This window comes from Hydromonas duriensis, assembly GCF_004363775.1.
GTDB classification, from domain to species: Bacteria; Pseudomonadota; Gammaproteobacteria; order Burkholderiales; family Burkholderiaceae; genus Hydromonas; species Hydromonas duriensis.
In genome coordinates this window covers 1-57,671 of record NZ_SNZE01000013.1, presented here as the reverse complement: position 1 = coordinate 57,671, position 57,671 = coordinate 1, and the positions used below count along the sequence as shown (strand labels likewise).

The 57,671-nt window shown below is 45.7% G+C and carries 43 protein-coding genes, 1 tRNA gene, 1 other RNA gene and 2 pseudogenes (1 of these 47 running past the window's edge); 42 read left to right on the top strand and 5 right to left on the bottom strand.

The genetic code is table 11. The features are described from left to right. Both DFR44_RS07155 and DFR44_RS07150 read left to right on the top strand, forming a co-directional pair. Positions 1-154: part of an OmpA family protein coding region (locus DFR44_RS07155; protein ID WP_133620533.1), annotated on the top strand (this coding region is incomplete at its 5' end). 152 nt of the annotated region lie to the left of the window's left edge; the window shows 154 of its 306 annotated nt. A gap of 159 nt (positions 155-313) precedes the next feature. Further along, a complete protein-coding gene (locus tag DFR44_RS07150; RefSeq protein ID WP_133620532.1) occupies positions 314-508 on the top strand; it encodes a hypothetical protein in 195 nt (64 codons plus the stop codon). A gap of 469 nt (positions 509-977) precedes the next feature. Here the strand turns inward: DFR44_RS07150 and DFR44_RS07145 are convergent, their stop codons facing one another. Further along, entirely contained in the window at positions 978-2,135 is a 1,158-nt protein-coding gene (locus tag DFR44_RS07145) for a GNAT family N-acetyltransferase (protein WP_162845199.1), read from the bottom strand. Between the two features lie 132 nt (positions 2,136-2,267). Here DFR44_RS07145 and DFR44_RS07140 point away from each other — a divergent pair, with 132 nt between their 5' ends. From DFR44_RS07140 to tnpA, 24 genes and pseudogenes are all read left to right on the top strand, one after another. After that, positions 2,268-3,242, top strand: coding sequence for a beta-ketoacyl-ACP synthase III (locus DFR44_RS07140; RefSeq protein ID WP_133620530.1), 975 nt, complete (start codon positions 2,268-2,270; stop codon positions 3,240-3,242). A 97-nt stretch (positions 3,243-3,339) separates the two neighbouring features. Beyond that, positions 3,340-4,275: an ACP S-malonyltransferase gene (gene fabD / locus DFR44_RS07135; RefSeq protein ID WP_133620529.1), complete on the top strand. Its 936-nt coding sequence runs from the start codon at positions 3,340-3,342 to the stop codon at positions 4,273-4,275. Between the two features lie 98 nt (positions 4,276-4,373). Beyond that, positions 4,374-5,117, top strand: coding sequence for a 3-oxoacyl-ACP reductase FabG (gene fabG, locus DFR44_RS07130; RefSeq protein WP_133620528.1), 744 nt, complete (start codon positions 4,374-4,376; stop codon positions 5,115-5,117). 185 nt (positions 5,118-5,302) lie between these two features. Next, positions 5,303-6,739, top strand: coding sequence for a cardiolipin synthase (cls, locus tag DFR44_RS07125; protein ID WP_133620527.1), 1,437 nt, complete (start codon positions 5,303-5,305; stop codon positions 6,737-6,739). 51 nt (positions 6,740-6,790) lie between these two features. Beyond that, positions 6,791-7,378 carry a DNA-3-methyladenine glycosylase I gene (locus DFR44_RS07120; RefSeq protein ID WP_133620526.1) on the top strand — a complete coding sequence of 196 codons (588 nt, stop codon included), beginning with the start codon at positions 6,791-6,793 and terminating at the stop codon, positions 7,376-7,378. Positions 7,379-7,732: 354 nt separating this feature from the next. Next, entirely contained in the window at positions 7,733-10,594 is a 2,862-nt protein-coding gene (locus DFR44_RS07115) for a 2-oxoglutarate dehydrogenase E1 component (protein WP_133620525.1), read from the top strand. A gap of 84 nt (positions 10,595-10,678) precedes the next feature. Continuing rightward, complete coding sequence (gene odhB / locus DFR44_RS07110; protein ID WP_133620524.1) at positions 10,679-11,932, top strand: 2-oxoglutarate dehydrogenase complex dihydrolipoyllysine-residue succinyltransferase; 1,254 nt, start codon at positions 10,679-10,681, stop codon at positions 11,930-11,932. Between the two features lie 89 nt (positions 11,933-12,021). Beyond that, on the top strand, positions 12,022-12,504 hold the full coding sequence (locus DFR44_RS07105; RefSeq protein ID WP_133620523.1) for a hypothetical protein: 483 nt from the start codon (positions 12,022-12,024) through the stop codon (positions 12,502-12,504). Between the two features lie 39 nt (positions 12,505-12,543). Continuing rightward, positions 12,544-13,032, top strand: coding sequence for a hypothetical protein (locus DFR44_RS07100; RefSeq protein WP_133620522.1), 489 nt, complete (start codon positions 12,544-12,546; stop codon positions 13,030-13,032). 27 nt (positions 13,033-13,059) lie between these two features. Further along, positions 13,060-14,337, top strand: coding sequence for a hypothetical protein (locus tag DFR44_RS07095; protein WP_133620521.1), 1,278 nt, complete (start codon positions 13,060-13,062; stop codon positions 14,335-14,337). 43 nt (positions 14,338-14,380) lie between these two features. Next, positions 14,381-15,820, top strand: coding sequence for a dihydrolipoyl dehydrogenase (lpdA, locus tag DFR44_RS07090; RefSeq protein ID WP_133620520.1), 1,440 nt, complete (start codon positions 14,381-14,383; stop codon positions 15,818-15,820). A gap of 188 nt (positions 15,821-16,008) precedes the next feature. Further along, positions 16,009-16,869, top strand: a complete 861-nt coding sequence (locus DFR44_RS07085; RefSeq protein ID WP_133620519.1) for a carbon-nitrogen hydrolase family protein — start codon at positions 16,009-16,011, stop codon at positions 16,867-16,869. 50 nt (positions 16,870-16,919) lie between these two features. Continuing rightward, entirely contained in the window at positions 16,920-18,401 is a 1,482-nt protein-coding gene (tldD, locus tag DFR44_RS07080; protein ID WP_133620518.1) for a metalloprotease TldD, read from the top strand. 99 nt (positions 18,402-18,500) lie between these two features. Further along, positions 18,501-18,599: signal recognition particle sRNA small type (ffs, locus tag DFR44_RS07075), an RNA gene on the top strand. Between the two features lie 90 nt (positions 18,600-18,689). Then, positions 18,690-19,796: pseudogene (gene dnaX / locus DFR44_RS07070) on the top strand (DNA polymerase III subunit gamma/tau); the annotation flags it as partial. A gap of 101 nt (positions 19,797-19,897) precedes the next feature. Then, positions 19,898-20,317, top strand: a complete 420-nt coding sequence (locus DFR44_RS11745) for a hypothetical protein (RefSeq protein WP_342774567.1) — start codon at positions 19,898-19,900, stop codon at positions 20,315-20,317. Positions 20,318-20,384: 67 nt separating this feature from the next. Next, positions 20,385-20,711, top strand: a complete 327-nt coding sequence (locus DFR44_RS07065; RefSeq protein ID WP_133620517.1) for a YbaB/EbfC family nucleoid-associated protein — start codon at positions 20,385-20,387, stop codon at positions 20,709-20,711. Between the two features lie 100 nt (positions 20,712-20,811). After that, positions 20,812-21,678 (top strand): acetyl-CoA carboxylase, carboxyltransferase subunit beta, encoded by an 867-nt coding sequence (accD, locus tag DFR44_RS07060; RefSeq protein ID WP_133620516.1) that lies wholly within the window; start codon positions 20,812-20,814, stop codon positions 21,676-21,678. A 56-nt stretch (positions 21,679-21,734) separates the two neighbouring features. Beyond that, positions 21,735-22,433: a hypothetical protein gene (locus tag DFR44_RS07055; protein WP_133620515.1), complete on the top strand. Its 699-nt coding sequence runs from the start codon at positions 21,735-21,737 to the stop codon at positions 22,431-22,433. Beyond that, positions 22,427-23,737: a bifunctional folylpolyglutamate synthase/dihydrofolate synthase gene (locus DFR44_RS07050; RefSeq protein ID WP_133620514.1), complete on the top strand. Its 1,311-nt coding sequence runs from the start codon at positions 22,427-22,429 to the stop codon at positions 23,735-23,737. Before DFR44_RS07055 ends, DFR44_RS07050 begins: the two co-directional genes overlap by 7 nt. Before the next feature lie 19 nt (positions 23,738-23,756). Further along, on the top strand, positions 23,757-24,506 hold the full coding sequence (locus tag DFR44_RS07045) for an SPOR domain-containing protein (RefSeq protein ID WP_133620513.1): 750 nt from the start codon (positions 23,757-23,759) through the stop codon (positions 24,504-24,506). A gap of 70 nt (positions 24,507-24,576) precedes the next feature. Beyond that, positions 24,577-26,097, top strand: coding sequence for an amidophosphoribosyltransferase (purF, locus tag DFR44_RS07040; protein WP_133620512.1), 1,521 nt, complete (start codon positions 24,577-24,579; stop codon positions 26,095-26,097). A gap of 69 nt (positions 26,098-26,166) precedes the next feature. Continuing rightward, positions 26,167-27,402: a cystathionine gamma-synthase family protein gene (locus DFR44_RS07035; RefSeq protein WP_133620511.1), complete on the top strand. Its 1,236-nt coding sequence runs from the start codon at positions 26,167-26,169 to the stop codon at positions 27,400-27,402. A gap of 115 nt (positions 27,403-27,517) precedes the next feature. Next, positions 27,518-27,874, top strand: coding sequence for an IS66 family insertion sequence element accessory protein TnpA (gene tnpA, locus DFR44_RS07030; protein WP_133620510.1), 357 nt, complete (start codon positions 27,518-27,520; stop codon positions 27,872-27,874). Here tnpA and DFR44_RS07025 read toward each other — a convergent pair. From DFR44_RS07025 to DFR44_RS07015, 3 genes are all read right to left on the bottom strand, one after another. Further along, positions 27,865-29,196 carry an NAD(P)/FAD-dependent oxidoreductase gene (locus DFR44_RS07025; protein ID WP_246012078.1) on the bottom strand — a complete coding sequence of 444 codons (1,332 nt, stop codon included), beginning with the start codon at positions 29,194-29,196 and terminating at the stop codon, positions 27,865-27,867. The genes tnpA and DFR44_RS07025 overlap by 10 nt on opposite strands. A 130-nt stretch (positions 29,197-29,326) precedes the next feature. Next, positions 29,327-30,178 (bottom strand): hypothetical protein, encoded by an 852-nt coding sequence (locus DFR44_RS07020; protein ID WP_133620509.1) that lies wholly within the window; start codon positions 30,176-30,178, stop codon positions 29,327-29,329. Between the two features lie 167 nt (positions 30,179-30,345). Then, positions 30,346-31,560 carry a glycosyltransferase family 4 protein gene (locus DFR44_RS07015; RefSeq protein ID WP_162845198.1) on the bottom strand — a complete coding sequence of 405 codons (1,215 nt, stop codon included), beginning with the start codon at positions 31,558-31,560 and terminating at the stop codon, positions 30,346-30,348. 255 nt (positions 31,561-31,815) lie between these two features. On the opposite strand from DFR44_RS07015, the gene DFR44_RS11720 reads away from it, so the two are divergent. From DFR44_RS11720 to DFR44_RS06995, 4 genes are all read left to right on the top strand, one after another. Then, positions 31,816-33,276, top strand: a complete 1,461-nt coding sequence (locus DFR44_RS11720) for a calcium-binding protein (RefSeq protein ID WP_133620507.1) — start codon at positions 31,816-31,818, stop codon at positions 33,274-33,276. 247 nt (positions 33,277-33,523) lie between these two features. Then, positions 33,524-35,659, top strand: a complete 2,136-nt coding sequence (locus tag DFR44_RS07005; protein WP_133620506.1) for an ATP-binding cassette domain-containing protein — start codon at positions 33,524-33,526, stop codon at positions 35,657-35,659. Next, positions 35,659-36,843: a beta-barrel domain-containing protein gene (locus DFR44_RS07000; RefSeq protein ID WP_133620505.1), complete on the top strand. Its 1,185-nt coding sequence runs from the start codon at positions 35,659-35,661 to the stop codon at positions 36,841-36,843. The genes DFR44_RS07005 and DFR44_RS07000 overlap by 1 nt, the downstream gene beginning before the upstream one ends. Positions 36,844-36,969: 126 nt before the next feature. After that, on the top strand, positions 36,970-38,220 hold the full coding sequence (locus DFR44_RS06995) for a TolC family protein (RefSeq protein ID WP_162845197.1): 1,251 nt from the start codon (positions 36,970-36,972) through the stop codon (positions 38,218-38,220). A 145-nt stretch (positions 38,221-38,365) separates the two neighbouring features. Here DFR44_RS06995 and rnr read toward each other — a convergent pair whose 3' ends face one another. Continuing rightward, entirely contained in the window at positions 38,366-40,897 is a 2,532-nt protein-coding gene (gene rnr, locus DFR44_RS06990; RefSeq protein WP_133620503.1) for a ribonuclease R, read from the bottom strand. A 211-nt stretch (positions 40,898-41,108) separates the two neighbouring features. Between rnr and DFR44_RS06985 the strand changes: the two genes are divergently transcribed. From DFR44_RS06985 to DFR44_RS06935, 12 genes and pseudogenes are all read left to right on the top strand, one after another. Then, positions 41,109-41,195 (top strand) — tRNA-Leu (locus tag DFR44_RS06985). A gap of 201 nt (positions 41,196-41,396) precedes the next feature. Next, positions 41,397-42,701: a tyrosine-type recombinase/integrase gene (locus DFR44_RS06980; RefSeq protein WP_133620502.1), complete on the top strand. Its 1,305-nt coding sequence runs from the start codon at positions 41,397-41,399 to the stop codon at positions 42,699-42,701. A 1,188-nt stretch (positions 42,702-43,889) separates the two neighbouring features. Next, positions 43,890-44,123, top strand: a complete 234-nt coding sequence (locus DFR44_RS11420) for a transcriptional regulator (RefSeq protein WP_162845196.1) — start codon at positions 43,890-43,892, stop codon at positions 44,121-44,123. Beyond that, positions 44,120-46,174 (top strand): AAA family ATPase, encoded by a 2,055-nt coding sequence (locus tag DFR44_RS06975; protein WP_162845195.1) that lies wholly within the window; start codon positions 44,120-44,122, stop codon positions 46,172-46,174. Before DFR44_RS11420 ends, DFR44_RS06975 begins: the two co-directional genes overlap by 4 nt. A 266-nt stretch (positions 46,175-46,440) precedes the next feature. Then, positions 46,441-46,800 (top strand): hypothetical protein, encoded by a 360-nt coding sequence (locus DFR44_RS06970; RefSeq protein ID WP_133620500.1) that lies wholly within the window; start codon positions 46,441-46,443, stop codon positions 46,798-46,800. Between the two features lie 218 nt (positions 46,801-47,018). Continuing rightward, positions 47,019-48,236, top strand: a complete 1,218-nt coding sequence (locus DFR44_RS06965; protein WP_133620499.1) for a hypothetical protein — start codon at positions 47,019-47,021, stop codon at positions 48,234-48,236. 191 nt (positions 48,237-48,427) lie between these two features. After that, on the top strand, positions 48,428-49,618 hold the full coding sequence (locus tag DFR44_RS06960; protein ID WP_133620498.1) for a branched-chain amino acid ABC transporter substrate-binding protein: 1,191 nt from the start codon (positions 48,428-48,430) through the stop codon (positions 49,616-49,618). Between the two features lie 101 nt (positions 49,619-49,719). Then, on the top strand, positions 49,720-50,499 hold the full coding sequence (locus DFR44_RS06955; RefSeq protein ID WP_133620497.1) for a TIGR00266 family protein: 780 nt from the start codon (positions 49,720-49,722) through the stop codon (positions 50,497-50,499). A 94-nt stretch (positions 50,500-50,593) separates the two neighbouring features. Then, positions 50,594-52,114, top strand: coding sequence for a type I restriction-modification system subunit M (locus DFR44_RS06950; protein WP_133620496.1), 1,521 nt, complete (start codon positions 50,594-50,596; stop codon positions 52,112-52,114). Positions 52,115-52,200: 86 nt separating this feature from the next. Then, on the top strand, positions 52,201-53,364 hold the full coding sequence (locus DFR44_RS06945; RefSeq protein ID WP_133620495.1) for a restriction endonuclease subunit S: 1,164 nt from the start codon (positions 52,201-52,203) through the stop codon (positions 53,362-53,364). A gap of 10 nt (positions 53,365-53,374) precedes the next feature. After that, positions 53,375-56,848, top strand: coding sequence for a DEAD/DEAH box helicase family protein (locus DFR44_RS06940; RefSeq protein WP_133620494.1), 3,474 nt, complete (start codon positions 53,375-53,377; stop codon positions 56,846-56,848). A gap of 119 nt (positions 56,849-56,967) precedes the next feature. Further along, positions 56,968-57,671: pseudogene (locus DFR44_RS06935) on the top strand (hypothetical protein); the annotation flags it as partial.

Sequence of the window (57,671 nt, the reverse complement as noted above, 5' to 3'; positions counted from 1 at the left end):
AGCGTTTTTAGTGAGCCAAGGCATTGCAGAGAACTTGATTACGATTGAGGGCTTGGGTGCGGCTAAACCGTTGGTGAATTGCCCAGGCAGTAAGTCAGCGGCAACCATCGCGTGCTTGGCCCCGAATCGTCGGTTTGAGGTGTCGTTGAAGTAAATTTATTGATTTTTAGAGGACAATATACTTAAAAAAGCTCTGCTCGTGCCGAGCTTTTTTAAAGCTGATTTTTGTGATGTTGTACAAGTTTGTTGAGAATAATCCAAATACTGTTTCAACTTAATTTTAAGCCTTGTCCTCAATAAAGAAGGAGTAATAATGGCTGCAAATGAAAGCAAGGAGCTAATGGATGCTCATGTGGATGAGCACTTAATTCAAAAACGAGATAAAAGGTTAAAGAGCACTTTAAAAAAAGGGGATGCCCCAAAACAAGGGTGGTCTAGAGCTCAAGCGATGGAGTGGATATCAAAAAACAACATACGCCACCAATCTATAACTAAAAAAAATGCGTAACTAACTGTAACTTCTGTACTTGACGGTTTTATTTATAGATTGATTTGATTTTCAGTATAAGTAATAACATTTTGTTTTTAAATACTTTTTAAAGTTTAAAACGATGGTGAAAAAAACGAAACATGTAGCAATGTTGTCATATTCTGATTTTGTGGGCAAGGCTTTGCCAGAGGTTCCTCTTGTTATTATTAAACGCAGGCATGTGTGTAAGTGCAATTCCGAGTTACACATTGTTTTAGAAGTTGTTTATGGTTTAATAAAAACAAATACAAGCTGCTGTCTTGAGACCAGAACAAAAAGCTGTCAATGTGGTGAAATCGTTGTTCCAAGTGGAGGTTATGAATACATTGCAGACGATTGGATAGATACAACAGCTAAGTTGTCAGACTACTTACCTATGAGTGGAATTTAGGCATTAAAACAGTGTGTCAAAATGTCTTAATTTTTGAATTATAAATTTCTTCTCTTTTTAGCCAGAGCCACTGTTTATGTTATGTTTAAAGGGTAAAGCAACCATTGCATCACGGTGGTATTCACCAATATGCTGACGCTCAAGTTCAGTGTATTCGTGGATTGCCTGCATGAATTGGGGGTGCGCGAGCCAGTGTGCAGAATGAGTGAGTACAGGTGAAAAACCGCGTAAAAGCTTATGCTCGCCTTGTGTACCAGGGTCAAAGTGAGTTAAGCCTTGAGCCAAGGCATAAGTAATTCCTTGGTAATAACAGACCTCGAAATGCAGGCAGGCCACATCTGACAATGACCCCCAATAGCGACCGTATAAAGTGTCCGCATCCTTAAAAAATAAGGCTGCGGCAATTTTTTTACCCAATGAGTCTTGAGCAATTTCTAAAACCACATTATTGGGCATGGTCAAACCAATCTGCTCAAAAAAAGCCAAGCTCAAATAGGGGGATTGCCCGCGAACGTGGTAGGTGCGTTGGTAACACTGATAAAAAAATATCCAATCATCAGCTTGGATGTCTTTACCTTCAATAAAATGGCAAGAAATGCCCATTTGATGGATTTTATTGCGTTCAGCTTTAATGGTCTTGCGACGTTTTGCAGTCATTTGACTTAAAAAGCCATCAAAATTGTCAAATTTATGATCAGTCCATAAAAATTGACAACCTTGCCGAAATGCCAGCTTAGGTTGGTTTTTGGCAAATGTTGCGGCATCGGCTTGGGTGAGGAATAAAGTATGCCATGAGGAAGCCGACTGCTGAGTGGCTAATTGTTTTATGCCTTGTACAAACATCGGCAAGACATCTTCTAAATCAATGCCGTTTGCCAACCAAATCCGTTCATCCGTTACAGGCGTGAACGGTATGCAGCTAACCAATCGGGGATAGTAGTTCAACCCGTTTTCCTTGTATGCTTGGGCCCAATTTTGGTCGAATACATACTCGCCTCGGTGATGGTTTTTGGCAAAAAGTGGAAGTAGGGCGATGGGCTGTTGAGCCTCGTTATGTAGCAATAAATGTTGAGCCCACCATCCACGCTCAGGCGAGATGGCGTCAGAATCTTCCAAAGCTTGCCAAAATGCTTGAGACATAAAAGGCGTTTTGCTTTGTGCAAAAATTTCAGGAGGCGCTTGTTTGACGGAGGTAATCACGCGAATGGTAGGCATGCGGCATTTTAATACAATTGGCTGAACCATGTGGTGAGCGAGAAATAGCATCGAGAGTTTTTGACTTTTACACCAAACCTCTTTTGGCGTACAATGCCTGCACTTGATAAATGCAGAGAATAGAGGGCAAACATGACATATGCACGAATCATTGGTACGGGTAGTTTTGTACCTAATGAGCCTGTTAGCAACGCGATGTTGGTTGAACGTTTGGCAAAACAAGGTATTGAAACGTCGGATGAGTGGATACGTGAGCGCACGGGCATTACCCAGCGTTATTGGGCGAATCCAGACCAAACCACGAGTTCTTTGGCCGAAGTGGCGGCAAAAAATGCCCTTGAAATGGCAGGTGTTCATGCAGAAGAGTTGGATTTAATCATCGTTGGCACGTCTACAGGCGACATGATGTTCCCCAGTTCAGCGTGTTTATTGCAATCACGCATTGGCGCTAAAAAAGCAGCGGCTTTTGATGTACAAGCGGCTTGTACTGGCTTTATTTACGCATTGACAACCGCGAATGCGATGATTCGGTCGGGACAAATTAAAACAGCGCTGGTTGTTGGTGCCGAAGTGATTTCGCGTTTATTGGATTGGAGCGACCGCACAACCTGTGTTTTGTTTGGTGATGGTGCAGGTGCAGTGGTATTGCAGGCTTCAGATGAACCAGGTGTGTTGTCATGCAAGGTTCATGCAGATGGTGACTTGTCGACCATTTTATACAGCAATGGCGTTATAAAAAACGGTCAAATTGTGGGGCATCCTTTTATTACCATGGATGGTCAGGCAGTATTTAAAAATGCCGTCAAAGCACTTGGAGATGTCGCGATTGAGGTGCTTGAGGATGCACGCATGGATGTGGCGGATTTAGATTGGTTTATTCCTCATCAGGCCAATATCCGCATTATGCAAGCAGCGGCTAAACGATTAAATGTACCCGATGAAAAAGTGATTGTATCTGTGAATTTGCACGGCAATACTTCAGCCGCCTCAGTTCCTTTAGCTTTAGATAAAGCGGTGCGTGATGGTCGCATCCAAAAAGGTCAAACCTTGTTGTTGCAAGGGGTTGGTGGTGGCTTTACTTGGGGCGCGAGCCTTCTCAAGTTCTAGAGCCTTGGCGCATTCTAAATTTCTTACTCAATTCGTTTAATTTAAGGAACACAGAAAAAGCATGAATTTGCTTTTTCTGTATTTTTTTGGAGATGATATGTTTGCATTTGTTTTTCCAGGTCAAGGCTCGCAAAGCGTTGGCATGCTCAACGACCTCGCTGATTTGCCTGTGGTGCAAGACACCATTGCCGAAGCATCGGATGCTTTGGGCTTGGATTTGCTCAATATGATGAAAAATGGGCCTATTGAAGATTTAAATCTGACGATTCATACTCAGCCTGTCATGCTCACGGCCAGTGTGGCTTTTTATCGCGCTTGGCTTTCAGTTGGCGGTGCTGTACCCACAATGATGGCGGGGCACAGCTTAGGTGAATATTCCGCTTTGACTGCGGCAGGCGTGTTTAGTTTGAGCGATGCTGTTAAGCTCGTGCGCACACGCGCCGAAGCGATGCAAACGTCCGTGCCTGTCGGCGTGGGTGGCATGGCTGCTATTTTAGGGCTTGATGACGACACCGTGAAGTTCGTATGTGAAACGGCTCAAACAGAGGTGGCGGGCGAAGTCGTTCAAGCGGTTAATTTTAACTCTCCAGGTCAAGTAGTGATTGCGGGTCACAAAGAGGCGGTTGAGAAAGCGTGCGAATTGGCAAAAGCGGCAGGTGCGAAGCGCGCATTGCTATTACCCGTTTCAGCACCGTTTCATTCGAGTTTACTTAAGCCCGCTGCGGATGTGTTGCAAAATGCATTGGCAAACGTGACAATGAACGCGCCGAGCGTACCCGTGGTGAATAATGTTGATGTAATGGTCGAGCATGACGTGGCTCGCATCAAAGACGCGCTTGTGCGCCAAGCATGGCATCCTGTGCGCTGGGTTGAGTGTGTGCAGGCCATGGCAAATAAAAATATTTCCGATGTGGTTGAATGCGGTCCTGGTAAAGTTTTGGCTGGTTTGGCCAAGCGCATCGACAGCCGTGTTGCAGGGCACGCCTTGGTTGATCAGGCGAGTTTGTCCGCTATTCGTGAGGCACTAAGTTAATTCATATGCGGGGGCTAGGTTGCCCCGTGTTGTATTAAAAATATCTTGAGTTGTTAGATATGGTATTGGATATTCGTATCAAGAATTGGAGTTAAAAAATGAGTTCATTAAACAATCAAATCGCTTTGGTTACAGGTGCATCTCGCGGTATTGGCCGTGCGATTGCACACACTTTGGCAGAGCGCGGTGCGATTGTGGTTGGTACAGCCACCTCGGAAGCAGGCGCGGCTGACATCGCCAAAGGTTTACAAGCGATTAACCCTAAAAATATGGGGTTGGTGTTGAATGTTGCGGATGCTGAACAAAGTGACGCGGTATTGGCACAAATCGAAAAAGATTTAGGTACGATAAATATCCTCGTCAATAATGCAGGCATCACGCGTGATAACTTAACGATGCGCATGAAAGATGAAGATTTTGATGCCGTTATCGCCACCAATTTAAGAGGCGTATTTCGCCTTTCTCGCGGCGTCATGCGAGGCATGATGAAAGCCCGAGCAGGGCGAATCATCAGTGTGACTTCGGTGATTGCACAAATGGGTAACCCTGGTCAAGCAAACTACGCAGCGGCGAAGGCGGGCGTTGAGGGAATGTCTCGAGCGTTGGCCAAAGAATTAGGCTCGCGCAATATCACTGTCAACTGCGTGGCACCAGGCTTTATTCAAACTGATATGACGGCGGCTTTGGGTGAAGAGGCGATTAATGCGCTTGCAAGCCAAATTCCGTTGGCGCGATTGGGGCAAGCACAAGACATTGCCCATGCAGTGGCATTTCTCGCCTCACCAGAGGCGGCTTACATTACAGGGCAAGTCTTGGCAGTAAACGGCGGCATGTATATGTAAGCGTGTTGACGAAACGCGATGGCCTACTTTTTTCGTGATAGATAGGTAACATAATCTACTGGTGTAAAGAAAGCGGCTGTCTGGCTGCTTTTTTTGCGATAAAAATATAAAAAGCGATTTTTTGTTTTGTTATTTATTGGCTTGTTGTATTTAAGCTTATATAACACACCATCATTGGAGGTTGCATGACTTGGACGACATGCTTAGTTGTCTTAAACTACGCCATTGCATTGTATGTTTTAGGTCGAGTAATGTTGCGTCCGTATCGTGAGCCTGCATCCCGAGTCGCGTGGATGCTTGTCATTGCAGGTGTGCCTGTTTTCGGTATTTTGTTTTATTTTATGTTTGGTGAAACCAATATTGGGTTTGAACGTGCCGAACGCATGCGAAAAATACAAAGCTCATTGTTTCAGCAATCAAAAGCCAGTTTACATGAGCCTTTTGATGTGGACATTCCAGAACGCTATCAGCAGTTGTTCCGTATTGCTCAGTCGGTGAATGGTTTTATGCCTGTAGGCGGTAATCACGGCGAAATTATGGCCAATTCTGAAAAAACAATTGACGCCTTGGTCAAGGACATTGACGAGGCGCAGCATCATGTGCATCTTTTGTTTTATATCTGGCTCGCTGACACCAGTGGTTTGAAAGTGATTGACGCGCTTTGTCGTGCGGCGGGGCGTGGTGTGGTATGCCGTGTGCTGGCGGATGCCCTCGGTTCGCGTAGCTTGATTGATTCAACATATTGGGAACAAATGGAAGAGGCGGGTGTACGGGTTGCCTACGCTCTGCCAATTGGCAATCCCATCATGCGCATGCTGTTTGGGCGAATTGATTTACGCAATCATCGAAAAATTATGGTGATTGATAATCGCATTACTTATTGTGGGAGTCAAAATTGCGCTGATGCGGCGTTTTCTCCGAAGCCGAAGTACGCGCCTTGGGTCGACACGGTGGTGCGCTTCACTGGGCCGATTGTGTTGCAAAATCAACGTTTATTTGCCAGTGATTGGCAGCTTGCAACGCATGAAAACCTTGAAACCTTATGGCTGCTTGAAGAAACGACAAAAGCTCAAAATTGCCCCGCATTGGTTATTGGCACGGGCCCAACTGAGCGTCACTCCGCTATGCCCGATGTGTTTTTGACCCTGATTGCTTGTGCAAGAGACGAACTCATTATCACGACCCCGTACTTCGTGCCCAATGAGTCGATTTTTAATGCATTATGCATCGCCGCTCGAAGCGGTGCCAGTGTGACGTTGAATGTGCCGCGTCGCAATGACTCGTGGATTGTCGCGGCCGCCAGTCGCAGCTATTATCAAGCTTTACTTAAAGCGGGCGTAAAAATTTATGAATATACGGGTGGCTTATTGCATGCCAAATTATTGACCATTGACGGCGAAGTCACCATGCTGGGTTCGGCCAATTTAGACCGTCGAAGTTTTGACTTGAATTACGAAAACAATATTGTGTTGTACGATAAAACATTGACTCAAACCATCATAGAGCGACAGCAAGGATACATCGATGCCTCGGTGCGAGTAACTTTGTCAGAAGTTGAAGAATGGACTAAGCCTAAATTGCTGTGGTACAACACCGTCGCGACCATGGGGCCAGTGCTATGAGCACGCCGTTTTTTACTTATTGTTTTTACCTATATTTTTGGACTTTTGATTGTGAATACAAATAAACCCAGTTTACATAATGGACGCTGTTTTTGGTGCGGAGATGATGAACTATACGTCCATTATCATGATGTAGAGTGGGGCAAGCCCGTATACGACGACACGCGCTTATTTGAAAAAATTTGCCTTGAAGGTTTTCAATCGGGCTTGTCGTGGTACACGATTTTAAAGCGGCGTGAAGGTTTTCGCAAAGCGTTTAAACAGTTTGATATCTCAACCGTGTCTCAATTTACGGCCTCCGATGTTGAGCGATTATTGCAAGACGACGGCATCATTCGTCATCGCGGTAAAATCGAAGCGACCATACACAATGCGCAACGGGCGATTGAATTGATACAAGAATTTGGTTCGCTCAATGACTATTTTGGGCAGTTTGTACCGCCAGAAAGTGAGCGTCCCGCAGTAGTGATGCGTGAAACGATTCCCAGCGCCACACCGACATCCACTCGTTTGAGCAAAGATTTGAAAAAAAGAGGTTGGAAGTTTGTAGGGCCGACAACGTGTTATGCGTTTATGCAGGCAATGGGTTTGGTGAATGACCACATGGAAGGTTGTATCTATCGACATGGGCATCGTTAGCATCTGTTGAACACCTGTTTAATCACTCTATACGCTGACAAATTGATTACACCCCCAATTAAATCAAGTTTTTCTCATAAAGTAGAAAAAGTCGCTTTCATTTAAATCTTTGAAAATGATAGAATGCTGCGCTGCATGTAGATTTTTAATATTTTTTCGCGTTTAATCACTTTTTACTGGGTACCAGATTGTTTATTTATTCTTTCTGTGTGTCCAACGTGTTTATTCCACTCGCCCCCGATGTACCTAGACAGTGGTACATTGGCTATTGACCAAGCGGTATGGCCGCAACGTCAATGGGAGTGTTTCTCCCTAATCCCATTGTGTGTTACACACAGAAAGGACAAGCCCATCATGATGAATGACTTTTTGTCAAATTCATACCTCTTTGGCGGCAATGCGCCCTACGTTGAAGAGCTGTATGAACTTTACCTCGACAATCCATCCGCCGTACCAGAACAATGGCGTTCGTATTTTGACAATATGCAGCACGTTCCAGCGAGCAATGGTGAAATCGACGTACGTGATGTGGCTCATGCGCCTGTCGTTGAGTCTTTTGCCCAACGTGCAAAACAAAACAAATTCCTCGCGGCTCAAGCAGCGAATGCTGACCTTGGTCAAGCAAAAAAACAAGTAGACGTACAGTCTTTAGTCGCTGCCTACCGATTTTTAGGTGCGCGCTGGGCTGAGTTGGACCCTCTCAAACGCAGAGAGCGTCCCGAAATTCAAGAATTAGAACCCTCTTTTTACGGTTTTACTGAAGCTGATTTAGACGAAACCTACAGTACCGCTAATACGTATTTTGGCCAAGACACCATGAGCTTGCGAGACTTGGTACAAGCCTTGCGTGCGACATACTGTGGCACGCTCGGTGCTGAATACATGTACATTTCTGATCCAGCAGAAAAACGCTGGTGGCAAGAGCGTTTGGAGTCATGCAAAGCGACACCACAGTTCAATGGCGAGCAAAAAAAACGCATCATGCTCGAATTGACTGAAGCAGAAGGCATCGAACGCTATTTGCATACGCGCTATGTAGGACAAAAACGCTTTTCACTTGAAGGCGGTGAGAGCTTTATCGCCTCAATGGATGCGTTAATCCAACACGGTGGCGCACAGGGTGTGAAAGAAATCGTGATTGGTATGGCACACCGTGGTCGCTTGAATGTATTGGTGAACACACTGGGTAAAAATCCAGCCGATTTGTTTGCTGAGTTTGAAGGTAAACATGGCGACGACTTGCCCGCGGGTGACGTGAAGTACCACCAAGGCTTTTCAAGTGACGTCAGCACAGAAGGTGGCCCCGTTCACCTATCTTTGGCATTTAACCCGTCTCACCTCGAAATCGTTAATCCAGTGGTCGAAGGTTCGGCGCGCGCTCGACAAGACCGTCGCAACGATGAAACAGGCTCAGAAGTGCTGCCCGTTCAAGTGCATGGCGATGCCGCTTTTGCAGGGCAGGGCGTTGTTATGGAAACCCTCAATCTCGCGCAAACTCGAGGTTACGGCACACACGGCACGATTCACATTGTTATTAACAATCAAATTGGTTTTACCACATCAGACCCGCGCGATAAAGGTTCTACAACTTACTGCACGGACGTGGCCAAACTTATCGAAGCACCTGTATTGCACGTCAACGGTGATGACCCTGAAGCGGTTGTGTGGGCCACACAACTGGCATTGGATTATCGCCAAGCCTTCAAAAAAGATGTTGTGATTGACATCGTGTGCTTCCGCAAACTTGGTCATAACGAACAAGATACACCAGCTTTAACTCAACCTTTGATGTATAAAACCATTGGTAAACACCCAGGAACGCGTGCGCTGTATGCTGAAAAATTGACCACTCAAGGTGTTTTGCAAGCGGGTGAAGCTGAGCAGATGGCCACGGACTTCCGTAATGCGATGGATGAAGGTCGCCATTATCACACCAGTGTTTTGAGCAATTATAAACACCAATTCGCCGCAGACTGGGGCTCGTTTTTGCATAAAAAATGGGTGGATGAAACCAATACTGGCGTACCTGAGTCAGAACTCAAACGTTTGGGTGAAAAAATCACCACTTTGCCTGAGGGTTTAACACCTCATCCGTTGGTTGCCACTTTGATGAAAAATCGTCGCGCCATGTCGGAGGGTAAACAACCTTTAGATTGGGGTATGGCCGAGCACTTAGGTTTTGCATCTTTATTGACCAACGGCTATGATATTCGTATCACGGGTCAAGACTCTGGCCGAGGCACGTTTACTCATCGTCATGCGGTTGTTCATGATCAGAACCGTGAACGTTGGGATTCAGGTAGCTACATTCCATTGCAAAATGTGACAAGCGAAGCCAGTTTTACTGTGATTGACTCTGTGTTATCGGAAGAAGCGGTATTGGGCTTTGAGTACGGTTACTCAACCACTGCACCCAATACATTGGTGATTTGGGAAGCGCAATTCGGTGACTTTGCCAATGGCGCACAAGTGGTCATTGACCAGTTTATTTCTAGTGGTGAAGTCAAATGGGGCCGTGCATCAGGTCTGACATTAATGTTGCCTCATGGTTACGAAGGCCAAGGGCCAGAACACTCTTCTGCACGGATTGAGCGTTATTTGCAATTATGTGCAGATCACAACATGCAAGTGGTTCAACCGACGACTCCAGCGCAAATTTTCCATATCTTGCGTCGCCAAATGGTCGGCTCTTTCCGCAAACCATTGATTATCTTTACGCCTAAATCGCTTTTGCGTCACAAAGAAGCTATTTCTGATTTGAGCGAATTGGCTCAAGGCTCATTCCAAACGATTATTGGTGAGACGGACGCCACTGTGAAAGTGGATGCGAAAAAAGTCAAACGTCTATTGGTTTGCTCGGGCAAAGTGTATTACGACATTTTGGCCGCTCGCCGAGAAGAAAAAGACCAAAACGTGCCTGTGATTCGTCTCGAGCAAATGTACCCATTCCCGCATAAAGCTTTTGCTGCGGAACTCAAAAAATATCCTTCACTTGAAGAGATTGTATGGGTGCAAGATGAACCTCAAAACCAAGGTCCATGGTTCCAAATTCAACACAATTTGTTTGAAAACTTAAACGAAGGTCAAAAACTTGCCTATGCGGGTCGCCCAGCATCTGCTTCACCCGCAGTAGGTTACTACGCCAAACATTATGAGCAACAAAAAGCCATGATGGTTGCTGCTTTTGGCAAGTTAAAAAACTTTTTGAGAAAGTAATTTCAACCAATTGTTTTTAAAAAGATAATTGAATAAACCGAAGCGGTGGGTATAGCCCACCCCACGAATGAAAGAAAACATATTATGGCCATCATTGAAGTTGTTGTTCCCCAATTGTCAGAATCTATTGCCGAAGCGACATTGCTCACATGGAACAAAAAAGCGGGTCAAAGTGTCACCCGTGATGAAAATTTAATCGACGTTGAAACCGACAAAGTCGTTCTTGAATTGCCAGCGCCTGCGTCAGGTGTTTTGGTTGAAATCATTGCCGCAGACGGAGCAACGGTCGCCAGCGGTCAATTAATTGCCAAAATAGACACCACAGCAATCGCAGGTGACGTGCCAGCCGTTGACGCGCCGTCGCCACAACCCGTTACCGCCATTCAAAGCTCTGCCATAGCAGTCACGCCAGCGGCGCACACAAGCACCCCTTCGCCTGCAGCAGCTAAAATCATGGCAGAAAGTGGTGTCAACAATGTGACGGGTACAGGCAAAGATGGTCGCATCACCAAAGCAGACGCTTTAAATGCAGCTACTGCAAGTACTGCTGTTGCCAAATCAGCCATCCCAGCTCCAAGCGCAGGCTCAGCATTGCCAGTGGTTAAAGCACCAATCAATGTCAATGGCATTTTGGCCGATCGCCCAGAGCAACGCGTACCAATGAGTCGTTTGCGCGCTCGTGTCGCAGAACGTTTATTGCAATCTCAATCGACCAACGCCATCTTGACGACATTCAATGAAGTCAATATGGCTCCCGTCATTGAAATGCGCAATAAATATAAAGATAAATTCGAAAAAGAGCATGGCGTTAAACTCGGATTCATGAGCTTCTTTGTTAAAGCAGCCGTTGCCGCCCTCAAAAAGTATCCAGTGCTGAACGCTTCGGTTGACGGCAATGATATTGTTTATCATGGTTATTTTGATATTGGTATCGCTGTTGGCTCGCCTCGTGGTTTGGTTGTTCCTGTGATTCGTAATGCCGACCAACTCAGTTTGGCCGATATCGAAAAGCAGATTGCTGAGTTTGGTGCAAAAGCCAAGGACGGCAAGCTCACCATTGAAGAAATGACAGGCGGTACGTTCTCAATTTCTAACGGTGGTGTATTCGGCTCTATGCTTTCAACCCCGATTATTAACCCGCCACAATCAGCGATTCTTGGTGTACATGCGACTAAAGACCGTGCCGTGGTGGAAAATGGTCAAATCGTCATTCGTCCCATCAACTACTTGGCCATGTCATACGATCACCGCATCATTGACGGGCGTGAAGCTGTTTTGGGCTTAGTGACTATGAAAGAGGCTTTGGAAGATCCAGCGCGTTTGTTGTTGGATGTGTAATTAGTTGGTATTTGATGTGTTGGGGGACGTTTGAACCCCAACACATTTTGAGCATTATTTATAAAAGCATGTGGTACAAAGGATGGAAAATGAATAAGAAAACAGCAGTTATGTTTTTTGGTATGACTATGGCCTCTCAAGTTTGGGCTGCTGGTGAGCATATTTCAATTGCAAGTTCAATCCCTTATTTGGATGAGTCCTTGGTTCAAGAAAATATTGTTAAAGAGTGTGCGAGCTTAGGGGCGAGCTTATCGAATTCGCTGAGCACAGAGTTGTCTAACGTTGGTTACTTTGTTGATAAAGTTGATAAACTCGATACCAGTAAAGATTTAGTTTTGGAGGTTAAGATTACCTCAATGACGGCAGGTGGAAGCTTTGTGTTTGGTAAGCAGACAGGTGGAACAGCCAAAGCCACATTATTTAAAGATGGCACCGTAGTTAAAACGAAGGTGTTTAATCGAACGTCAGGTGGCGGTGTGTTTGGCGTGTATAAAGGCAATTGCAGCATTTTAGAACGAATCACAACCGTGTTTGGCAAAGACATTGCCCTTTGGTTGAATCAAAGTAATTGATTTAAATGAACAACTTAGAATCGTGGTTTTGAGGGGCTAATGTTTTTAAGATCTTGTTTGTCTTTTGTATTGCTTAACGTTTTACTAGTGGACTCGCGTGCGCAAAACATAACTGCAGCACCGCGCGAGGTGGCACTTTCGGTGGGGCATGAGGTGACTACAAGTGACCAAGCGAAAGTATTTGCGGAATGCACGTCATTAGATATGGATTTGAGACAGGCTTTTGTTAAATTATTGGAAGATGCTCAATATTCAGTGCATGAGACAAATAAGTTGGCGGGCAAACCTGAAAGCAAATTGTTAGATGCTAAAATTGTCGATGTAATTAGCGCGGGTAATTCTTTTTTGAGTCACGAGAAAGTTTTGGCTGTAAAGTTAGATGTTTATGTAGATGGCGTAAAAGTAAAGACCCGTAAGGTTACCAGTAGCCTGCAAAGTGGTAGTTTGAGTAATTCCTGTAGCATTTTAACTCGACAGGCACAAAGCCTTGCTGTTCAGCTTGTAGCATGGTTCAATAAGCTGAGATAAATTAATTGGTCGCTTGAATGGAGAGTTATGGGCTATTGTGTTAAGTGGTTGGGGGGGCTATGCGCCATTCTTTATGGCGTAGCTCATGTTGGGTATGCTCAGGATATGGAAGTGCAAAATCAAGCCCTTACAGAGCAGGTTCAGTTGCCACATGACCCTCGGGTAAACCCCAAAGTGTCTTTTTTTAATAAATATCGCTCAAAAGGGCCAATTCGCATTTATTTTTCTTACGAAACAGAAAAAGGTAAATACAACTCTAAACTCAATCAATTGACGGTGGTCACTCAAGAACGCTTAACTGTGGTAAATGGCTTGGCTGCTTTTGGAGTTGCCGCTGGGGCAATGACAGGTCAATTTTCGGTTGGTAATAACCCTTATGGTTTTCAAACTAGAGATGCTATTGTAGGTTATAAGATTGAAGACATTGCTGACAGATCAAAACTTGAAAATCCAGCTTTAAATGATATTCCACAGCGATTGGATCAAGATATTATTCAATACGTTAATCAAAATCCTTCTATTAAAGCCCGACAATATTATGAGTCGTTATTTGTTCGGCCTTGGCAATGGAGCTTGGTATTTGATGATGTCGCTGCTGGAACATCTAAAAACAATTACATTTTAAAATTTAAGGCAAGCCTCTCAAAAACAGTTGAAGGTGATGCCAGAGGTTTTTTTCATCGGGCTCAACAAAAAGATGCCGTATGTATGTTTGAATCTGATAGTAAAAGCTTAGAACAGTGGCGAAAAGATGATTATGCAGAAGTGGCCGCACTTCGACCTAAAATTATTGATAAGTGCATCAGTAGTTTTAATGATTCTTTTTCTGAACTTTTACAAGAAGACGAAGATTTAAAAAAGACTACACCTGAAAAAAGGATTCGCAGTGCCACACTGTTGTGCAAGAACATGTATAGACAGTGTATTAGTATTGCGAAAGATGAAGATGATGAGACGAAACTTGAAACTTTGTTGCGCATTGGACAAACACATAACGATACAGAAAAAATGGCTTTTGCCATGTGTAAGTCTGACTACAAACAATGTAATGTAGATTTGGTTAAACCTCTTATCGCCGCGACGCCTATTGGTCAGTGTCGTATAAAATTAGATGCATGTAAAATTCATTCCAAAGAAAAAATACGAGAAATCGGTAAAGAAGCGGTCAAAGCTGAATATAAGGTTTGTGTCGCTGAGTATGAAAAATGTACCGATTCTGTCGGTAAAGATAAAAATCAGGTTAATAGTGAGGATATCGTAGATAAAGACTTAACAGATGGAGCAGAGAGCGACACACCAAAGTAAAGCAAACTAAATTCATTAATCAAACAGTAGAACGGAAAAAATTATGTCACAAACATTCGACGTAGTAGTCATCGGTGCAGGCCCTGGCGGTTATATTGCTGCCATTCGTGCGGCGCAATTGGGCTTATCAACAGCTTGTATTGAGGGTAATCCTTATGATGACCCAAAAGGTGAGCCACGTTTAGGCGGTACGTGCTTGAACGTGGGCTGCATCCCATCCAAAGCTTTATTACACAGCTCGCATCTATACGAAGATGCGAACCATCATTTCGCTGAAAATGGTATTTCGGTCAAAGACGTAAGTGTTGACCCGGCCAAAATGGTGGCGCGTAAAAATGCCATCGTTGACAAAATGACGGGCGGTATTCAATACCTGTTCAAGAAAAACAAAGTGACCTTGCTCAAAGGTTACGGCGCATTCGTGAAGCAAGAGGGCGGTTTGACGCAAGTCAAAGTGACCGATAAGGCTGGCGTTGAGACGGTGGTGAGTGCAAAGAACGTTATTATCGCTACAGGTTCTAAAGCCCGTCACTTACCCAGCATCACTGTCGATAACGTTGTGGTGTGCGACAACGAAGGTGCATTGAATTTTAATACCGTGCCGAAAAAGCTCGGTGTGATTGGCGCGGGTGTGATTGGTTTGGAGCTCGGTTCGGTGTGGCGTCGTTTGGGTGCTGAAGTGACCGTGCTTGAAGCCATGCCCGCTTTCCTTGGTGCCGCGGATGCTGCGATTGCCAAAGAAGCAAAAAAATTGTTTGAGAAACAAGGGCTTAAATTTGAACTGGGCGTCTCAATTGGTGATGTTAAAGCGACCAAAAAGGGCGTGACGGTTAATTACACGACTGCAGCAGGCGAAGCGGCTAAGGGTGAGTTTGATAAACTCATCGTCTCAGTTGGGCGCACGCCAAATACAGATGGTTTGAATCTTGAGGCTGTCGGTGTGAAAACCAATGAGCGTGGCTTCATCGAAGTCAATCACGATTGCGCCACTGCGGTAGCAGGTATTTGGGCGATTGGTGACGTGATTCCAGGTCCGATGCTCGCGCACAAAGCCGAGGATGAGGGTGTGGCTGTGGCTGAGCGCATTGTTGGTCAAAAACCGCACATTGATTACAACTGTATTCCTTGGGTGATTTACACCTCTCCTGAAATTGCTTGGGTGGGGCAAACTGAAGAAGCACTCAAAGCCGCAGGTCGTGAGATTAAAACGGGGCAGTTCCCGTTCATGGCGAACGGTCGTGCATTGGGCATGGGCGCGGCTGAAGGTTTTGTGAAAATGATTGCGGATGCCAAAACCGATGAAATTTTAGGCGTGCACATCATTGGCGCTGGAGCATCAGACCTGATTGCTGAAGCGGTTGTGGCGATGGAGTTCAAGGCGGCTTCAGAAGATATCGCTCGCATTTGCCATCCTCATCCGAGCATGTCAGAAGTGATGCGCGAAGCTGCATTGGCTGTTGATAAACGCACGCTAAATATGTAAAACAATACGCAATACATTGAATGTGTGCACATAACAAGCGCGGGCATTGTCCCGCGTTTGTTGTTATAGTTACGTCTTAAGCATTCATATGTGGCCCATGTTTTTAATGTTTGCCAATAAAAATTGGACAGCACGATGACACGATAAGGGCAGCTAATTGTTTTTAAAAGCAGCACTGGAGAGCGACAATGACTCAACCTCAAGACAGCCAAGAGGCGACCGCCGTGCGCGTTGCCTGTGTGCAAATGATTTCTTGCACCGATATTCAGAAAAATATACACGCTGCCGCAGAGTTAATTGCGCAGGCCGCGAGCGATGGTGCACAACTTATTGTTTTGCCAGAGTATTTTTGTTTGATGGGGCGGCTTGAAACCGATAAGTTAGCGGTGGCGGAAGATTTTGTAGGGGAGCAGGTGAGTGATAATACGCCGCTACAAGCTTTTTTACGGGCGCAAGCCATGCAGCACCAAATTTATTTGATTGGCGGAACAATTCCCCTTAAAAGTCCAGACCCACGCAAAGTTTACAATTCATGCTTAGTCTATTCCCCCGAAGGAAGAGTTGAAGCCCGTTATGACAAAATCCACCTGTTTGGCTTCAAAAATGCCGACGAATCATACAACGAAGGCGATGCGATTATGGCGGGTGACGCGACGCAGCCTTGCGTGTGGGACAGTCCTTGGGGACAGATTGGCATTGCGATATGCTACGACATCCGCTTTCCCGAGTTGTTTCGTCAAGCTGGGGATGTGGTCGCTTGGATCGTGATGGCAGCGTTTACACATACCACAGGACAGGCTCATTGGGAGGTGCTGTTGCGCGCGCGAGCCATCGAGAATCAATGCTACTTGGCCGCCAGCGGGCAAGGCGGGCTGCATGAAAATGGTCGTCGTACCTTTGGTCACAGCATGTGGATAGATCCGTGGGGTGCGGTTCAATCTGTCCAGCCTGAGGGTTGCGGCGTGGTATTTGGCAATCTGTTACACTCTCGTATCCATCGGGTACGCACCAGTTTACCTGCACTGAAACATCGCGTGATGAGCTGCTGACCAACCAGTCTTGGTGTTTTAGACAATATTTATAATGTGAAAATAAACTCATGACCTTACATCAAAACAACTTCAAAATAGCCGAATCATTGCTGCTCACGCCCTATGGTTTGAGTACACAAAATCTTGAACGCGTGTTTTCAGAAATATTTGCGCATCGTGCCGATGATGCTGATTTGTACTTTCAATATACGCGAAGCGAAGGCTGGAGTTTAGAAGAGGGTATCGTTAAAGGAGGCAGTTTCAGTATTGACCAAGGTGTTGGCGTGCGTACAGTGGTTGGAGATAAAACCGCTTTTGCATACTCAGACAACATTCACTTAGATGCTTTATTGGATGCAGCGCGTGTGACGCGTGACATTGCGCCAGCCGTTAACGCTCGTGGAATAAAAGTGCCGTCTCAATCAATTCAACCTGTGCCCATGCAGTCAATTTCACCCTATGCAGCGAATTTATATGCGGCGCATGACCCAATAGCCAGTTTGACCTCGGCTGAAAAAGTCAGCTTGTTGGAACGACTGGAGAAAAAAGCACGCGCCCTGGATTCTCGTGTCACTCAAGTGATGGCGAGTGTATCTGCGGAATACGATGTCGTGCTCATTGCGCGGGCAGACGGTTGTTTAGCGGCCGATGTGCGTCCGTTGGTGCGGGTGAATTGCTCGGTTGTTGTCGAAAGCAATGGACGACGTGAACAAGGTTTTGCAGGCGGTGGTGGACGAAGCGATTATGGTTATTTTACCGATGAGATGCTTGAAAGTTATGCCAAAGAAGCAGTGCGTCAAGCTTTGGTTAATTTAGAGGCCATTGCTGCGCCAGCTGGTGTTTTACCTGTTGTTTTGGGTGCGGGCTGGCCTGGGGTGCTTTTGCATGAAGCGATTGGTCACGGTTTAGAAGGGGACTTTAATCGCAAAGGCTCATCTGCTTTTGCTGGAAAAATTGGTCAACGTGTCGCGGCCAAAGGTGTCACCGTTGTTGACGACGGCACGTTAAAAGGTCGTCGCGGCTCGTTGAATATTGATGATGAAGGGCACACCACCCAGCGCAATGTACTCATCGAAGATGGTATTTTGCAGGGATATATGCAAGACGCGATGAATGCACGGCTGATGAATGCGAGTAGAACAGGCAACGCGAGACGTGAGTCATATGCACATTTACCCATGCCGCGCATGACCAATACGTATATGCTTGGCGGTTCACATGAGCCGCAAGAGATTATTGCTTCGGTCAAATATGGCATTTATGCGCCGAACTTTGGCGGGGGGCAAGTGGACATCACGAACGGCAAGTTTGTTTTTTCGACCACAGAAGCTTATCTTATCGAAAACGGTAAAATCACTGCCCCAATTAAAGGCGCCACATTGATTGGCAACGGCCCAGATGCGTTGACCAAAATTAAAATGATGGGCAACGACATGAGTCTGGATTCAGGCGTAGGCGTGTGCGGTAAAGAAGGGCAAAGCGTGCCTGTTGGTGTAGGCCAACCGACTTTACGCATTGATGGTTTAACTGTTGGTGGAGCGCAGTTGTAATCACGATTTCATGTGAAAATGAATAATGTTTGTTCATTTTTTTATTTGAATCACACTTCGCTTCCCGTATTTTCTGATTTTAGTGTTATAATTCGCGTTGGCGGGTCCCTTCGCATTGTGGGGCGGTGAATCGGGTCAGGTCCGGAAGGAAGCAGCCACAGCTGTTATCCATGAGTGCCGAAGTTCAGGCTCGCCTTCATATTCCTAAAAGGGCGACGACGCGAGTCGTCGCCCTTTGTTTTATTCGAAAAAGTAGCGTTTTTCGTACTTTTCTTAAATAGAGGCGACATGAGTTCTCAAGTTTTGGCACGCAAATGGCGACCAAGGGATTTTGCTTCGTTAGTCGGGCAAGCGCATGTGGTTAAAGCCCTGACGCACGCGCTCACAGAGCAACGTTTGCACCATGCATATTTGTTCACGGGCACGCGAGGCGTTGGTAAAACCACGATTGCACGAATTTTAGCAAAATCGCTCAATTGTCAAAAAAATGGTGTGAGTGCCTCGCCTTGCGGTGAATGTGAAGCATGTGTGGACATTGACGCGGGACGATTCGTTGATTTGCTCGAAATTGATGCTGCGAGTAACACAGGCGTTGATGACATGCGCCAGCTTATTGAAAATGCCGTCTACATGCCGACCGCAGGCCGTTACAAAGTGTACTTAATTGATGAGGTACACATGCTGTCAAAATCGGCGTTCAATGCCTTGCTTAAAACGCTTGAAGAACCGCCCGCGCATGTTTTATTTATTTTGGCAACGACCGACCCGCAGAAAATTCTTCCCACCGTCCTCTCGCGTTGTTTGCAATTCAATCTTAAACAAATGCCACCCGCTGATATTGTTGGGCATTTGACCCATATTTTGACCGAAGAGCAGGTTAATTTTGAACCCGCAGCCTTGCATATGTTGGCCAAGGGGGCTCAAGGCAGTATGCGCGATGCACTGTCTTTAACGGATCAGGCGATTGCTTTTAGCCGTTCTAATGTCTCAGTAGATGCTGTAAGAGACATGCTCGGTAGCACCGATACGACTCAAATCGAAGCCATCTTTAATGCCTTGATTGCCAAAGATGGGGCGGCGTTGGTGAGCATTGCGGAACAAATGGCTGCGCGCTCAACCTCTTTTTATGACGCCACGGTCGAACTGGCGCAAATCTTATATCGCATTAGTCTGGCGCAAGTGGTACCCAATGCCCAAACAGATGATATGCAGCTCAATGACTTGATTCAACATATTGCCCCACTAATGGGTGCGGATGAAGTTCAATTGTATTACAGCATAGTAACGACCAGCCGAGACCAGTTGCACCTTGCGCCTGATGCACAAGCGGGCTTTACTATGATGTTGCTGCGTTTACTGGCTTTTGCACCCGCTAAAAACGAAGGGGAACGCGCAAAAAAGTAATCAGCGCAGCTGTTGCACCTTCTGTAGCTGCGCCAACTCCTCCTAAGCACACGGCTCAACAGCCCGAGTTTGACACTTCAGCCCAGGCAGTTGTGCACACTGAAACGACAGCGGCTGAATCGGATAATGCCTTACCCCGTCCCGCGGATTGGGTTAATTTGGTTGAAAAGCTGCATGTGCGAGGTTTAGAAGCGCAACTGGCACGGCAAAGTGAATTGGTTGCATTTACTGACAGCACAATAGAATTACGCTGCGAAAGTCGAGTTTTAAGTAGTAACCCGATAGCGATTACGGGCTTAGAAAAACGTTTAAATGCACACTTTAAAGACCAAACGCGTCGTTTGAAGGTGCAGCAAGGCAGTGTGCAGGCGACACCTGCAATAGAAAAAGCACAGGTGAAAGCCCAAGAATTGGCAGGTGCGCAAAAGTTAGTGGCGGAAAGCCCGACCATTCGTGCACTGATTCAAGAATTAGATGGAATGCTTGTGCCCAGCTCGGTACAAGCCAGTTGAACAAATTAAATTTTTATGTCACCATCCGCCATCTTGGATGGCTTACTAAACGAAGGAACGACTCATCATGATGAAAAATCAACTCGCAGGCTTGATGAAACAAGCGCAAAAAATGCAAGACGACATGAAAAAAGCGCAAGATGAACTGGCAAACATCGAAGTCGAAGGGCAATCTGGTGCAGGTTTGGTCAAAATCACCATGACTTGCAAGCACGACGTCAAACGCGTGGTTATTGACCCCTCATTGTTAGCGGACGACAAAGACATGCTGGAAGACCTTGTTGCCGCAGCAATGAACGATGCCGTGCGCCGTGCCGAAGCCACAACAAACGAGCGCATGAGCGGCTTGACGGCGGGGTTAAATATGCCTGCTGGCTTCAAAATGCCATTTTAAGCATAAAGATAGCGTTAAAAGTTAAAGCAATATCTCACACTTGAGTAAGATAAAAAAACACTCGCTTGAATCATCTTACAAGCGAAACAAGGAGTAATAGATGAGCTGGTTAGAAAAGATTTTACCTCCACGAATTCAAACTTCAGAGGCAAAAAAAGTTGTGCCTGAAGGTTTGTGGGTGAAATGCCCGTCATGCGATGAAGTGTTGTATAGCGCGGATTTAGAAAACAATCAGCATGTATGCCCTAAATGCGACCATCACTTACGCATCAGCGCGCGTGAACGTTTGGATAAATTGCTTGATGCCGAAGGACGAGTTGAGATTGGGCAAGAGGTCAAACCGCTAGACACTTTAAAATTTAAAGACAGCCGTAAATACACGGATCGCCTGTCCGAAGCGACCAAACAAACAAAAGAAACCGACGCGCTGATTGTCCAAGCAGGTTCAATTATGGGGCAAGATGTCGTGGTCGCTGCTTTCGAATTTGAGTTTATGGGCGGCTCGATGGGTTCAGTGGTTGGTGAACGTTTTGTCCGTGGTGTCCGTCACGCGATTGAAACCAAATCAACGTTTATTTGCTTCACCGCCTCAGGCGGCGCGCGCATGCAAGAGGCCTTGATGTCGCTCATGCAAATGGCGAAAACCACGGCAGCATTGACGCTACTCGCAGATAAACGCCTGCCTTTTATTAGCGTTTTAACAGACCCAACTATGGGTGGTGTCTCGGCAAGTTTTGCTTTCCTTGGTGACATCGTCATGGCAGAACCCAAGGCTTTAATTGGTTTTGCAGGCCCGCGAGTGATTGAACAAACGGTACGCGAAACTTTACCCGAAGGGTTTCAACGCTCAGAGTTTTTACTTGAAAAAGGCGCGATTGACATGATTGTCAACCGCTTGCAGATGCGTGAAGAAATTGCCCGAGTGATTGCCTTGTTGCGACGACAGTCAGACGCAAGTTTCAACTAAACTGTTCATGAATTGCCGTGAGACTTCACGGCAATTTTTATATTTTTAGGAGCTTTATGTTGCTTCAGTCAGATCTTCAATCAGACGATTTTAAAATTCGAATGCGCTCAGCCGTATCGTTTGCATGGCAAACATTATCAAAAAAAATAGGTCACGAGTTTGTTAAAATTAATAAAGAAGCCTCTTTGCAGTTGCAGTATGCTGTATTACTAAATCAATTAATACCTCTTATTCAATTCAGTAATCAAGAATCGTATGAAGTAGAACTGGAGCACAGTGTTCAATTGCTTGATACTCACAGAGAAATTGATGTTCTCTTTGTAGGCAAAAAATGTAATTGCTCAGTTCAACGTAACAACGCAGTTCAATGTAAGTGCGATGTTTTTAAAATTGCGATTGAAATGAAGTGTTATAGAGAATTTACAACCTCTGGAAATAGACGCGGCGCATCAGATATTTTTATGAAAGATGTTTATTTTGATTGGCATCTATTAGAAAGCTATATTGAGCAAGGTAAGGTTAACCAAGGGGTCGCATTGGTTATGAATGAGCTTGAAAATTTTGTAAATCCTTCGAATAAAGATGCTAAATGCTGGGACTACGATATTTCAAACGATTCTAAAATAACTCCTAAAAAATTAACAACACCTATCGGAGGAAAAGAGATTCAGTTTGAATTAAAAAAACAGTATTCAATAGACTGGAAACAAGTAAAGAAATTTTGGTTTTTAGAGGTTGAGGGAAGGATATTGTGAATAGTCTTCAAAAGTGGCTCACCCACCTCGAAACGGCACATTCAAGCGCAATCGATTTAGGTTTGGAGCGCGTGCGTACGGTCAAAGAGCGTTTGCAGGCGAGTGGCGATTTGCGTTTGAATTATCCCGTCATCACGGTGGGCGGGACGAATGGCAAGGGTTCTACCTGTGCTTTTCTCGAGAATATCTTGTTGGCGGCTGGGTACAAGGTCGGCTGTCATACGTCTCCTCACATCTTGCACTTCAATGAGCGTGCTCGATGGGGAGGGGTAGATGCGACCGACTCGCAGCTTTTGCCTTTTTTTGAACGAGTTGAAGCGGCGCGTTGTCAGCTTGATGTCATTTCGTTGTCGTATTTTGAATTTACTTTGTTGGCGATTATGTGCTGGTTTGATGCGCAAAAACCTGATGTGGTGGTGCTCGAGGTGGGTTTAGGTGGGCGTTTGGATGCGAGTAATGTATTTGACGCCAGTTGCAGTGTGGTGACCAATGTGGATATTGACCATGTTGGCTATTTGGGCGATACACGTGAAGCGATTGGCTTTGAAAAAGCAGGCATTTTTCGTGCGGGCCGCCCCGCCATTTGTGCGGATACTTCACCACCGACCGCTTTAGTGGCGCATGCACAAGCCATTGGTGCTGATTTAAAGTTGTTGGGTAAAGATTTTGAGTTTACCGTTGTACAGGATGAGCAACGCAAGCAATGGCGTTTTGTGGGCGAACATACACGCCGAAACAGCTTGGCGATGCCTGCAATGCGCGGCGATTATCAATTGATGAATGCCAGTGCGGCATTGGCGGCATTGGATGCCTTGTATGACGTTTTGCCTGTGTCGCAACAGGCGGTTAGACAAGGTTTGGCTCATGCGGTGGTGAGGGCACGTTTTCAGGTGTTGCCTGGACAACCCCTGACTGTGCTGGATGTGGCGCATAATCCGCATGCGGCGCGCGTGTTGGCGAAAAACCTTGGGCAACTGGGTTACGCGCCCTATACCCATGCTGTGTTTGGAGCGATGGCAGACAAAGATATCGTAGAAGTTTTGCGCATCATGCGTCCGCATATTGACCGCTGGCATTTATGTGCTTTACCGAACATACGAGCGGCTGGTACAGAACAGTTGCATGACGCGCTCATTGAATCGGGTTTTGTCGAGGACAAAGACCACTCGGTACACAAGCATGAAAGTGTCAAAGATGCACTCACGCATTTAGCCACGGCAGTGCCCGCAGATGATAGAATTATCATCTTTGGATCGTTTGTGACAATCGAGCAAGCGTTAATTGGTATGCCGCGTTTAAATTAGCGTCAACAGAAAGAAAATCATGTGGTTTAAAGACAAAAAACAAGCAGAAGAGCCAGAAATCGAACCGCGCACCACGCGTCGACGACAGACAGACATGCGCAGCGAGTTGGGATTAAGTGGCTCTGACAGTGGCTATCAGCCGCGTACTGTTCGACCGACGGTTCGGCGGGCGGCAGCGCAGGTCGATACAAGCACGGTATATAATGAGGACGTTCAGCTCAACGATTTAAAAATCCGCGCCCGTCGCCGTTTAATCGGCGCATTGGTTTTGCTGGCGGCGGCTTTTGTGATTTTGCCATGGGTGTTTGATGACAGTCGCAAGCAAACGGCTCCGACTGTGACGGTCAATGTGCCTGATAAAAATTTGCAATTTGATGTAAAAAATCCACGTGCAGCTGATACCACGGTGGTTGTTGATAACCTCAAGCCAACCCCCAGCAGCAGTGACAAAACATCAGATAAAACCGCAGCACCTAAAGTGGAGGCAAAAACAGACACTAAACCTGCGGTCGTCACAGATAAAACGCCTGTTTCAACGCAAAAATTTTTAGTGCACATCGGCATTGTCAGCGATACGGCTGAACTGAATGCGTTAATGAAACGCTTATCAGCGGCGGGCGTGAGTGCCACACGCGAAACGATTACGGTCAATGGCGTGTCTAAAACACGCGTTCGCTTAGGGCCGTTTGATAGCCAAACGGATGCTCAAGTGGCGGCAAACAAAGCCAAGAGTGCAGCAAAAAATCCAATAGTGATTCCCTTAAAATAACATCCTTTAAAAGGAGTGAAAACAACGCGCTAGGGATGGACGAGTTTTATTATTTTTTTAAGGTTAAATTATGTGTGGTGTGATAGGCGTGGTCGCCGCTTCTCCTGTGAATCAATTGATTTACGATGCTTTGCTATTGTTACAACACCGCGGACAAGATGCGGCTGGCATGGTGACTGCAAATGACAAGCGGTTTTTCATGCATAAAAATAAGGGCATGGTGCGAGATGTGTTTCGCACGCGCAATATGCGAGATTTGCACGGCAGATGTGGCATTGGTCATGTGCGCTATCCAACGGCTGGAAATGTCGATAGCCTTGAGGAAGCCCAACCTTTCTATGTCAACGCCCCTTATGGTTTAGTGTTGGCGCACAATGGTAATTTAACCAACAACAATCACATGCGCGAAAATCTATTTCGCCTCGACAAACGTCACATTAATACAGGCTCGGATTCAGAAGCTTTGTTAAATGTATTGGCGCATGAGTTGGATATTGCAGTGAAAGAGGCCGATGATTTGACGCCTGAAGAGTTTTTTAACGCCATGACTCAGGTGAATAAACGTGTCAAAGGGGCATATGCCTGTGTGGGTATGGTGGCTCGTCGTGCGTTGTTCGGTTTTCGTGACGTGCATGGTATTCGACCGCTGGTCTTGGGTGAACGTATCAACGAAGCGGGCGTGAAAGAGTATATGCTGGCTTCAGAAAGCGTTGCCCTCGAAGGCGTGGGTTATCATACCGTGCGTGACATCGCACCTGGGGAGGCGATTTGGATTGGCTTTGATGGCGAGGTTTTTAGCCGCCTCTGTATTCCAGAAGGAACAAAGCCTGAATTTAGCCCTTGTTTGTTTGAGTATGTGTATTTCGCCCGTCCAGATTCGGTGATTGACGGCACATCGGTGTATTCAGCGCGCCTAGCTATGGGTGAAACCCTTGCAGAAAAAATCCGTAGCGAAATTGACCTTAAAGAAATTGATGTGGTGATGCCCATCCCCGATACTTCGCGTCCATGCGCCATGCAATTGGCGATGATATTGGGACTGCCTTATCGTGAGGGTTTTATTAAAAACCGTTATATTGGTCGCACATTTATTATGCCGGGGCAAGAAACCCGTAAAAAATCAGTGCGCCAAAAGCTCACCCCCATGCCAAGTGAGTTCAAGGGCAAGAATGTGTTGCTCGTTGATGACTCCATTGTGCGCGGTACCACCAGTCAAGAAATTGTCGCTTTGGCGCGGGAGTCAGGGGCCAAGAAAGTTTATTTTGCTTCAGCCGCGCCAGCGGTGAAGTTTCCCAATGTTTATGGCATTGACATGCCAACGCGCACGGAGCTGATTGCTCATAACAAGGACGTGGAGGCGGTTAGTCGAGAAATCACCGCAGACAAGGTCATTTATCAAGATCTCTCTGCTCTTGAAGAGGCCGTACGCTCGGTCAGTCAGGGGGGGGTAAAGCAATTTGACGCATCTTGTTTCAATGGTCAATATGTGACTGGAGACATCGATATGGCTTATTTAGATGCACTGGAACAAGACAAAATTGACAGTGCGGCGGCGAAAAAAGCCGCGAAAAAAGAAAATAAGGCTCATTGACAGTCATAAAAATTAAAACTCCCCCTTCAAACGGCTTGGTGGTGACTAAAAAATGAAAAGGTTTCATTGATGAAAAAATTGCATTTACAAACTCAACTTTTGCATAGCGACCGTCTACGCGGAACCGAGTACGCCGCCAGTCACCAGCCCATTCATAAAAGTGTGCAGTGGGGGTACGCGCGCGCGCAGGACATTGCAGATACCTTCCAAAATAAACGCTCAGGCTTTACTTATGCTCGTGGAGGCAATCCAACAACCGCCGCTTTAGAGGCGCAAATCAATGCACTGGAAGACGGCATCGGTACGATTAGCTTCGCGACAGGCATGTCGGCGATTTCAACAGTGATTTTGGCTTTGCTTAAAGCGGGAGACCACTTGGTTGCCAGCCAGTATTTATTTGGCAACACCACCAGCTTATTCAGCACCTTAGCCGCACATGGCATTTCTATCACGTATGCCGATGTGACCGATGCAGATAAAGTCAAAGCAGCGATGCAACCCAATACACGCATGGTGTTTCTTGAAACCATCGCCAATCCACGCACACAGGTTGCAGATTTAAAGGGAATTGGTGAACTGTGTCAACATCAAGGCGTGTTGTTCGTGGTGGATGCCACCATGAGCACGCCCGCTTTATTGCGAGCAAAAGATTATGGGGCGTCTATTGTGATGAACTCTTTATCTAAAGGTTTGGCAGGGCACGGTGCTGCACTTGGTGGGGCATTAACTGATACGGGGTTGTTTGACTGGTCTGTGTATCCGAATATTTTTGAAGGTTATCGCAAAGGTGAAGCGAAAAACTGGGGTTTATTACAATTACGAAAAAAAGGATTACGTGACATCGGCGGCGCATTATCGGCCGACTCAGCACAGCAAATCGCCTTAGGCTTGGAAACGTTTTTTTTACGCAATGAACGCGCCTGTCAAAATGCAATGACACTCGCGAATTGGTTAAATGCACACCCTGCTGTTGAGAAGGTCGACTACCCAGGCTTGTCTGAGCATCCGCAACACGCGCGAGCTTCAGAATTGTTTAAAGGCTCATACGGCACGTTGTTGTCATTCACCGTTAAAGATAGCGTGAAACATCCTTTTGACGTATTGGACACATTAAAAATAATAATGATGTCAACTCATCTCGGTGATAACCGCACGATGGCTTTACCTGTGACCCAGACCATCTACGCTGAAATGTCAGCCGAGCGTCGAGCCGAGTGGGGAATTGCCGATGGTTTAATCCGCATTTCAGTTGGTATTGAGCAAGTTGATGATTTAATTGATGATTTGGCTCAAGCCTTGGCTTAAAGGCTTTTGCTTTGAAGTTTGTATTACACTTTCGATAAATGTCCGCCCCAGCCACCTTGAACTCGACTAGATAACCTGCGATATTGCGTGCTCCATAAATTACAGGGGCGCACACATGTCAAAATCAGCACTACCAAGCAAACGTAGCCATCCATGCAAAGGGAAGAGCAAAGCTGATTACCGCGCTTATCGCCAGCATCACGTCAAACTATGGCAAGCCAGCGGTTTGAGCAAATCAGATTACGCCATGCCAATCGGTGTTAGCAAAGACAGCGTGCGTGACTGGGTTCGAGATTTCGCCAGAGCTGTCTCAGCGAATGCATCACCGCTCAACGATTCCAATCTAAAGCCAGCCAAGTTCAGTGCGACGTTTGTCCCCATGCGTCTTCAGCCGGTAGCTCAAAGCAACGCACTCAAACTCACCTGGGCTTACGCTTACAAAATTTTGATGATTTTGCTGGGTTATAAGTAATCTCGTAAACGATAATATGCCATAGCCAATACTAAGGCAGGAGTACGCAAAGCCCGTCCGCCTGGAAAAGGCAGATGTTTGAGTTTGCTAAACATATCAAAACGCTCTGCTTGTCCTTGAATCGCTTGAGCGGCCATCTTTCCTGCGATGCCAGTCAAAATCAATCCATGCCCCGAGAAGCCTTGCAAATAATAAACATTACTACTTAGGCGACCAAAGTCAGGGGCTCGATTGGTTGTGATGTCGACAAAGCCACCCCAGCAGTACTCGATTTTAGCGTTTTCAAGTTGAGGGAATGCTCGAAGCATTGTATGCCGCATGGCATTGCTCAAATTGTGTGGCGTCATACCCGAGTAGCTCACCCGACCGCCGAACAACATGCGTGAGTCGTTGGTCACACGAAAATAATCGAGTACAAAATTATTGTCACATACTGCAATGCGATTTCTGATTAAACTGCCCGCTAATTGAGGGTCGAGTTGTTCGGTTGTCACAATATATGTACCAACAGGCATGATGCGCCCGCTGATTTTGGGTGCGACTTGGTCTAGGTAAACATTGCCAGCTAATACGACAAAAGCGGCGGTAATTTGTCCTTCCGCCGTTTTGACTATCGCGGGGTCGCCTTGTATCAATTGAGTCACTAAACTATTTTCAAAAATCTTAACGCCTGCGCTCATCGCAGCACGGGCAAGACCCAGCGCATACTTGAGAGGATGCAGGTGGGCGCTGTTTTTGTCCAAAACACCCCCGTGATAACGTTTAGATGCAACCCATTGCGGCATGTCTTCAGGGCTGATTTTTTCGAGGTAAGGATAACTGTATACATCGGCCAAGCGATCTGCCCAAGCATATAAATCTGGAGTGGTTTTGGGCTTGACGCTCGCCGTCATGTAGCCATCAATCCAGTCACATTGGATGTTGTGTTCAACGATGCGCTCACGCATTAAATCCAGACCTTCAAGCGTGATATTAAAAGCTTTCTTGGCATCATCTAAGCCCAATTGCTTTTCAAAAGGTTCTTGGTCGCAAGCATAACCTGCAATGGCTTGACCACCATTGCGCCCCGATGCGCCCCAAGCAATACGCTTGCCTTCGAGAATCGCTACTTTATAACCCGCTTGCGCTAGTTCTAAAGCGGCTGAAAGTCCCGCCAAACCAGCACCCACCACGCAAACATCAAAAGAGTGCGCTCCTTGCAAGCGGGGTTGTTCTGGTAGTGGCGTGCTCGTTGCGGCGTAATATGAATTTTGTGTCAGTTTCTCGTCTTGAGCGTACATGTTTAAGCCTTTGCAATGAGGTGTTTGTGTAAGGTCATTCATTACTATTCTAAAACTATACACAACTAAAACTCAAAAAAGGGGCTTTCTCTGTGTAGGTGGACTTAAGTGGATGGTGCTTTCCTTAAACATTGGTCTATTTAAACCACTCAAACATCACGCAAGTCATCCGTTAAAAACGACTGCGACCACCTCTTGCCGTTGCTGGCATTCTTGTGGAAGGCATCGCGCGATTGGCTCGGTTAGATTGAACGGACTCTCTTGACACAGGCTTGGCCGCCACATTGCGCTCGCGATTAGGGGATTTAGCCCGATTGACATTGCTTTTTAAATCGGAGCCATCGGTGGTTTTTTTCAAGTGCCCATCTGTTTTATCGCCGATTTTAGTCATTGAATTGTTACGGTCAATATCGCGGATGGTGTTGTTTTTGTTAACAATTACATTATTGTATTTATTAATATTCACGTTGACATCACCACGATAAGAGTTGATTGGACGAACGCCCCATGGATGGTAAATAGGCGGGTAGTAGCCCCAATGCCAAGGTGAATACCACGGTTGATAAGTCGAGACCCAAAACAACGTAAAGAATACGGGAGGCTGCACATAAGTTGGAACATACACGTAGTTTGTGCCGTATATGCTTGTTTCACCGATAATTTGTATAGACTCGCTACTTGAGCTTTTATTGACTTGAATCGTAGCAACAGTTTGTTTTTTGTCTTGGCCAATTGAGGCGTCAATATCGACATAATGCACATTGTTGTCTTTGCGTTCAGAAACTATTAAATAATCAACCTGACCATCATTGTTCAAGTCCAAATTTGATACTTGAGTTTTGGGGTCATTCAAGCGTTTTTCAAAATCCTCTAAATCCTTTGCTGCGCCAAACTCAGCAGAGACCAATTCCAAATCCAAATTTTCGCCAACTTTGTTGGTCGAAATGGTCATTGCAGTATCTTTTGAAAAAGCTGGAGCGCTTAATACCAATAGGGCACAAACGGCCAAAAACTTTAAGTTCATTAAAAATCCTCCTGAACAATATAAATGTAAATAGTTTTTAATTAAAGTTCATTTATTATACGCAAATTACATTTTAATTATTTATATTGTTTGCATTGAATTTAATTTGCTTATTTTGATGAGTAAGTGCCTATAAGATTTAAATATCTTATTTATATCTGCTCATATTAGCCTCGTTGAAGTATCAACTCACGATATGCTGTCTCACCTTGTGCGAGTGTATAGCGCGACTTTATTAAGTGCTCTGCTGCTTGACGCAAAGGCATGTGCGCTTGAGGCGATTCGAATGCCGTTAGGATGCGTTGCGCAATTTCGGACGGATTAAAAAAATCAACCAATACACCATTAACCCCATCCTCAATTATTTCTTCGACGGGCGGGGTGCGTGAGCCGATGATTAAACAGCCACTTGCCATGGCTTCTAACATCGACCACGACAGTACGAATGGATAAGTTAAATATATGTGTGCGGCCGATACTTGTAATACTTTTTTATAGGATTGATAAGGTACTTTGCCCAAAAAATGGGTGCGGGCTGGATCCAAGGAAACCTCATCTAACATCTGTTTTCGCCAATTGGGTGCATTTTTAGGTCTGGCACCATAGCTGATGTCATCACCGCCGACAATAATGGCGTGGCATGTTTTATGTGTTTTTTGGATACGCTCTAATGCGCGCATAAACGTATGAAAGCCACGATAGGGTTCTAAATTGCGTGCGACATATGTCACGATGGGGTCGCCTGCACGTACAACGATACCATTGGGTAGCTTAAATGTCGCATTGGCATCGGGATTCAATTGTTCGGTGTCAATCCCTTCGTGTATGACGTTTAATTTGTGGTGAAATAGCTCAGGATGTCTTGAGCGTTGCCATTGGGTCGGCGTCACGCCCGCGTCACAACGAACCAAGTTCAAGCTGTGTAGCGCATCCCATGTTGCAATTTTTGCTTGTTGGTCAAAGCTGTCAGGAAATTCTGAATCAAACCCTAAGTCGCCTTTAGGCAAGCTATAAAACCATTCACAAAAATGAATAATGCGTGCATCTGGGTAAATATCTCTCACGTACAGGGCATCTCCCCAGCCAGGATGCGCCAATACCACATCAGGCTGATAACCTTTTTTCTTAGCCGCCAATAATATTCTAGCCACTGCCTGACCGTGGAGTACCGCGCGTTCCATCGTACGTAAATATGGGTGCTGTTCGCGGTTGGGTTGGCGATGTAGTTCGTAGCACAAATGATTAAAACCATCTAAACCCGGAGCTGACTTTAAACCCAGACCATTGACTTGAAATATTGATAATGCTTTCCAATGGTTAATTAAATGACGAAATTGACCTGGAAAATTTTGATGAAGAATGAGCAAACGGGTTGGAGTCATAGTGGATGCGAATGAAGTCATATGCCATGAAAAGCGTCATGATAAATGAAAATAAGTTCATGATGAGTAGGATATGTGTAAGTCAAGGCGTAAATATATTAATTTGCATGACATTTAAAAATATAATTATTAGATTATGTTTAAATAAAAATTGTTTTTTATTGATATTTTTTTGTACAATGCTTGCCCAGCCACTTTGGTTGGTTATTGAATGTTAAATAAATAGTTATATTATTTTTAAGATGGGGGGGATAAATGGCTGTTATATCTGGAACTGATGGAAACGACACATTAATAGGGACTGCGTCTGCGGATACCATGTCAGGGCTGGCAGGTGACGACACTTATATTGTCGATAATGTGGGGGATGTGGTGATAGAGCAAGCCAATCAAGGTATTGATTTGGTAAGAGCTTCTGTGAATTACACATTGACCAGTAATGTAGAACATCTAACTTTAACGGGTTCTGCAGCGTTATCGGGCAAGGGAAATGACTTGAATAACCTGATTATTGCCAATAATGCAGGCAACTCTTTATTTGGTGGCGCAGGCAACGATACATTGCAAGGTGGCAATGGCAATGATGTGCTCGATGGCGGTACAGGCGCAGATAAAATGTCTGGTGGTGCTGGCAATGATACCTATATCGTGGATAACGCTGGAGATGTGGTCATTGAATTGGCGGGCGGTGGTACTGATTTGGTCAAATCGAGCGTTAATTACACATTGACAGCCAATGTAGAAAATCTTACTTTGACGGGTACGCAAAGCTTGGTCGGTCGTGGCAATGATTCGGCAAACAATATGACCGCAAATGCAGCAGGAGACAGCCTTTATGGTGGGGGTGGCTCTGATAAATTGACGGGCGGTGATGGCAATGATTACCTAGATGGCGGTGTATGTTCTGACACTTTATTTGGTGGTGCGGGTGATGACAAGCTGGTTTGGGGAGCTGATACTTGGTGGGGAACAGGTGGCACATCAACTAATCTCTGGACAGGGCAGGTTATTGACGTTCAATACAAATCACGCTCAATTGACTTCTTTGATGGTGGTACGGGGGTCGATACGTTGTTAGGTTCTGGTTGCCCAGATTTAATTGTCCTTGACGACTTAACCGACTTTGGTACGGTTTGGACGAATCAACCAAGATTACTGAATATTGAAGTGATTGATTCTGGCTTGGGTGATGATGTGATTAACTTGACCAGTAAGCGTTTTTCTTTATCGAATTTGACGATTTTGGCGGGAGATGGTGCGGATACCGTATGGTCTTCAACGGGCAATGATACGATATTTGGTGGTGCTGGTAATGATGTGCTCGATGGCGCTGCTGGCAATGATGTGTTAGATGGCGGGGTCGGCAATGACACATTAATTGGTGGCGCGGGCAAAGACGTGTTTACTTTTAGTACGGCACTTAATGCAACGAGCAACAAAGATGTTATCTCAGGTTTTGCAGTCGCTGACGATAAAGTTGCTTTAGATGATGCCGTGTTTACTGCGTTAACGGGGCAAACGTCGTTGTTAGCGGGACAATTTGCGGCGGGCGCAGGACTGAGTGCGGGTCGGGACGCGGATGATCGCATTGTTTATAACACCACTACAGGTGTGTTGTTTTACGATGCCGATGGTTCTGGCGCGGGTGCGGCTGTGGCTTTTGCTCAGTTGAGTCCGAATTTGGCTCTTAATAATACACATTTTCAAGTCATTTAGTTGTCAGCCAAATAGACTGGTTTCGGCAGGCTCTCATTTGATTGAGAGTCTTGCCATGAGTGATGCCACTTGTTCTTTGAATGTACAGATTGCCTTGATAGATAACAATAATAATTAAATGATAATTCATTTGATGCAAGATGCGAGCAACGGCTCCAATCAATTCTCTTTTAAAGTTATTTAAAAGCATTTAAAAGCATTTAAAGATACAAGGTTGATTTTTTGTGTTGCCCATAGGGTTTTTAGAATGATAAAACAAAGAGATTCATTGATGTGGGCAATGGCCTGTGTGGCCAAGATACAGGGGGGGCATATTGACCGTTTGTATTTACATGATGTGATTTCTTCACGCTGTGCTGCTTTTGTGGATAGTTTAGGAAAAAAAGGCAGCGATTGGCGGTCTGTTTTAGAGCGTGTCGCCGAAGAAATGGAAATAGAGCAGCTGTATATGCCTCAAAAACCTGACCCTGCTCGTTTACCTGCTATTTCTTGGAGTGAGGAGCACGGTTGGCTAGTGGTTCAGTCCCAAACATCCACAGGTGGATGGCTGGTTCGTAGTAGCACTGAACAGTTATTTGAAATCCCAAGCGAAGAAACATTGGCGTGTGTGCGTTTGCAGTTTCAGCAAGACAATATAAAACTGAGTCAACGCCCTGCATTTGCGATGTTTAAAGATGTATTTATGAGTCATACAACACCGCTGTGGGAAGCGGCTATCGCTACCGCCATGATTAGTTTGATGGCTTTGGGTGTTTCGTTATTTAGCATGCAGGTATACGATCGGGTCATTCCGAGTCATGGCTATCAAACACTGTGGGTGTTGACAATTGGCGTGACTTTAGCGCTTCTTTTCGATTTGCTGTTAAAGAATGTCCGTTCTCGTTTAATCGAAGAGAGCGTGCTCAAAATGGACAGCAAACTGTCCAGAGATATTTTTGCACGACTGCTCAAAGTGCGATTGGATCAATTGCCTGCGTCACTTGGCTCATTGTCCGCTCAAATACGTGGCTATGAAAATGTTCGTGGGTTTTTATCTTCGAGCACCATATATTTACTAATTGAGTTGCCCTTTGGTTTTTTATTTTTGTTTTTAATTGCGCTGATTGGTTCGGCTTGGTTGGCACTGATTCCGCTGTTGTTTTACGTCATCGCAGCCGTTCACGGCTTTAACTCCATTCAAAAAATTGAAGCGTATACCCGTAGCGGAATGGAAGTGGCGAATCAAAAGACTGGATTGCTGGTTGAGGCGATTGAGGGCGCTGAAACGATAAAATCGGGTGGTGGCATGTGGCATTTTTTATCACGATGGATTGACATCAATGACAGCAGTCTTAAGCATGACACCAAGTTGAGGCACATTGGCGAGCAAGGAACGCATTACACCGTTTTTTTACAACAGCTGGTTTATATTGCGGTGGTCGCTGTTGGTGCGTATGAAGTGACGCAGGGGCACATGACGATGGGGGCTTTGATTGCCTCATCCATTTTGCTGGGCAGAACAACGGCACCCGCGGCCACCTTATACCAACTGATGTTACGTTATGCAACCGCCAAAGCAGCCATGATAGGCTTGGACAGCTTATATCGTTTAGAGCCAGATAATCATGAAGTCAAACGTCCTATTCAATTGGAACGGGTGAGAGGTCAGTATGTGTTGGAAGACGTTCGATTTTCATACAAAAATGCCCCCAACGCTTTTACAGTTAATCAGCTGACAATTAAATCGGGTGAAAAAATTGGTGTGCTGGGTGGCATTGGTTCAGGAAAATCCACTCTGTTGCGCCTTCTTACGGGTATGTATCAACCCTTAACGGGAAAAATATTATTGGATGATATTGATATAGGACAGCTTTCCCGAAGCTGGTTATCCGAGCAAGTCGGTTATTTGCAGCAGGAACATCGTCTTTTTAATGGCACCTTGAGAGAAAACCTATTGATTGGGACGATTGATCCAGGTGATGAAAAAATACGAGAAATTTCTGAAAAAACAGGTTTGTTAAAAGTCATTGCCAATCACCCTAAAGGACTGTCTTTGCCCATTGCAGAAGGTGGAAAAGGGTTGTCGGGTGGGCAAAAACAGCTGGTTGCTTTGACTCGTCTATTGATTAATCAACCGTCGGTTTGGCTGCTTGATGAGCCGACATCTTCAATGGATTATCAAACAGCCGAGCAGTGTATGTCTGCTTTGACGCAAGCCATTAAGCCAGAGTACACGATGGTTCTTGTCACGCATAATCCTGTGTTATTGGAATGTGTTGATCGATTGATTGTCATTAACAATAATAAAATAGCGATTGACGGGCCAAAAATGGAAGTCATTAAACATTTACAAGCATCCGCCGCGGCATCAAAATCTACGCAACCCAAGATGGAGAGCATTTGATGAAGTGGTTAAAAAGATTTTTTGGTCTGTCGGATGAAGTGACGTTCAGTAAAGATCGCATCGTGCTCAGAGTATCTCTTGTTTGTTTCATTGTTTTACTGATATGGGCTTATTTTAGTGAGATTGACACTGTGGTGCATGCGCAGGGGCAGGTGATTGCAAGTAGCCATACTCAAACAATACAAGCAGCGGATGGGGGCGTATTAATTGAGTTGAAAGTTGCGGAAGGTCAAACTGTTCAGAAAGGTGATGTTGTGGCGGTTCTTGAAAAAGAGCGTGCCACCGCTGCTTTTGACGATGTATTTGGCAAAGTGAGTGCCTTGCGCATGACCGTAGCCCGATTACAGGCTGAAGTGACGGGCGGCTCATTTTCTATCCCCGCTGAACTGGAAGCAAAATACAGTGATTTTGCACGGGTTCAAAAAAACCTTTATCGTCAACGCAAAGCTTCTCGTGATGAGTACATTCGTCAATTACAAGTGAGTAGGGCGCTCGTTTTAAAAGAACTACAACTTAACCGCCCCTTAATCGCTTCTGGGGACGTGAGTCAAGTTGAAATTTTAAGGTTAGAACGAACGCTAAACGATATTAATATTCAGATAAAAAATATAGAAAACAAATACCTGCAAGATGCCAGTGCCGAGTGGACAAAGGCTCGTGAAGAGTTGAATTCACAAGAAAAAAATTTGGCCGACCGCCAGCAACTACTAGAACATACAGACCTGATTGCACCTGCCACAGGCGTGGTCAAAAGTATTCGAGTGACCACGCTTGGTGGGGTGGTGCGCTCAGGCGAGGAGATTATGCAAATTTTGCCAACAGAAAGCGACTTGGTGGTTGAAGCAAAAATTAAACCCGCAGACATGACGTTTATGCGTCAAGGCTTGCCCGCAAGAGTCAAACTAGACGCATATGACTACTCAATTTTTGGGGTGATGCAGGGCGAAGTTGTTTATATCAGTCCAGATGCTTTACTTGATGAGAGCAAACGCGGAGAAGAGGTCTATTATCGAGCGAAAGTTCGCATCGGTGAACGAGCGTTTAAAGGAAAGGCAAGCCAAGACATTGAAGTCAGACCGGGCATGACTGTCACAGTGGATGTTTTATCAGGCAAGCGCAGTGTGCTGTCCTATTTAACACAGCCTTTGAACAAAACATTGAGTGAGTCAATGTCTGAAAAATAAAAAATGAATAAAACGGGTGGTTAAGCTCATTGAGCGCAGAGCCGACCCGTTAAAGCAATTTTATTGATGAAAGTATACAGATTGAAATCAACTGCTGGACGAAAGCACACAAGCTTAAAACAATTGATGGCGATATTGCTCATTGTTGTTAACCATGAAGTGGCAAGAGCAGAAGCACAAGATATTCTGGATGGGCTTATTGAGCAGTCCATACAAACTTATCCTGCAATCAAATCTAAAGAAATGACGCGAGAGTCCGCTAAACAAGATGTGGTCACTGCATCACTTAGTTTTTTACCCAATGCCACGGTGAACTTTCAATCACGTAGGCGAGTTTATGACGACTCAAGCTCAAAAAGTACAATTGGCGACCCGTATACAGTGATTACCATAAGCCAGCCGCTTCTCGGGGGAGGGCTGGTGGCAGGATATCGCCAAAGCCAAGCGAATTTAAGTGCGTCCGATTGGGCGTTGCGAGAGGAGGCCGAAAACATCGCAGTCAGAGTGATTAATGCATATGGCGCATGGCTCTCTGCATACAAAAAATTAAGCGCATCAGAGGACAGTGTCAAAGAGTATGAGCGACTTGTTGGCTTAATTACCCACCGTGTCGAAGCGGGTGTTTCTCCACTGACAGACCAGAATTTAGGTGTTTCCCGTCTGTTGCAAGCGCAGTCCGAATTGTCGTCGTATAGAGCCAAAGAATCATCTGCATTAACCACCTTAAATCAACTCGTGGGACAGCGTCTGACTCGTGAACAGCTATTAAGCCAACAACCAGAGGACAATTTTGCAATGCCTGAAGATGTTGTGATGAAAACGTTAGAAGTCAGTCCTGCATTGAAACGACTTCAATTTGAAGCCGAATCAGCCAATCAAGCAAGTAAAAAAGTGCGGTCTCAAGCATTTCCCCAACTCGCTTTGCAAGCCAGACGTACGATTGGCGACCCTGATTATCAAAATATTCATCCTAAAAATACCATCGGTTTAGTGCTCAGTTATTCAACAGGCGCAGGATTTTCATCTTTTTCAAAAACACTGTCTGCGGACAAAGCCTATTACGCCACAGTATTGAATATAGACTCAGCCAAGCGTGACGTGGTGGTGCGGGTTAATCAAGAGGTCAGTGATTATCAGTTTGCAAAAAGCCGTGAAAAACCATTACAAAAATATGCAGATTTAACTAAAGCAATCAGCGAATCATATAGCCGATTATTTTTAGTCGGCAAGAAATCATGGCTTGACTTAATGAATTCGGTACGAGAGCGCAAAGAAGCGCAGGTTGAACTGATTGATGTCCAAGTGCTGTTGTTAACGACATCTCGTCGATTAAGTATTTATACACAAAACTTAAATTTTGATGCGGTTAAGCAATAAAGCAATAAAAGTCGAAATTTATAGACGTATAACGTTTCGATTTTTATTTTGTGCTTACAGGACCTGTTGCTTATAGGACTTGCTCAAGTTATTTTAAAATCGCGGAAAAATATCTTTTTTCCGCGATTTTTTCAGTTTCTAGTTTTTACTTTCTAGTTCGTCTGCGAGGTTTTTTAGTTGACGAGCTGTTTTTCTCAACGGGGCTGTTGTTTTTACTCTGGGTTCGCTTGCGTGAGTTATTTTGATGTGCCGATGTGTCTAATAAGAAATCCACTCGGCGTGTGTCAGAATCAACCGCAGCAATCTTCACTTTGACCGTGTCTTGCAAGCGGTAGCGAGTACCCGATGCGCGCCCAATAAGGCTATGACTGACTTCATCAAATTCAAAATAATCTTGCCCCAACTCGGAAATATGAATTAAACCGTCAACGTACATATCATCTAAAGTAACAAATGCCCCAAAATTAGTCACTGATGAAACATGCCCAGACAAAGTTTCACCAATAAATTGTTTCATATACTCGCATTTGAGCCAAGCGGTGACATCACGCGAAGCCTCATCTGCTCGGCGTTCGCACATTGATGTATGCTCACCTAGGCTACTCCAGAGATGGTGAATATTGTCGTTTTTGCTTGTATTGGCATTTTTTTCATCTGTTTTAACAACATCCCGTTTTTTACGATTGTCTTCGAGCAGAGAGACTTTATCGGTCATCGGCATGTAATGCTGGTTGTTCAAAATTGCTTTGATGGTTCGATGGACGAGCAAGTCAGGGTAACGACGAATCGGTGAGGTGAAATGCGTGTATGCAGAGAAAGCCAAGCCGAAGTGCCCCAAGTTGTCAGGTGTGTAGATGGCCTGTTGCATTGAACGTAACATCAATGTTTGTAAGACCGACGCATCGGGCCGACCATGTACCTGTTGCATGACATTTGCATAGTCTTTGGGTTGCGGTTTTTCGCCGCCTTGTAACGACAAACCTGCCGCTTTTAAACTGCGACGCAGTGCTTCAAGTTTTTCTGGGGTCGGGCCTTCATGGACGCGATACAAACAAGTTCGCTCACAGGTGCTGATAAACTCTGCTGCACAGACATTGGCAGCCAGCATACATTCTTCAATTAAGCGGTGAGCATCATTGCGTGTGCGCGGCAATATTTGTGTAATTTTGCCTTTTTCATCTGCGACAATATACGTTTCTACTGTTTCAAACTCCATCGCACCGCGTTTTGTTCGGGCGTCGAGAAACAGTTTAAAAAGAGAATATAGGTCGCTAATATGAGTGCACAATTCAGGGAACTGCTCTGCTAGTACGCCCGTACCCTCATCAAGGTATTGCCATACTTGATTGTATGTTAGGCGAGCTGCGGAGTGCATAACTGCTTCGTAAAATTGATAGGCAGTGATGTCCCCCGCTAAGTCAACCACCATGTCACACACCATACACAAGCGTTCAACATGTGGGTTAAGTGAGCATAAGCCGTTCGAGAGCTTCTCTGGCAACATCGGCACAACGCGCCTTGGGAAGTAGACGCTGGTCGCACGTGTGAGCGCGTCTTCGTTGAGCGGGGTTTTATCTTTGACGTAGTGACTGACATCCGCAATCGCGACCAGCAGCCGATATCCAACGGTTTTTTTACCCTCCAAAATGGGTTCGCAATACACCGCGTCGTCAAAGTCGCGCGCATCTTCACCGTCAATGGTCACCAACGGTACATCGCGTAAATCGATACGCCCTTTATACTCATCAGGACTCACAGAGTCGGCCAGCTTGGCGACTTGATTGTCTGTGGCGGTGGAAAATACATGCGGCACATCGAATTTGCGAACTGCAATTTCAATTTCCATGCCTGCATCGTCCGAGTTGCCCAACACCTCAACCACTTGGCCTGTAGGCATACTGAAACCATCGCCATAATTTTTTAGTGTGACAACAACAATTTGATTGACCAATGCCCCCATTAAATCGTCGGCACTCACTAAAATATCTGAACGCAGGCGAACATCATCAGGGCTAACAAGCCATACGCCGTTTTCAGACAGTAAACGACCCACCACTTGACTTGATTTACGATGGACAACCTCAACCACCTCACCCTCGCGCTTACCATTGCGAGCAGTACCAGTGATTCGCACGGTCACCGTGTCTCCATGCCAAGCCCCGTGCATCTGACGCTCAGGTAAGAATACATCCTCACCCGAATCATTACTGACAAAACCGTAACCATCTTTATGTGTTTGTAAAATGCCAGAGACTAAAGCTTGGTCCGAAAGCGGAGCGTATGAGCCTTTAGGCATCATTTTAATGTCACCCGCCAAGCTCATTTGGTCAAGCACCTCTTGCAAGGCAGACACCTGTGTGGGGGAAACATCTAGCTCTTGCGCCAATTGGATGGTGTTTAAAGGTTTTTTATAGAGAACGGCGTGCGCATGGATGACATTAAAAATCGTGCTGCGTGAAGGTAAAGCCACCAACTGAGTAGGGCGCATCTTTTGACGAGAAACAACGCTCGAGGTTGGTTTTACTTTGCTTTTTGCTTCTGCGCGTGGTTTCAATAACGCAGGTGTTTGACTTGTCTTTGCGTTTGAACGTTTTTTTGTCGTCGAACGCAATTTGACTTTTTCGTTGTTTTGGGACGTTGTTTTGGCTGTATCGCCATCTTTTTTTGTTCTTTTCACTGTGCTTTTACTGTTTTGATTTGACAAAATATTTAAACCCTATAAAATGGCAACCTTGCATTTTTAGTGTTTTTTGATTTAAAAAGTACAAAAAATGACGTAAGCTGCGCGCAGAAACGATATGTTTTTACTGCGGTGGTTCTAAGATACATGAATTCGGTTAAATAGGTGTAAAAAAACGCAAAAATCCTTGTTTAATCTAATTTAAAAAGCCCAGATGGCGGAATTGGTAGACGCACATGGTTCAGGTCCATGCGGTGGCAACACTGTGGAGGTTCGAGTCCTCTTCTGGGCACCACAAAACAAAAATCCCAGTCTTTTGACTGGGATTTTTCTATTTCAACCCATTTCAACTTAACGCTCAACCTCTTGTTTTATATGGGTTTCGGCGGTTTTCTCAAAAATTACTCATTTCTTTTCATTTCAAAAAGCAGCTTTACAACGCTTAAAAAATTGTATAGCATTTTGTATAGCGTAATTTATCAAACGGAATGAAATAATGAGTCAAATTCCCCCACCCAAACGACAAGCGCGTAAGGTACTCACTGACTTGGTTGTCAGGCAAGCCAAACCTCGACCCAAACCCCATTTCATTTCAGACGGTGACCCTCATTACAGGGGGCTGTATCTTTTAGTACTACCCAATGGACTCAAGCAATGGCGTCATCGCTACACCTACCGTGGAAAAGCCTGCATGGAAGGACTAGGCGCATACCCGCACACAAGCCTAAGCGAAGCACGAGCCAAGCTACTCCACTCCAAAGCGCAGCTCAAAAAAGACGAAAACCCCACCGAAATCAAGCGGCTACTCAAACAAAACCAACTCATAGCCGCCTCCAACACCTTTGAGCGCATCGCCTCAAAATGGTTTGAATGGCGCAAAAAGAAAAAAGACTTAGACGAGCGCAATGCCCTCAAGATTTGGGCCTCACTCGAAAAGCATGCATTTCCGCTCTTGGGTCACAAAGCGATAGCCGACATAAAGCCCCATCACATTCTAGAGTTAATCGAAAGAATGCAAAACAAAGGAATAGGCGACCAAACCATTCGAGTATTTCAGCGCATACGCGACGTATTCAACTACGCCATCGCCACCATGCTGTTAGAAGTCAACCCCACACACAGCATCAACACCGACATCATCATCAAAACCAAGACCAAGCACCACCCAGCACTGCCACTCGACTGGATCGGACGATTTCTCAAAGACATCGACCAATCCAAAGCCTCACTCAACACCAAAGTCGCCATACGCATGCAAATTCTCACGGGCGTAAGAACCACGGAACTACGAGGCGCCATGTGGGACGAAATAGACCTAGACAAAGCCATTTGGACCATACCCACCGAACGCAAAGCCGTCAATCGAACAGGTGGTGGTATGAAAATGCGACAACAACACCTCATCCCGCTCTCACGTCAACTCGTACACATCCTAAAAGAACTCAAAGCCAAGCGCAAAGTCACCTCCGAATTTCTGTTTCACGCGCCCAACGATCTCAACAAATGCATGAGCGATGTCGCCATCAGCAAACTGATGAAAGACTTGGGCTACGACGGCAACCATCCAGACAAACCACATGCAGTACCACATGGTTTTAGAACCACCCTAAAGATGACCGCACTACTGAGCAAACAATTTGAGCCACGAGCCATAGAATTTCAACTGGCCCACATCAATAAAAACGCAGTAGAAGCCGCCTATGAAGACCCCAGCTTATTCTACGAAGAACGCACAAGAATTTGTCAATGGTACTCAGACACCATTGAAGCGGCGATAAAAGAACAACTGTTCATAGCTTAAACCATCAAAAAAAGACAGAAAAAATGAAATCCTCATCACCTTAAAAAACCATTCTAAAATTCCTTGACAACAATCACAAACGGCGTATTATTGTGGATGCATTTATATGCACACGCCTCGCGTGTTGATTAGTGCCTTACTCGACTAATCACATTGTTGACGCTCTATGTTTTTACAGGTCATTGATTCTGAACCATTGGTTTGTTGGCTACAAAATTAAGACCCTTTAAATAGCAGCCATTAGAGATGATTATGTTTATTTCAACAATGCTAAGGCTTAAATTAGACTATTCCTAATTGAAAAAAAATTACTTCGAAAAAACTGGTTCGATGTAATTTAATCGATATGTCTTTTGCTAAAGAACTTTGCTTGGCAAAGGATATATGAACAGCATCCATGTATGCGAAAAACGGTTAGTGCCTTACTCGACTAATCTCATCGTGTGGCTCTCTATGTTTTAAGAGGTTCTTAAATTTAGCCCCTTAAATCGCACTTAATAGAGACTTTTGTTTTGTCATCACGGTGCATAGGCTTACTCCTTTCCCTAATCTACGATGGAATCAGTTGCCGCGTAGGTACAGTATGAGATTTGGTTTTTTGTGCTTCGACCAAATTTATCATCATTCTCCGAAACAGCCTTCGAGGAATAGATCTCGAAGCTAAGCGATGTTTTTGGTTTGTTGTACTTTGTACTTAAACCAAATTTATTGCATATCTCCTGTCTACCGATTTGGTTTAGGCAATGACAGAACTCGTCTGTAAGAAACCCTTGTGATTCCAACTGACGCCAGATTCTGTTTGCCTGAAAGGCATTGCTTTTGTTGTTTTAAAAGGCGCTCGAATTAAACCGAGCATCTTATGGTTCAACCTGCGTGTTCCGAACCATTTAAAACAAAGGCATTCAATCCCTTATCGGTCAACAGCACTTCCTATTTATACGAATGGATAACCAGCAAATAGATGCTTGGTTAATGTACCGCCCTGTGCGCACGGATTGGACAAGCTTAAGCGCGATGTGCGCCATGCGGTACAACAGAAAGGTTGAGCCGTCGTCATAGCGACACACCAATCTGCGATAGGCGATAAATAGTCAAGCAACACATATGGAATAAACAGAAGCACCAATTGAAACAGAACTTAGGGGCTCAACTGAGTTGAGTCGAACTTAACCTGATTAGGATTATGAAATGAAAAACATTAATCAAGACTTATTGTCAACATTCAATCATGCGCCAGATGACGCACTGGTCAAGATAGCCACGGTCCAGCTTGTATGGGGCGGCATTGCCAAATGCACGGTATGGCGCTATCGAGCAAAAGCGATTATTCCCAACCCTGTCGTACAAGCCCCAGGGGGCACCAATTTTTGGCGAGTAGGGGATTTAAGAGCGGCATTAAAACAAATGGGAGGACACTCATGAAAAGCATCAATGATTTCAAAACTGCCATGCAAGCCCATGGTTACCAAGGGTCACAGCCAATTGCCGATGGCAAGATTCATCGCGCCCCTGCGCAAGGCGACCGTTCAACAGAAACAAGCTGGTGGTACATCCTGTTCGCCAACAGCAATCTACTGATTGGCGAATTTGGCAACTGGAGAACGGGTTTACATGACAAATGGACCTCAAAAGACCTGAACCGCTTAAGTGCAGACGAACGCACGGCATTAGACCACGCCACACGTCAGGCACACAAAGCCCGAGAAACCGCCCAAGCCGCGCTTCAGCGCGACTGTCGGCTCAAAGCCATTCAACTATGGAAGGACGCACCAATGGCCACACCCCATCACCCCTACCTAAAAAGAAAAGGCATCCAAGCATTTGGCTGCAAGCAATTTGGGCGCACAGACACCCTCATTGTCCCTGTTTGGGATGGAGCCACAAAAGCAGAACAACCTGTATTAGCAGGTTTGCAATTCATCCGAGCCGATGGCACAAAGAAGTTCATGACAGGCACTCAGAAAAAAGGCGGTTACTACACCATAGGAAACACACGCAGCGACATCCAAGTCATTTGTGAAGGATACGCCACAGGTGCGAGTATTGCCCAAGCCACAGGCTACAAAGTCACCATTGCATTTGATGCAGGCAACCTATTGGCCGTAGCGCAACACATGGCCTCTGAAGCGACAACCGCCTCACACATCATTATTGCAGGAGACAATGACATGTGGAGCCATCACAACATCGGACTAGAAAAAGCTCGAGCAGCCTCACAAGCGATTGGTGCGCGTTTAGCGATGCCTGATTTTACAGGTTTAAACACAGCCCAAAAGCCAACAGACTTCAACGACCTACACCAACTCGCGGGCCTAGAAGAAGTGGCTCGACAAATCATGCTCGCCGTCCCCACGCCAGAACCTGAGCCGCCGCACAACATCGCGCACAGCGCAACACAAGCGGTCACAAACAGAGCATTTGGAGTCGAAACCGTCAGCCTAGACCAAATCAAAATGGAACCCATAGATTGGCTAATGCACAACTGGCTCCCCCTCGGCAAATTGACACTACTCGCAGGTCAAGCAGGCACAGGTAAAACGCAACTCGCCATCAGCCTCGCCTCCATGCTATCAGCGGGCCGAAGTTTACCTGATGGCACGACACATCCGCCACTCAACACACTCATGTGGACGGGAGAAGACGACATCGCCACCGTCATCACCCCGAGGTTCAAAGCCGCCCACGCCCAAATGGAACGGATACACCTAGTCCAAGGCGTCAAAGACGCCAAAGGGCAACAGCGACCATTTGACTTTGCACTCGACTTGCCCAGTTTAAAAGAACGGGCACTAGAGATAGGCGACATCGGCTTAATGATTATTGACCCCCTGGTCTCGGTTGTCGCTGGAGACAGCAACAAAGCCAGTGACGTGCGAGCGGGACTACACCCCATCGTCGACATGGCCCACACATTAAATTGTGCGATTCTAGGCATTACCCACTATCGCAAAGGCAATTTGTCGAACAACGTATCCGACGACGTACTGGGGAGTCAAGCATATATCGCCGTGCCACGGGTTGCTTGGGGCACCAAACGCAAGGACAACGACAACACCTGCGTGGTCGCCATCATAAAAAACAACCTAGCACCTGTTATGGGTGGTTATGAATACGAGATTGAGTCACAAGTGTTGACCAACGACTCAGGTCCTGACATCACCACCTCACGAATAGCATGGGGTGAATATCGGGCAGAAACAGCCAATCAGCTATTCAAAGAGCTGAGCGGCGAAGACAACGATGTCATGTCTGAGTCATCAAAGTTTCTGATTGAACTGCTCAAAGACGGCACCAGTCGCAAGGTCAGTGAAATCAAGCAGCTGATCGAAGAGCGACCGACGATGAGCTGGCGCAGTGTAGAGCGCTCAGCGAATGCCTTAAAAGTTGCACGGGTACGGACCCACAGCTTTCCAAGTGAAACATTCTGGTCGCTCCCGCCGATATCGCCCTATTTGGTTAAACAAATAGCCTAGTGGCGGGACTGGCAAGTGTGGCAAGACTGGCAAATGTGGCGGGACTGGCGCAACTGGTGAAACAGTCTATTTATCGGCGTTTCAGCCGATTTTAGAACAACAGTCAATACAGTTGTGCCAGTCTCGCCAGTTGTGCCAAGCATCGACATCAGTCTTGTCGCAAACTCACCCGCCGTGTAACGGTGGCATCGCGTTCAGCGAAGCCATCCTGAGCCCTTGGCGAAGGACGCGGGGGGAGCCGAAGCCGATGGGCCAGCAGCTTTGTGTTGTTTACAAAGCGTCGCGCAGACCAAGATTCGCCCAAGCGAATCGGTCGGGTTTGGGGGGCAAAGCCCCGCACCCAGTCCGAGGTTTTACGGACGGGCAAAGCGGTTGGCTGTGTGGCGTCCAGCCACAGTCTGAAGCACAGCGAAAGACCCCCTGGTGTTCCCGTATGGCGGGAGGGGCAGCAAAGCGGTTTGCCCGTCCGTGAGTTTCATCACGGACAAGGGTGCCCCGAGGGCTGGATGCAGCCCGCTGGAGCGGCGATTAAGACGCGTAAGGCAACAAACGCTGAGCATGTTTGGCGTCCAGCCAAACAAGTGAGAATGCCCGCCCTAGCGGCGCGCAGCGAATTCTTACGGTGAACAGAGGTTGGCGCAGTGGTGACGGCTCCACGTAGCACATCCAAGGCGAAGGGTTGACCCAAATCCTTGGCATTGGCTGCCAGCAGACATCCAAGCTCAAATCCAAGTATAGGCTTGGATTTGGAAGCCTGCTTAACGCTTGGGTGAGGCTTGGATTTAGCATGACTTTGAATCTTATTTTTAAATTGAATCTATTGAACCTATTAAAGGAGTTTCTGATGAATACAGTTTTAACACAAGGTGTTTCAAACATAAAACGTTTAGATGGCTTAAATATTAAACACACACGCATGGTCCGTCTATTTAAAACCATTCACCGTTTGCGTTGGGTCACTGCTGAACATGTGGCTATTTTAGAATACAGCAATCAGCTGTCATCCATCAATTCAGCACGAAAGTGGCTCAAGAAGAACTTGGATGATGGCTACTTGATTGAACGTCAAATCATTGGCTTTGGACGGGCGTTTGTATTATCCAAGTTAGCGGTTGATTTTATGGCACCAGAAAACGAGAGTGAGATTCGCTCGGGCAAAGATTGGGGTAAATTTAACAAGGGCGTGTGGATGCCTACCCAGACATGGCGGCACGAATACATCACAAATCTATTCGCAGCCACTATGTTGTCTCAAGGGCATGAGATTATCACTGAATATGAAATCCGCAAAGCCAACCCCAAGCTGAAGAAGATTCCTGATTTATTGTTATATCGTTATTCGGTCGATTTAGAACAAACCGTTTGGCATGCGGTAGAAGTTGAGCAATACAGAAAGTCATCTAAGCACATGCAAGCCATGGTGGCCTCACTTTATCGTGTTGCGCAAGGTCAGTCTAAACTCCAAGCACCCAGTGGTGCGGAGATACACCTGCGCCAATCAGTGATTGTGGCGATGGGAAATGACACGGACGAACGAGGCTATCAATTAAATCACCGCTCACGGATTTTAAACGCTGTTGATTTATACCGTGATGGCCTTTATAAACGCTTGAGCTTCGATGTTGAGTATTTTGAATTGTATCCAGACCTGGGAGTTTCCAGTGATTGTTTTTTAGGGTACTCAACTCTTGAGTTTAATCGTGGGGCTAAGTTACTCGATTGGCTGGAGCAGTCATGCGGCGAGTTGTTTCTTTATGATTTTAATGTCAGCCCCGATGGGTTCAGTGAGATTCATCGTGCGTTCGGCGGTCAAACTGAAATGTTGTTAAGTGTGTGTGGTGGTCACTGGCGGTTCATTCGGCGGCATTACGATGCGAACTACTCGTTCACTTACGATTATGAGGATGAGGTCTTGGCCGAAGGCAAAGCCTTGACTTATCAGATGGCGAGTGAAGAGGCGATTCAACGGTTAAAGCAGCAGTTCAGAATATATTACGACCATTCAACGCCTGTTGATTTAGAGTTGGAAAGAGCGTTATCTGCGCTGTCTGTGCTGAGATAATATCGTGCTGTAAACCGAGCGCCCCATGCAGGTGGGCGCTCGGTATTAAATGGTGGTTTTAGACGATGAAATAAGAAGAGAAGCATAGGCAAGAACAGTTTTAGATGGGCGATAAATTAAGGAAAATTGTATTTAGATGGTACATAATAACGGCCCAATGACCTAATAACCCAATCAAACTCACTCAGCCCATGTTAAAAAATAAATTAAATACACTGTTTATCGCTTTATTCATCTCGCACACGTCATACGCAAATGCACAATCAAGCGTTGCCCTCAATAAATCTGTAATTGTCAAAATTGGCAGTGCAGCTCCGAAATCAGGTGAAATATCCCATCTCGGTATAGATAACGAAAATGGAGTTCGACTTGCAATTGACGAAATCAATGCTAGAGGTGATTTAAAGATTGGCGGAAACAGAATTCATCTGGTCATGGTTGGCAAAGACGATGCTGCAGATCCAGAACATGCAGTGCTTATTGCTCAAAAGCTTGTTGATTCAGGCGTTGTTGGGGTTGTGGGGCATTTAAATTCAGGTGTATCCATCCCCGCTAACAGCGTGTATGCCGAAGCTGGAATCGTTCAGGTTTCGCCCTCATCAACCAACCCTGATTACACTTTGAAAAGCAAAAAGACCGTTGATGGAAACGTCAGTGCCTATCGTGTCGTTGCCAATGATGCTCAACAAGCGCCTGCCTTAGCCAAATACTTAAAAAGCATTGGTGGTAAATCCGTTGTTATTTTGGGTGATGGGACACAATATGGTGAAGGCTTTGCAAATGGATTTGAAGAGTCCGCTCAACAGCAAGGGATGAATGTCATCGCACAAGAAAGTGTTACAGATAAGACGGAGGATTTTAGGGGGCTATTGACAAAAATAAAGGCGATGAATCCCGATTACATTGTTTGGGGCGGTATGGATAATCAAGCCGCGCTTCTAGCGAAGCAAATGAAACAATTGGGCATGACAACATCACTGGCTTCTGGTGATGGGGCGTGTACCGAAAAATTCATAGAATTAGCAGGTAAATCGAGCGAAGGCATGATATGCACTTATGCAGGTGAACCACTAATGGCTTTTAACGAGAGGGGGCTTCGCTTTATCCAAAAATATGAAAAGCGATTCTCAGGTCTACGTGTACAAATTTATGCGCCCTATGCTTATGATGCGACCTATGCCATTGTTCAAGCCATGCAGCTTGCAGATTCGATTGATAAAAAGGCAATTCTAGAAGCGATGCCACGAGTTGATTTTGAAGGGGTAACAGGTCGTATAAGATTTGATGCTAATGGCGACACCAAAAATGGTGGCATTACCATTAATCAAGTACGCAACAAAAAACTAGACTATGTCAAAAGTGTTTATCTAAATGACGATTAATTTGTGGCCTGTCAAGAACCATAGTGCTACTTAGGTCTGACGAAGCTAAAAGGAATGTTAATTTTAAAGTGCAATTGATTTAATCGTATAAGGAGTGTTACATGCGTTCACATGAAATAGATTACAAGATTTTGGGCGAAGATATCCAAATCGTCGAAATTGAACTAGACCCACAAGAAACGGTCATTGCCGAAGCAGGCTCAATGTTGTTCATGGAAGAGGGAATTACCTTCGAAACCAAAATGGGGGATGGCTCACAATCCAACCAAAGTACGTGGGACAAGATTTTTCAGGCGGGAACACGGGTGTTGATGGGTGAATCATTGTTCATGACGCATTTCACGAATCAAGGTGGCAAAAAAGCGAAGGTCGCATTTGCAGCGCCATACCCAGGCACAATTAGACCCGTTGATTTAAGCCAAATCAATGGCAATACATTAATAGTCCAAAAAGATGCGTTTTTGTGCGCGGCATTAGGCACGAGCATTTCAATTCACTTAAACCGCCGTTTTGGCTCAGGTCTGTTTGGCGGAGAAGGCTTTATCCTCGAAAAAATTCAAGGCGACGGTATGGCCTTTATTCATTCTGGCGGCGTGGTCATTGAGCGTCAATTGAATAATGAAACATTGAGAGTTGACACAGGCTGCGTGGTCGCGTTTGAGCCTCAGCTAAGTTTTGATATTGAAAAATCAGGCAGTTTAAAATCAATGGTATTTGGTGGCGAAGGTTTGTTTTTAGCAACATTACGTGGCACGGGCAAGGTATGGATACAATCCTTACCGATTTCTAAGCTCATAGCTAGACTATCACCGATGAGTGAAAATGCAGGTTCAGAGAGTGGTTCAGTACTCGGTTCACTTGGGAGCATCTTTAAAGACTGAGCACGTTAGTGTTGTGTTCATAGTTCCAGAGCTCCCCGAGCTACAATTTTGTTAAAATGCGCGATAACATACAATAACCAACAGGAAACCGAGCATGATTACGGGTGAAATAAAAAGCCAAGTCGATAGAATTTGGGAAGCATTTTGGACGGGTGGTATTTCTAATCCATTGACCGTGATTGAGCAATTTACATACTTGCTATTTTTACGTCGTTTAGATGAAGTCCAGTTGCGCGAAGAAGCCAAAATCAACTTGATTGGTGGAGAACTCAAGAATCCGAGTTACACTCCAGAACAAGCGATTTTTCGCTGGAGTAAATTCAGTGAGCTAGACCCAGAGAGCATGTTTGCCCTGTTTACCCAGCCCCAAGCCAAAATAGATAACCTCACAGTCTTCGAGCACATGAAGCAACTGGGCGAGCGCAAAAAAGAAGCAGACAGCCCAGAAGTCGGCATTTTTGCACAATTCATGCAAGGAGCCACCTTCATGATTCAAACGCCGCGCCTGCTTGATCAAGTGGTGCAAATGATCGCCGCGATTAAAATGGACGACCGCGACACCAAAGGTGATTTGTACGAATATTTACTCTCCAAAATCGCCACGGCAAAGCTCAACGGTCAGTTTCGCACACCGCGCCACATCATCCGCATGATGGTCGAAATGATGCAACCGACCCAGACCGACACCATTTGCGATCCATCGTGTGGTTCGGCAGGTTTCTTGGTCGGCGCGGGCGAATACATCCATACGCATCACAAAGACTGGTTTCACGACAAAACCTTCAACGCACATTACAACCAAGACATGTTCACTGGCATCGAGTTTGACCAGACCATGTTGCGTATTGGTGCCATGAACTTGCAACTGCACGGCATCGAATCCCCCAAACTCATCGCCAAAGACGCACTGTCCGAAGCCAACGCCGACCAACGCGAACTGTACAGCCTTATTCTAGCCAATCCACCTTTCAAAGGTTCGCTCGACTACGATAGCGTCGAATCGAGCTTACTCAACACGGTGAAAACCAAAAAAACCGAGCTGCTTTTCCTCGCGCTCATACTGCGCATGCTCAAAATCGGCGGTCGTTGCGCCGTTATTGTGCCTGACGGCGTTTTATTCGGCGCATTCAACGCGCACAAGCAGTTGCGTGAACAACTGCTCGCCCACAACAAACTCGACGCCGTGATTTCAATGCCCAGCGGCGTGTTCAAGCCCTATGCGGGCGTCAGTACCGCCGTGCTGATTTTCACCAAAACGGGCAGCGCCGACACCGATAATGTTTGGTTCTACGACATGCAGGCCGACGGCTACAGTCTGGACGATAAACGCGCTGTCGTCAGCGAGGACAACATCCCCGACATCATCAGCCGCTTTAAAACGCGACTGGACGCCAACAGCGCCGAAGTCACTCGCACGCGTACCGAACAAAGCTTCTTCGTGCCGTACGCCGAAATTAAAGCCAACGACTGGGATTTGTCGATAAATCGTTATAGACAAGTCGTGTACGAAACGGTGGAGCATGCGAAACCTGCGGATATCATTGCGCAGATTGAGAAACTTGATGCTGAACGAACGCAAGCCTTGACGGTGTTGAAAGGGTTGCTGAATGCTTAAAAGTACTCGCATATATATCAGGCTCATTGATTGCTTCGTCAGTAAAACTGGCCGAAACGGCGTTATAAGATTGGTTTGGAGTTTTAATGAGTAAATATAACCTTGTTCAAAACTTAGAGTATTTAAAAAAATTACCACCAGGATGGGCTGTTTGTATTTTTAATGAGGTAGTAAAAGACTGCTCGGCAGGAAATAAAAAAACTTTATCTTCTGATTTTTTAAGTGAAGGCAGCTATCCTATTGTAGACCAAAGTAAAGAGTTAATTGCTGGGTACACTAACGATATGTCTTTACTTGTTAACTCAGAGCCCCCTAATATAATTTTTGGAGACCATACAAGAATATTTAAGTACATAGCATTCCCATTTGCAATGGGTGCCGATGGAATAAAAATTCTGAAACCGAAACAAACAACTAAGTTGGTTGAGAAGTATCTCTACTACTTTTTTTTGACGCTACACATCCCAAATACAGGGTATAACAGGCATTTTAAATATCTTAAAAAAGTTAAAGTTCCTCTTCCTACTTATGCCGAGCAAGAAAAAATCGCCCGTATTTTGGATGTGGCGGATGATTTGCGCCAAAAAGACCAGCAGCTCATCGACCATTACACCGCGCTGGGCCAAGCCTTATTTATTAAGATGTTTGGTGAACCAGTGGCAAATTCGATGGCTTGGGAGCGAATTGAGCTTCGTAATGCTGGCACTCTTGATAGAGGGAAGTCTAAACACCGCCCAAGAAACGCACCAGAACTGTTAGGTGGCAGTCATCCACTAATTCAAACGGGTGATGTTGCTAACTGTCAAGGTTATATTCGCGAGTACAAGGCCACGTATTCTGATTTTGGCCTCAAGCAAAGTAGGAAATGGCCTAAAGGTACTTTGTGTATTACCATTGCTGCAAATATAGCCAAAACTGGGATATTAACTTTTGACGCTTGCTTCCCAGATAGCGTAGTTGGGTTTACTAGCAATTCCAAATCAAATGTTGAATATGTTAGGTATTGGCTTTCCTTTATTCAAAAAATCCTTGAGGACTCTGCTCCTATGGCGGCTCAGAAAAATATTAATTTAAAGATTTTGAAGGAGTTAGAGATGCCTCTTCCTCCGATAGCGTTACAAAACCAATTCGCCGAGCGCATAGCGCTCATCGAGGCGCAGAAACAGCAAGCCCAAGCCAGCTTGGCACAGTCGCAAGCGTTGTTTGACAGTTTGCTGCACCGTGCGTTTACTGGGGAACTGACCGCATAAGGGTTTTACCATGAGTAATTTTGCTTTTATCCAAATCGATTTTCCGACGCTGCATGATGAAGCGGCGCAGGCGGAGCAGTTGGCGCGGGTCGCGCCCGCGGCGGCGGCGATGTTGTGCCGCGTCAGTTTGGAAAAAGCGGTGAATTGGTTGTACGACCATGACAGTAAACTCGTGCGCCCGTGGCGGGCAGATTTGAATACGCTGTTGCATGAGCCGAGTTTTCAAAACTTGTTTAGCCCAGCCATGTTCCGTGAAATCAATTTGATTCGCAAGACGGGCAATATCGCGGCGCATGGTGACGCGGTGGTGTTTGATGATGTGTTGGCGATGCTGAAATATTTGTTTCGGTTTTTGCGCTTCGTGGCGATTTATTACGGCAAGACGCGCTTGCCTGAGCAGGTGTTTGATGAGTCGTTGTTGACTGATTTAGCGCGAGCGAGTGGCTCACCCGCTACTACAAGTGATGCTGATGCGCTGGTTCGCGAATTGGAGGCGAAAAATGCTGCGTTGCGCGAGGCTGAGGATGAGAATCGCAAGTTGATTGAGAGTAATGCGACCTTGTTGGCTGAGTTGAATGCGCAAAAATCTCAGCATTCAGCCGAACGTGTCTTGCGGATGCAGGCTTTCGCGGTTGAGGTCGCGGTGCCGCCGAATATTAGCGAGGCGGAAACCCGCCGCCGTTACATTGATATTTCTTTACGGGAATGTGGCTGGAACCATCTGGTCGATGGGCGTGATAAAGAATATCCTGTGACTGGTATGCCGACCAGCACGAATCCGAGTGGTAAAGGTTTTGTTGATTATGTGCTCTGGGGGGATGATGGCTTGCCTTTGGCGGTGGTTGAGGCGAAGAAGTCAATGGTGGATGCTCGGCAGGGACGTGAGCAGGCGAAGCTGTACGCGGATAGCTTGCAGGCGATGCACGGTCAGCGCCCGATTATTTTTTATACCAATGGTTTCGAGACGTATTTGTGGGATGACGCATTTTACCCAGAGCGTCAGGTGCAGGGGTTTTATACCAAGTCTGAATTGCAATTAATGCTTGACCGACGCGGTGGTGCTGGTGTGAATGGCTATAACGGCACAGCGCGACTGGACTTGCGTGAGTTTCGTGTGAATGAGGCGATTGCAGGACGACCGTATCAAATTGAAGCTGTTAAACGGGTCGCGGAGACCTTTGTGACCACCAACCAGTCAGGCCAGTTGCGTGGACGCGGGCGTAAAGCTTTGTTGGTGATGGCGACGGGTAGCGGCAAAACACGTACCGCCGCCGCAATTGTTGATATGCTGATGCAGAGTCGTTGGGTGAAGCGGGTGTTGTTTTTGGCCGATAGAAATGCGCTGGTGACTCAGGCGAAAAATGCGTTTAATGAGTATTTGCCGCAATTGTCTGCGATTGATTTAACCTGTGAAGCTGAGGATGTGGGCACACGATTGGTGTTTTCAACTTATCCGACGATGCTCAACCGCATTGACCATGTGAATGAGGGCGAGCGTTTTTATGGTGTTGGGCATTTTGATTTAATCATTGTCGATGAGGCGCATCGTTCGGTTTACCAAAAATACAAAGCGATTTTTGACTATTTTGATGCCTTGCTGGTTGGTTTGACTGCGACGCCGAAGACGGCGGTCGATCGCAATACATATGAGTTGTTTGGCATTGAAGACCATAATCCAACTTTTGCATATGAGTTAGATAAAGCGGTTGAGGAGGGCTTCTTAGTTCCTCCTAAAGCCATTAGCGTGCCGATTAAGTTTCCGCGCGATGGTATTAAGTATGGGGATTTGTCCGCTGAGGAAAAGGAAGAGTGGGAGGAGAAATTCGGTGACCCAACGGTAGACTCTGCTCCTGACGAAATTGGTGGTGCAGCGCTGAATGAGTGGCTGTTTAACACGGATACGGTGGACAAGGTGCTGGCGCATTTGATGTCTAGTGGGATTAAAGTGCAGGGGGGGGATCGGTTAGGTAAAACCATTATCTTTGCGAAAAGTCACAGGCACGCTGAGTTTATCCGTGAACGTTTTGATGTGAATTATCCTGAATATTCGGGCAGTTTTATGAGTGTGATTGATAATTACGAAAGCAAGGCGCAAAGTTTATTAACTAAATTTACCAATAAGCATGCCGATAGCGACCCGCAAATAGCGGTGTCTGTGGATATGATGGATACAGGTGTGGATGCGGTGCGCGTTGTGAATTTGGTTTTCTTTAAGCTGGTTCGCTCGTCAACGAAGTTTTGGCAAATGGTTGGGCGAGGTACTCGGCCATGTCCAAACTTGTTTGGCAAAGATATGGATAAAACAGAGTTTGTGATTTTTGATTATTGCGGTAATTTGGAGTACTTTGATGCGAACCCAGAAGGGGTTGAGTCCAAGGCTGTTCGAGGCTTGAGCCAGCAAACATTTGAGGTGAAGTTGGAGCTTGCGTTGTTGATTCGAGGGCGAGTGGATAGCAATGATGAGGAACGCGCTTTGGCTGAGGCGTTCATCAATGAGCTTCACGCAACTGTGAAACTGTTTGACCGAAACCGAGCAGCCGTTCGAATGAAACTGCGTCGTGTAGAAGAGTACAGTGATGCTACACGTTGGCAAAATCTTTCTCGCTCTGATATGCAAGACATCAATAGCGAGCTGTCTAATTTAGTACTCCCCATTGCGAAAGAGGATGAGTTGGCGCGCCGTTTTGATGTGTTGATTTTGAATTATCAGTTGGCCTTGTTTTCAAATGCACACAGTTCGAAGTATCAAAATCAAATCCGTGGTGTTGCACATGCACTTCTCAAAAAACAGAACATTCCAGCCGTCGCAAAACAAGTGCCGATGTTGACTCAATTGCAGCAGGATGATTTTTGGCAATCTGTGAATGTGGTGGGTCTCGAGCCTGTGCGTTTGTCTTTGCGTGATTTGATGAAGTATTTGGATACCGAAAGTCAGGATGTAATTTACACACATTTTGAAGACACTTTGAATGTTGATGAAGCGAAAGAATTTGATCTAGTCAAGTCATCAGGGCAGTTGAAAAGCTACAAAGAGCGCGTAGAGTCTTATGTGCGTAACAATAGCCACCACCTTGTGATTCGCCGATTGCAGACCAATAAGCCAATTTCTCGTACTGAAATTGATACCTTAGAAAAGATTTTGTTTGAAGGCGATTTGGGTACGCGGGAGGATTATGCTCGTGTGTATGGTGAGAAGCCGCTGGGCGTTTTTATTCGTAACATTGTCGGGTTAGATGTGAATGCTGCTCAAGCAGTATTTGCAGAGTTTATCCAAGCTGGTCATCTATCCGCTGACCAAATGACTTTTATTAATAACATTATTAGATACCTAACTATTAATGGGGTGATTGATAAGAATATGCTTTTTACGCCGCCATTTACTGATTTGAATGATCAAGGTCTGCTTGGTGTGTTTGATGAAATACAGTCTAAAATGATTTTAGATTTGCTTAGCCAAGTGAGCGAGAATGCGATAACGGCATAATTTAATTTACGTTTTATGATTATTTAGGGGTTTTTTGTGAGTATTTGCATTGCAAACTCTCACCAGTTGCTCAATTTTATTTATCCGAGTATTTACCAACTATTTATCAAAACAAAGTCATGAGTTCACCCAAACAACCTGCCAAACCAGCGGCACGTAAACCCAAGAAGTTCACCCCCATTCACCAATGGACACCCGAGCACATTGCCTTGCTCGGACAAAAGACTGACACCGAAGTGGCCGCCCTATTGGGGCTGTCCAAAGCACAAGTACAACACAAACGCAGTTTACTGGGCATCCCACCCTTACACCAACGCAACAAAGTCAACTGGACACCCGCACAACTCGCCGCCCTCGGCACCATGTCCGACGTAGCCCTGTCCAAACAAATAGGCATCTCCATCGACAACATAGGCTACATGCGCCAAAAGCTTGGCATCCCCGTCGCTCAAAACTACCGACAGAAACAAGTTCAACTCATCATCGAAAGGGTGCAACGCATCTGCGCCGACAAAGGCGGCCTCCTACTCGACGGCCCCGAGAACTACACAGGCTACGGTGGTAAACTCTTGGTTCGCTGCGACAAAGGCCACCAGTTTCGAGCCACCTCACAAAGCCTCTTCTCAGGCCAATGGTGCATGAAATGCTCACGCATCAATAGACGCTTATACAGCCTCATTGACCTACAAACCTTCGCCCAAAAGCGAGGCGGACGCTGTCTAAGTCAGCACTACAGCGCAGCAGAGAACAATCCGCCTGAATGGGAATGTCATCGGGGCCATCGCTGGCGTGAGCAGTTCAATTATGTCCAACGACTGGTCAA

Coding starts and splice junctions, on each gene's coding strand:
- DFR44_RS07150 (WP_133620532.1), top strand. CDS start 314: ATGGCTGCAAATGAAAGCAAGGAGCTAATGGATGCTCATGTGGATGAG.
- DFR44_RS07145 (WP_162845199.1), bottom strand. CDS start 2,135: ATGCCTACCATTCGCGTGATTACCTCCGTCAAACAAGCGCCTCCTGAA.
- DFR44_RS07140 (WP_133620530.1), top strand. CDS start 2,268: ATGACATATGCACGAATCATTGGTACGGGTAGTTTTGTACCTAATGAG.
- fabD (WP_133620529.1), top strand. CDS start 3,340: ATGTTTGCATTTGTTTTTCCAGGTCAAGGCTCGCAAAGCGTTGGCATG.
- fabG (WP_133620528.1), top strand. CDS start 4,374: ATGAGTTCATTAAACAATCAAATCGCTTTGGTTACAGGTGCATCTCGC.
- cls (WP_133620527.1), top strand. CDS start 5,303: ATGACTTGGACGACATGCTTAGTTGTCTTAAACTACGCCATTGCATTG.
- DFR44_RS07115 (WP_133620525.1), top strand. CDS start 7,733: ATGATGAATGACTTTTTGTCAAATTCATACCTCTTTGGCGGCAATGCG.
- odhB (WP_133620524.1), top strand. CDS start 10,679: ATGGCCATCATTGAAGTTGTTGTTCCCCAATTGTCAGAATCTATTGCC.
- DFR44_RS07105 (WP_133620523.1), top strand. CDS start 12,022: ATGAATAAGAAAACAGCAGTTATGTTTTTTGGTATGACTATGGCCTCT.
- DFR44_RS07100 (WP_133620522.1), top strand. CDS start 12,544: ATGTTTTTAAGATCTTGTTTGTCTTTTGTATTGCTTAACGTTTTACTA.
- DFR44_RS07095 (WP_133620521.1), top strand. CDS start 13,060: ATGGGCTATTGTGTTAAGTGGTTGGGGGGGCTATGCGCCATTCTTTAT.
- lpdA (WP_133620520.1), top strand. CDS start 14,381: ATGTCACAAACATTCGACGTAGTAGTCATCGGTGCAGGCCCTGGCGGT.
- DFR44_RS07085 (WP_133620519.1), top strand. CDS start 16,009: ATGACTCAACCTCAAGACAGCCAAGAGGCGACCGCCGTGCGCGTTGCC.
- tldD (WP_133620518.1), top strand. CDS start 16,920: ATGACCTTACATCAAAACAACTTCAAAATAGCCGAATCATTGCTGCTC.
- DFR44_RS07065 (WP_133620517.1), top strand. CDS start 20,385: ATGATGAAAAATCAACTCGCAGGCTTGATGAAACAAGCGCAAAAAATG.
- accD (WP_133620516.1), top strand. CDS start 20,812: ATGAGCTGGTTAGAAAAGATTTTACCTCCACGAATTCAAACTTCAGAG.
- DFR44_RS07055 (WP_133620515.1), top strand. CDS start 21,735: ATGTTGCTTCAGTCAGATCTTCAATCAGACGATTTTAAAATTCGAATG.
- DFR44_RS07045 (WP_133620513.1), top strand. CDS start 23,757: ATGTGGTTTAAAGACAAAAAACAAGCAGAAGAGCCAGAAATCGAACCG.
- purF (WP_133620512.1), top strand. CDS start 24,577: ATGTGTGGTGTGATAGGCGTGGTCGCCGCTTCTCCTGTGAATCAATTG.
- DFR44_RS07035 (WP_133620511.1), top strand. CDS start 26,167: ATGAAAAAATTGCATTTACAAACTCAACTTTTGCATAGCGACCGTCTA.
- tnpA (WP_133620510.1), top strand. CDS start 27,518: ATGTCAAAATCAGCACTACCAAGCAAACGTAGCCATCCATGCAAAGGG.
- DFR44_RS07025 (WP_246012078.1), bottom strand. CDS start 29,196: ATGAATGACCTTACACAAACACCTCATTGCAAAGGCTTAAACATGTAC.
- DFR44_RS07020 (WP_133620509.1), bottom strand. CDS start 30,178: ATGAACTTAAAGTTTTTGGCCGTTTGTGCCCTATTGGTATTAAGCGCT.
- DFR44_RS07015 (WP_162845198.1), bottom strand. CDS start 31,560: ATGACTCCAACCCGTTTGCTCATTCTTCATCAAAATTTTCCAGGTCAA.
- DFR44_RS11720 (WP_133620507.1), top strand. CDS start 31,816: ATGGCTGTTATATCTGGAACTGATGGAAACGACACATTAATAGGGACT.
- DFR44_RS07005 (WP_133620506.1), top strand. CDS start 33,524: ATGATAAAACAAAGAGATTCATTGATGTGGGCAATGGCCTGTGTGGCC.
- DFR44_RS07000 (WP_133620505.1), top strand. CDS start 35,659: ATGAAGTGGTTAAAAAGATTTTTTGGTCTGTCGGATGAAGTGACGTTC.
- DFR44_RS06995 (WP_162845197.1), top strand. CDS start 36,970: ATGGCGATATTGCTCATTGTTGTTAACCATGAAGTGGCAAGAGCAGAA.
- DFR44_RS06980 (WP_133620502.1), top strand. CDS start 41,397: ATGAGTCAAATTCCCCCACCCAAACGACAAGCGCGTAAGGTACTCACT.
- DFR44_RS11420 (WP_162845196.1), top strand. CDS start 43,890: ATGAAAAACATTAATCAAGACTTATTGTCAACATTCAATCATGCGCCA.
- DFR44_RS06975 (WP_162845195.1), top strand. CDS start 44,120: ATGAAAAGCATCAATGATTTCAAAACTGCCATGCAAGCCCATGGTTAC.
- DFR44_RS06965 (WP_133620499.1), top strand. CDS start 47,019: ATGAATACAGTTTTAACACAAGGTGTTTCAAACATAAAACGTTTAGAT.
- DFR44_RS06960 (WP_133620498.1), top strand. CDS start 48,428: ATGTTAAAAAATAAATTAAATACACTGTTTATCGCTTTATTCATCTCG.
- DFR44_RS06955 (WP_133620497.1), top strand. CDS start 49,720: ATGCGTTCACATGAAATAGATTACAAGATTTTGGGCGAAGATATCCAA.
- DFR44_RS06950 (WP_133620496.1), top strand. CDS start 50,594: ATGATTACGGGTGAAATAAAAAGCCAAGTCGATAGAATTTGGGAAGCA.
- DFR44_RS06945 (WP_133620495.1), top strand. CDS start 52,201: ATGAGTAAATATAACCTTGTTCAAAACTTAGAGTATTTAAAAAAATTA.
- DFR44_RS06940 (WP_133620494.1), top strand. CDS start 53,375: ATGAGTAATTTTGCTTTTATCCAAATCGATTTTCCGACGCTGCATGAT.